The organism is Streptomyces sp. NPDC053755 (assembly GCF_040677675.1).
GTDB lineage: Bacteria > Actinomycetota > Actinomycetes > Streptomycetales > Streptomycetaceae > Streptomyces.
Genome location: NZ_JBFASK010000017.1, coordinates 55360 through 112751, shown reverse-complemented (window position 1 = coordinate 112751; position 57392 = coordinate 55360). Strand labels below are relative to the sequence as shown.

The 57392-nt window shown below is 72.5% G+C and carries 48 protein-coding genes (2 of these 48 only partly in view); 19 read left to right on the top strand and 29 right to left on the bottom strand.

Going from position 1 to position 57392, the window contains the following annotated elements; genetic code table 11:
* Positions 1–2434: the 5' portion of a D-alanyl-D-alanine carboxypeptidase gene (locus tag AB0K65_RS18315; protein ID WP_365717698.1), read on the bottom strand. 56 nt of this gene lie to the left of the window's left edge; only the first 2434 of its 2490 coding nucleotides appear in the window; the start codon lies at positions 2432–2434; its stop codon lies off the left edge, out of view.
* 183 nt (positions 2435–2617) lie between these two features.
* On the opposite strand from AB0K65_RS18315, the gene AB0K65_RS18310 reads away from it, so the two are divergent.
* From AB0K65_RS18310 to AB0K65_RS18300, 3 genes are all read left to right on the top strand, one after another.
* A complete protein-coding gene (locus tag AB0K65_RS18310; RefSeq protein ID WP_365717632.1) occupies positions 2618–3340 on the top strand; it encodes a GPP34 family phosphoprotein in 723 nt (240 codons plus the stop codon).
* A 209-nt stretch (positions 3341–3549) separates the two neighbouring features.
* Complete coding sequence (locus AB0K65_RS18305; protein ID WP_365717630.1) at positions 3550–4419, top strand: helix-turn-helix transcriptional regulator; 870 nt, start codon at positions 3550–3552, stop codon at positions 4417–4419.
* Positions 4420–4615: 196 nt separating this feature from the next.
* Positions 4616–4816, top strand: coding sequence for a DUF397 domain-containing protein (locus AB0K65_RS18300; protein WP_365717628.1), 201 nt, complete (start codon positions 4616–4618; stop codon positions 4814–4816).
* 214 nt (positions 4817–5030) lie between these two features.
* On the opposite strand, the gene AB0K65_RS18295 is transcribed toward AB0K65_RS18300, so the two are convergent.
* A complete protein-coding gene (locus tag AB0K65_RS18295) occupies positions 5031–5888 on the bottom strand; it encodes a hypothetical protein (protein ID WP_365717626.1) in 858 nt (285 codons plus the stop codon).
* A gap of 82 nt (positions 5889–5970) precedes the next feature.
* Here AB0K65_RS18295 and AB0K65_RS18290 point away from each other — a divergent pair, with 82 nt between their 5' ends.
* Positions 5971–6753 carry an SDR family oxidoreductase gene (locus tag AB0K65_RS18290; protein ID WP_365717625.1) on the top strand — a complete coding sequence of 261 codons (783 nt, stop codon included), beginning with the start codon at positions 5971–5973 and terminating at the stop codon, positions 6751–6753.
* Positions 6754–6961: 208 nt separating this feature from the next.
* Positions 6962–8512, top strand: a complete 1551-nt coding sequence (locus tag AB0K65_RS18285; protein WP_365717623.1) for a sodium:solute symporter family protein — start codon at positions 6962–6964, stop codon at positions 8510–8512.
* Here AB0K65_RS18285 and AB0K65_RS18280 read toward each other — a convergent pair.
* A complete protein-coding gene (locus AB0K65_RS18280) occupies positions 8497–9615 on the bottom strand; it encodes an ADP-ribosylglycohydrolase family protein (protein WP_365717621.1) in 1119 nt (372 codons plus the stop codon). The genes AB0K65_RS18285 and AB0K65_RS18280 overlap by 16 nt on opposite strands.
* 251 nt (positions 9616–9866) lie before the next feature.
* A complete protein-coding gene (locus AB0K65_RS18275; RefSeq protein WP_365717619.1) occupies positions 9867–12464 on the bottom strand; it encodes a bifunctional FO biosynthesis protein CofGH in 2598 nt (865 codons plus the stop codon).
* A 134-nt stretch (positions 12465–12598) separates the two neighbouring features.
* Between AB0K65_RS18275 and AB0K65_RS18270 the strand changes: the two genes are divergently transcribed.
* Entirely contained in the window at positions 12599–13273 is a 675-nt protein-coding gene (locus AB0K65_RS18270) for a hypothetical protein (protein WP_365717617.1), read from the top strand.
* 9 nt (positions 13274–13282) lie between these two features.
* On the opposite strand, the gene AB0K65_RS18265 is transcribed toward AB0K65_RS18270, so the two are convergent.
* The 9 genes from AB0K65_RS18265 to AB0K65_RS18225 all read right to left on the bottom strand — a co-directional run bounded on the left by AB0K65_RS18265 (position 13283) and on the right by AB0K65_RS18225 (position 24488).
* Positions 13283–14116: a TIGR03619 family F420-dependent LLM class oxidoreductase gene (locus AB0K65_RS18265; protein WP_365717615.1), complete on the bottom strand. Its 834-nt coding sequence runs from the start codon at positions 14114–14116 to the stop codon at positions 13283–13285.
* Between the two features lie 136 nt (positions 14117–14252).
* Entirely contained in the window at positions 14253–14786 is a 534-nt protein-coding gene (locus AB0K65_RS18260) for a GNAT family N-acetyltransferase (protein WP_365717613.1), read from the bottom strand.
* A 165-nt stretch (positions 14787–14951) separates the two neighbouring features.
* Positions 14952–16523: an APC family permease gene (locus AB0K65_RS18255; RefSeq protein WP_365717611.1), complete on the bottom strand. Its 1572-nt coding sequence runs from the start codon at positions 16521–16523 to the stop codon at positions 14952–14954.
* A 268-nt stretch (positions 16524–16791) separates the two neighbouring features.
* The gene (locus AB0K65_RS18250) at positions 16792–18246 is read right to left on the bottom strand and encodes an aldehyde dehydrogenase family protein (RefSeq protein ID WP_365717609.1); all 1455 of its coding nucleotides are present in this window, start codon (positions 18244–18246) and stop codon (positions 16792–16794) included.
* Positions 18243–19982: a D-aminoacylase gene (locus AB0K65_RS18245; protein ID WP_365717607.1), complete on the bottom strand. Its 1740-nt coding sequence runs from the start codon at positions 19980–19982 to the stop codon at positions 18243–18245. The genes AB0K65_RS18250 and AB0K65_RS18245 overlap by 4 nt, the downstream gene beginning before the upstream one ends.
* A gap of 185 nt (positions 19983–20167) precedes the next feature.
* Positions 20168–21292, bottom strand: coding sequence for an LLM class flavin-dependent oxidoreductase (locus AB0K65_RS18240; RefSeq protein ID WP_365717605.1), 1125 nt, complete (start codon positions 21290–21292; stop codon positions 20168–20170).
* Between the two features lie 96 nt (positions 21293–21388).
* A complete protein-coding gene (locus AB0K65_RS18235) occupies positions 21389–22150 on the bottom strand; it encodes a glucose 1-dehydrogenase (RefSeq protein WP_365717603.1) in 762 nt (253 codons plus the stop codon).
* 11 nt (positions 22151–22161) lie between these two features.
* Positions 22162–23082 carry a TIGR03619 family F420-dependent LLM class oxidoreductase gene (locus AB0K65_RS18230; protein ID WP_365717601.1) on the bottom strand — a complete coding sequence of 307 codons (921 nt, stop codon included), beginning with the start codon at positions 23080–23082 and terminating at the stop codon, positions 22162–22164.
* A gap of 188 nt (positions 23083–23270) precedes the next feature.
* The gene (locus AB0K65_RS18225) at positions 23271–24488 is read right to left on the bottom strand and encodes an amidohydrolase family protein (protein ID WP_365717599.1); all 1218 of its coding nucleotides are present in this window, start codon (positions 24486–24488) and stop codon (positions 23271–23273) included.
* A gap of 153 nt (positions 24489–24641) precedes the next feature.
* On the opposite strand from AB0K65_RS18225, the gene AB0K65_RS18220 reads away from it, so the two are divergent.
* Both AB0K65_RS18220 and AB0K65_RS18215 read left to right on the top strand, forming a co-directional pair.
* Complete coding sequence (locus AB0K65_RS18220; protein ID WP_365717597.1) at positions 24642–27608, top strand: BTAD domain-containing putative transcriptional regulator; 2967 nt, start codon at positions 24642–24644, stop codon at positions 27606–27608.
* Between the two features lie 199 nt (positions 27609–27807).
* A complete protein-coding gene (locus AB0K65_RS18215) occupies positions 27808–27972 on the top strand; it encodes a hypothetical protein (RefSeq protein WP_365717595.1) in 165 nt (54 codons plus the stop codon).
* A gap of 404 nt (positions 27973–28376) precedes the next feature.
* Here AB0K65_RS18215 and AB0K65_RS18210 read toward each other — a convergent pair whose 3' ends face one another.
* Positions 28377–29933 (bottom strand): FadD3 family acyl-CoA ligase, encoded by a 1557-nt coding sequence (locus tag AB0K65_RS18210; protein WP_365717592.1) that lies wholly within the window; start codon positions 29931–29933, stop codon positions 28377–28379.
* Positions 29934–30024: 91 nt separating this feature from the next.
* Here AB0K65_RS18210 and AB0K65_RS18205 point away from each other — a divergent pair, with 91 nt between their 5' ends.
* The 3 genes from AB0K65_RS18205 to AB0K65_RS18195 are packed head-to-tail and all read left to right on the top strand — an operon-like array spanning position 30025 to position 32378.
* Positions 30025–31167: a lipid-transfer protein gene (locus AB0K65_RS18205; RefSeq protein ID WP_365717590.1), complete on the top strand. Its 1143-nt coding sequence runs from the start codon at positions 30025–30027 to the stop codon at positions 31165–31167.
* 6 nt (positions 31168–31173) lie between these two features.
* Complete coding sequence (locus AB0K65_RS18200) at positions 31174–31605, top strand: OB-fold domain-containing protein (protein WP_365717588.1); 432 nt, start codon at positions 31174–31176, stop codon at positions 31603–31605.
* A complete protein-coding gene (locus AB0K65_RS18195; RefSeq protein WP_365717586.1) occupies positions 31602–32378 on the top strand; it encodes an enoyl-CoA hydratase/isomerase family protein in 777 nt (258 codons plus the stop codon). The genes AB0K65_RS18200 and AB0K65_RS18195 overlap by 4 nt, the downstream gene beginning before the upstream one ends.
* A gap of 149 nt (positions 32379–32527) precedes the next feature.
* Here the strand turns inward: AB0K65_RS18195 and AB0K65_RS18190 are convergent, their stop codons facing one another.
* Positions 32528–33088, bottom strand: coding sequence for a hypothetical protein (locus tag AB0K65_RS18190; protein ID WP_365717584.1), 561 nt, complete (start codon positions 33086–33088; stop codon positions 32528–32530).
* A gap of 117 nt (positions 33089–33205) precedes the next feature.
* Here AB0K65_RS18190 and AB0K65_RS18185 point away from each other — a divergent pair, with 117 nt between their 5' ends.
* Entirely contained in the window at positions 33206–33976 is a 771-nt protein-coding gene (locus tag AB0K65_RS18185; protein WP_365717582.1) for a hypothetical protein, read from the top strand.
* Between the two features lie 30 nt (positions 33977–34006).
* Here AB0K65_RS18185 and AB0K65_RS18180 read toward each other — a convergent pair whose 3' ends face one another.
* Together AB0K65_RS18180 and AB0K65_RS18175 are read right to left on the bottom strand one after the other, a co-directional pair.
* Positions 34007–36430 (bottom strand): PQQ-binding-like beta-propeller repeat protein, encoded by a 2424-nt coding sequence (locus AB0K65_RS18180; protein ID WP_365717580.1) that lies wholly within the window; start codon positions 36428–36430, stop codon positions 34007–34009.
* A gap of 103 nt (positions 36431–36533) precedes the next feature.
* The gene (locus AB0K65_RS18175) at positions 36534–37523 is read right to left on the bottom strand and encodes a VOC family protein (RefSeq protein WP_365717578.1); all 990 of its coding nucleotides are present in this window, start codon (positions 37521–37523) and stop codon (positions 36534–36536) included.
* Between the two features lie 353 nt (positions 37524–37876).
* On the opposite strand from AB0K65_RS18175, the gene AB0K65_RS18170 reads away from it, so the two are divergent.
* Positions 37877–38524 carry a TetR family transcriptional regulator gene (locus tag AB0K65_RS18170; protein WP_365717576.1) on the top strand — a complete coding sequence of 216 codons (648 nt, stop codon included), beginning with the start codon at positions 37877–37879 and terminating at the stop codon, positions 38522–38524.
* A gap of 126 nt (positions 38525–38650) precedes the next feature.
* Here the strand turns inward: AB0K65_RS18170 and AB0K65_RS18165 are convergent, their stop codons facing one another.
* Together AB0K65_RS18165 and AB0K65_RS18160 are read right to left on the bottom strand one after the other, a co-directional pair.
* Positions 38651–39133 carry a nitroreductase family deazaflavin-dependent oxidoreductase gene (locus tag AB0K65_RS18165; protein WP_365717574.1) on the bottom strand — a complete coding sequence of 161 codons (483 nt, stop codon included), beginning with the start codon at positions 39131–39133 and terminating at the stop codon, positions 38651–38653.
* Positions 39112–40410, bottom strand: a complete 1299-nt coding sequence (locus AB0K65_RS18160) for an acyl-CoA dehydrogenase family protein (protein ID WP_365717572.1) — start codon at positions 40408–40410, stop codon at positions 39112–39114. The genes AB0K65_RS18165 and AB0K65_RS18160 overlap by 22 nt, the downstream gene beginning before the upstream one ends.
* Positions 40411–40544: 134 nt before the next feature.
* Here AB0K65_RS18160 and AB0K65_RS18155 point away from each other — a divergent pair, with 134 nt between their 5' ends.
* From AB0K65_RS18155 to AB0K65_RS18140, 4 genes are all read left to right on the top strand, one after another.
* The gene (locus tag AB0K65_RS18155) at positions 40545–41729 is read left to right on the top strand and encodes an acetyl-CoA acetyltransferase (protein ID WP_365717570.1); all 1185 of its coding nucleotides are present in this window, start codon (positions 40545–40547) and stop codon (positions 41727–41729) included.
* Between the two features lie 269 nt (positions 41730–41998).
* The gene (locus tag AB0K65_RS18150) at positions 41999–45340 is read left to right on the top strand and encodes a hypothetical protein (protein ID WP_365717568.1); all 3342 of its coding nucleotides are present in this window, start codon (positions 41999–42001) and stop codon (positions 45338–45340) included.
* A gap of 38 nt (positions 45341–45378) precedes the next feature.
* Positions 45379–46038, top strand: a complete 660-nt coding sequence (locus AB0K65_RS18145) for a pyridoxal 5'-phosphate synthase (protein WP_365717566.1) — start codon at positions 45379–45381, stop codon at positions 46036–46038.
* A 41-nt stretch (positions 46039–46079) separates the two neighbouring features.
* Complete coding sequence (locus tag AB0K65_RS18140; protein WP_365717563.1) at positions 46080–46328, top strand: SCO4226 family nickel-binding protein; 249 nt, start codon at positions 46080–46082, stop codon at positions 46326–46328.
* A gap of 142 nt (positions 46329–46470) precedes the next feature.
* Here the strand turns inward: AB0K65_RS18140 and AB0K65_RS18135 are convergent, their stop codons facing one another.
* Positions 46471–48408 carry an AMP-dependent synthetase/ligase gene (locus tag AB0K65_RS18135; RefSeq protein ID WP_365717561.1) on the bottom strand — a complete coding sequence of 646 codons (1938 nt, stop codon included), beginning with the start codon at positions 48406–48408 and terminating at the stop codon, positions 46471–46473.
* A 255-nt stretch (positions 48409–48663) separates the two neighbouring features.
* Between AB0K65_RS18135 and AB0K65_RS18130 the strand changes: the two genes are divergently transcribed.
* Positions 48664–49680, top strand: a complete 1017-nt coding sequence (locus tag AB0K65_RS18130; protein WP_365717558.1) for a MaoC/PaaZ C-terminal domain-containing protein — start codon at positions 48664–48666, stop codon at positions 49678–49680.
* Here AB0K65_RS18130 and AB0K65_RS18125 read toward each other — a convergent pair.
* From AB0K65_RS18125 to AB0K65_RS18095, 7 genes are all read right to left on the bottom strand, one after another.
* The gene (locus AB0K65_RS18125) at positions 49649–50299 is read right to left on the bottom strand and encodes a TetR/AcrR family transcriptional regulator (protein WP_365717556.1); all 651 of its coding nucleotides are present in this window, start codon (positions 50297–50299) and stop codon (positions 49649–49651) included. The genes AB0K65_RS18130 and AB0K65_RS18125 overlap by 32 nt on opposite strands.
* A 182-nt stretch (positions 50300–50481) precedes the next feature.
* Positions 50482–51807, bottom strand: a complete 1326-nt coding sequence (locus tag AB0K65_RS18120; protein ID WP_365717554.1) for a dicarboxylate/amino acid:cation symporter — start codon at positions 51805–51807, stop codon at positions 50482–50484.
* A 360-nt stretch (positions 51808–52167) separates the two neighbouring features.
* On the bottom strand, positions 52168–52461 hold the full coding sequence (locus AB0K65_RS18115; RefSeq protein ID WP_365717552.1) for a DUF4229 domain-containing protein: 294 nt from the start codon (positions 52459–52461) through the stop codon (positions 52168–52170).
* Positions 52462–52518: 57 nt separating this feature from the next.
* Positions 52519–53043, bottom strand: coding sequence for a GNAT family N-acetyltransferase (locus AB0K65_RS18110; RefSeq protein WP_365717550.1), 525 nt, complete (start codon positions 53041–53043; stop codon positions 52519–52521).
* Between the two features lie 110 nt (positions 53044–53153).
* Positions 53154–54317, bottom strand: coding sequence for an aminofutalosine synthase MqnE (gene mqnE, locus AB0K65_RS18105; protein ID WP_365717548.1), 1164 nt, complete (start codon positions 54315–54317; stop codon positions 53154–53156).
* Between the two features lie 93 nt (positions 54318–54410).
* Complete coding sequence (locus AB0K65_RS18100) at positions 54411–54866, bottom strand: Lrp/AsnC family transcriptional regulator (protein WP_365717696.1); 456 nt, start codon at positions 54864–54866, stop codon at positions 54411–54413.
* Positions 54867–55027: 161 nt separating this feature from the next.
* Complete coding sequence (locus tag AB0K65_RS18095) at positions 55028–55714, bottom strand: UbiX family flavin prenyltransferase (protein ID WP_365717547.1); 687 nt, start codon at positions 55712–55714, stop codon at positions 55028–55030.
* A 92-nt stretch (positions 55715–55806) separates the two neighbouring features.
* Here AB0K65_RS18095 and AB0K65_RS18090 point away from each other — a divergent pair, with 92 nt between their 5' ends.
* On the top strand, positions 55807–56412 hold the full coding sequence (locus AB0K65_RS18090; protein ID WP_365717546.1) for a rhomboid family intramembrane serine protease: 606 nt from the start codon (positions 55807–55809) through the stop codon (positions 56410–56412).
* Between the two features lie 18 nt (positions 56413–56430).
* On the opposite strand, the gene mqnP is transcribed toward AB0K65_RS18090, so the two are convergent.
* Both mqnP and AB0K65_RS18080 read right to left on the bottom strand, forming a co-directional pair.
* Positions 56431–57333 carry a menaquinone biosynthesis prenyltransferase MqnP gene (gene mqnP / locus AB0K65_RS18085; RefSeq protein ID WP_365717545.1) on the bottom strand — a complete coding sequence of 301 codons (903 nt, stop codon included), beginning with the start codon at positions 57331–57333 and terminating at the stop codon, positions 56431–56433.
* Positions 57330–57392: the 3' end of a menaquinone biosynthesis decarboxylase gene (locus AB0K65_RS18080; protein WP_365717544.1), read on the bottom strand. It continues 1395 nt past the right edge of the window; 63 of the gene's 1458 nt are visible here — the last part of the coding sequence; its start codon lies beyond the right edge, outside the window; its stop codon occupies positions 57330–57332. Before AB0K65_RS18080 ends, mqnP begins: the two co-directional genes overlap by 4 nt.

Below are 57392 nucleotides of genomic sequence, written 5' to 3'. Positions count from 1 at the left end.
GGGCGACCGGAGCGCTGACCTTGCCCGTCCCCGTGCCGATCGACACCTGGCCGACGATGTCGCCCGCCTTGCCGGCGTGGGGGACCGTCTTGCCGCCGTCCGTCAGCTCCAGGTCGACCTTCAGGCCCGGCCAGCCGACGGCCTTGAGCTCCTTGGTCGCGATCACCGGGGTCCGGCCGCCGAGGCCGTCGTCGACATGGCCGACGACCTGGCCCTTGCGGACGACCGGGGCGGAGGTCACGTCCTTCTGCGCCTGCTGGATCAGCCGGAGGCTGTAGTCGATCGCCAGCTGGAGCTTCTGGTAGAGCTGGTCGGCGTCCTTCGCGCCCATCACGACGCCGAGGATGCGGCGGTTCTGGCCGTCGACGACGGTGTTCGCGGACCAGAGCAGGTTGCCGCCGGCGGGCGTGGAGGAGCCGGTCTTGATGCCGCCGACGCCCGGCTCCAGCAGGATGTTGTTGTTGTTCTCGATCTGCCCCGGGATGCCGTCCACCTTGAGGTTCGGCATGTTCACGATCTCGCGGAACACGTCGTACTGCATGACCGCCTTGGCCAGCTTCAGCTGGTCGAGCGGGGTGGAGACGGTGGTCGCCTGGAGGCCCGAGGGGTCGGTGTAGACCGATCCGGTCATGCCGAGGTCCTTGGCAGCGGCGTTCATCTTCTCGACGAAGGCGGCCTCGGAACCGGCGTCCCAGCGGGCGAGGAGACGCGCCACGTTGTTGCCGGAGGGGATCATGAGGAGCTGGAGCAGCTCCTTCTCCGAGTACGTCTGCCCCTCCTCGATCTGCGCGGTCGACTCGTCCTTGGCCTTGGCCTGCTCGCCGGCCTTCTTGTCGACCGTGATCTCCGGGCCGTCGGCGTCGCCCTTGATGGGGTGGTCGCGGAGGATCACGTACGCGGTCATCGTCTTGGCGACGCTGGCGATCGGAGCGGGCTTCTGAGCGCCGTACGTGCCCAGCGATCCGACGCCCTCGACCTCGGCGGCGCCCTGGCCCTCGGTGGGCCACGGCATGTTCAGCTCACCGCCCGCGAAGGTGAAGGTCGGGGCGGTGGAGAGGGTCAGGGCCGGCGCGGGGAGCGGCCGCACGAACTGCGCGATCGCAAAGATGATCAGCGCCAGGACGACCAGTGGCGTCCAGATCCGGACGCGCCGGGCGGCGGTGCGCAAAGGGGTCGGCGGCGGGGGCGGGGTGTTCGTCAGCTCCGCGAGCAGGTCCAGCGGGGGCAGCGGCGGCATGGGCTGCTGCCTGGTCCGCTCGGCCTCGGTGAGCGACGCGGGGGCGGCGGGGGCCGGCGGCTTCGCCTCGTCCTGCCGCGGCGTGTTCGCCGCGGGGACGGCCGGGGCCCCGGGGAGGTCGCGGCGCAGCGGGATGAACTGGCTCGTGCGCTCGGCATCGGACTCGGGCGCCTTCGCCGGCTCGGGAGCCTTGGGGGCGGCAGGTTCGGCCGGGGCCTTGGGGGCCTCGCTCGCGGCGGGCGCCTTGGGGGCCTCGTCCGCCTTCGGCGCCTCGTCGGCGTCCGGCGCGGGCGGGCCGGCCTTGGCGGGCGGCATGATCGGCGGGATCTTGAGCGCGGTCGTCGGCTGGTCCACGACGGGCGGCCGTACGGCCTTGAACACGGCGGTGGGCTGGTCGAGGACGGGCCGGCCGTCGGCGGACTCGTCGTCGGCGGGCGCGTCGGCGGACCGGCCCGCGGCCGGCTTCTCGTCGGCGGGCTCCGCGGCGGCAGGCTTCTCGTGGGCGGGCTCGGCATCGGCCTCGGCGGGCTCCTGCGCGGTGCCCTCGGGAGCCTGCGCGGGCTTCCGGGCCGCGAACCAGTCCTCGGCGTCTTCGGCACCGGCGGCCTTCGCGGCGCCAGGCACCGCAGCGGCCTCAGGGGCGGCCTGGGCGTCCTCCGGGGCCTCGTCGGCTCCGCCCTCGGCCCCAGAGCCGTCCTCGGCCCGGGCCTCGGCATCGATGTCACCGTCATCGCCGGCGACCGGCTCCGCCGGCTCGCCCGCGTCAGCGTCAGCGTCCGCCGTCACGGCCGGCTCGTCCTCCACGGAGCCTTCCCCGGCCTCCTCGGCACCCGGGGGGTCCGCAGGCGCGGGCTCGTCGCCCGAGGCGACCCAGGCCGCCACAGCGGCCCGCAGGCGGTCCTCGCGGCCGTCACCGTCCTCGGCGGAGGGCTCGGCTGCCGGGGCGTCGTCCTCCGGGGCACGCGGGGCGAGGGCCTTGAAGACCGCCGTCGGCTGGTCCACCCGAACCGAACCCGCACCGGAACCGGAAGACCCGGAACCCGACCCCGCTTCCGCTCCCTCGGCCGCCGACGCCGAAGACGCCGACGGGCTCGACTCGCGGAACACGGACAGCCGCGGATCCCGCCCGCCGCCGCCCGGAGTCGCCTCCCGCGAAGACTCCTGCTGCTCCGCCTTTTCGGGGGACTCGCCCGCCACCGTGCCTCCTCCATGCGTCATGCGTACGTCCGAACCATGTACCAGTGTCCTGTGTGAACCCCTTGGCTCCCGTGCTAGACGAGAACGACATACATGCCGGTTCCCGTACGAAGCACCCAGGCGCTCTCGACAGATGAATGTGAGAGGGGTCACCCTGTGACTCATCCACGCGGGGAGGCATGGATGGGCAGGAGCCGCAGAACAATTCCGGAGGAGCTTCTGCTGCTCGCTCTGGACCCGGCCACGGGTACCACAGCGCAGCCGCAGTCGCTCGACCTCGGCCTCGCCGGAGCACAGCTAGTGGAGCTGGCTCTGGCAGGACGGATAGCCCCTGACGGGGATCGTATCGCCGTGGTGATGCCACGGCCGACCGGAGATCCGACTCTGGACTCCGCACTGGAGCTGCTGCGAAGGCGTGGCAGCCCGGTCCGGGCGGTCCACTGGATCGGCGGGCCCCGACTGGGGCTGCGTCAGATCTATCTCGCTCATCTGGAGCGATGCGGCATGGTGCATGCCGTGGAGGGCCAGATGTGCGGAGTGCTGCCGACGACTCGCTACCAGGCGACGGAGACAGCGATCAGCCGGGACATCAGGTCCCGGCTGGACAGTGCGATCCGCACCGGTGTACCGCCGGACCCGCGGACCGCGGCGCTCGCCGCGCTGGCCCACGCGGTCGGACTCGGCAAGCACCTGTACCCGGGGAACGAAGGACGCTCGTCGCGGTCCCGGCTGCGCGATCTGATCCGACACGACCCCATGGGCGGCCTCGTGGCACACGCCGTGATGGACGTCCAGAACGGCGTGGCCGCCCAGCCGCGCCGCAACGCCCCGGCGGGAGGCGGGCGCCCTGCGGGCGTCGCCGAGCAGCCCCGTCACGGCAGCATGGCCCGCGCGGCCGTGCACTGAGCACCACCCAGATCCCTTCCGGGAGCCGCACAGACGTGTGCGGGGCGGCCGAGCCGGCCGCCCCGCACACGCGCGTCTCCGGCCGGGCGCCCGGGCCCTGCGCCACCGGGGTTGTCGTCATTTCCCAGCGCACACCAGGCCTTTGGTGGCAGTCTGCCAAGCAGTAGATACGTACAGCTACGCAGCCGACAGCCGGAGGTGCAGTTTCCGTGGCGTCCACCGTCAACCCCACCGTCAGGCGACGCCGATTGGGCCAGGAGCTGCGCCGGCTCCGGGAGCAGAAGAACATGACGGCCGAGCAGGTCGCCGAGCGTCTCCTGGTCTCCCAGTCGAAGATCAGCCGTCTCGAGAACGGCCGGCGCTCCATCAGCCAGCGTGACGTCCGCGATCTGTGCGGCGTCTACGAGGTCGAGGACGAGCGGGTCGTCGAGTCGCTGATGCAGATGGCCAAGGACTCGCGCCAGCAGGGCTGGTGGCACGCCTTCGGCGACATCCCGTACAGCGTCTACATCGGTCTGGAGACGGACGCGGAGAGCCTGCGCGTGTACGAGCCCCAGATCATCCCCGGCCTTCTGCAGACGCGCGGGTACGCGGAGGCCGTCATCAGAGGGGCCCTGCCGGAGTCGACTCCGGCCGACATCGACAAGCGCGTCACCGTCCGCACCCGCCGCCAGGACCGGATCAAGGACGAGGAGCGTCCGCTGCGCCTGTGGGCGGTCATCGACGAGGGCGCGCTGCGCCGCGAGGTCGGCAACAGGCAGCTGATGATCGAGCAGCTGGAGCACCTCGTCGAGCAGTCGCACCTGCCGCACGTCACCGTCCAGGTCCTGCCGTTCGAGATGGGTGCGCATCCGGGCATCAGCGGGCACTACGCGATTCTGGAGTTCCCGGACACGTCCGACTCCAGCGTCGTCTATATCGAGGGAGTGACCAGCGACCTCTATCTGGAGAAGGCGCAGGATGTCGCGAAGTACAGCGTGATGTACGAGCACTTGCGGGCACAGGCGCTGAATGTGGAGCAGACCCGGGACTTCATCTCCGACATCGCCAAAAAGTACGCGGGCGGAGATCAGGGGTGAAAAACGGCCGAAAGGCCTGCTGTCGGGGATGAGGCCGGTACGGTACACCTCGGCCTTGTTCCGGCGGAAGAGCACATGGAATATGCCATCCGGTCGAGTGAACGCCCGCCCCACGCGGCGGGACCGGCGAGTAGCGTCGATCACGCCAGCAAGAAGGTTGGCGCGACACCCTACGGGCAGAACCGGAGCTGAGATCATGGCGATTATTCAGGGCGCTACGGACACCTGGACGAAGTCCTCCTATTCCGGCGGGAACGGGGCATGCGTGGAGGTCAAGTCCCCTGCGACGGCAGCGATCGCGGTGCGTGACTCGAAGGCTCCCGAGGGCCCTTCCCTCGCCTTCGGACCCGGCTCCTGGAACGCCTTCGTCAGCGAAGTGAGCACCGGAACCCTCTGAACGGCGCGCGTCAGGCGCCCGGCGTCACGCGACCGCACCCGTCGCGGGCACCACGCAGCAGCCCTCTCGACCGGTCCGCCGTCCTGGCCGAGGGGGCTCGGCCATTCCCGGCACCGCGCGCTCCGCGACCGCGCTTCTCCGTCTGTTTTCGGCCCCGCCCGGCACCTTCCCCCCGCCCGGCACCCTCCCCCGCCCGGCTTCTCGCCGGATCACCTCACCTCAGTTCGTCGACGTACCGGTCCGTCCCCGGGACCGTCGGGATGAACGGTGCCACCAGTTCCACCCGGCCCGATTCGCCCGCCGTCCCTGCCAGGTCCGCGAAGTGGTCGTGCCAGACGTCGCGTGGGTCGCGTTCCAGGAACCAGAGCAGGGTCAGGCGCGTGCCGGTTCCCTCGACCTGCTTGACGTACGTCATCCGGTCCCCGGGCAGTGGTGTGGGGCGGAAGACGGTCACCATCGCCGCCGGCGAGCCCGCGAGGCGGCGGGGGAGTTCGCGGGAGCGGAGGTGTTCGAGCAGCTCCGCCCGTCGGCCGGGGTCCTCCGTGTCGATCACCTGGAGGATCAGGCCCGCATAGGGGTGGTCCAGGGCGTGGACGTCCCGCGGGCCGGCCGCCCCGTCCCGGTAGACGGTCGCCTCGTGGTCCTGGAAGGCCGTGAAGACGTGCGTGCGGTCGCGGTAGACGCGCCCGTCGCGGTTCAGGCGCTTGTTGATGGCGACGGTCCACTTCATGTGCTCGTCGTAGCGGCCCTCGGTGACCCAGTACGTGGAGAGGTAGCAGCCCGCCGTCACCGGCTGGGCGACCGCGGACTTCTCGGGGGCGCGCAGCTCCTGGAGGGCGCGGGTCGCCACCCAGCGGCGCCCCGCGTACATCCAGGGCATCGCCATCGCGCCGGCGTAGTAGTGGTCGTCCTCGTACCAGCGGTTGTACGCGTACTCGTGGCCCGGATGCGGCTCGACCATCGTGATCAGGGCGTGTCCCGGGCGTACGCCGTACGGCCCCACGGCTGCCAGCTCGCCGTACGTCTCGCTCCGCGTCCCCTCGGCCCCGCTCGTGTGCGCGTCGTCGCCCATGTCCGCGTCCCTTCCCAAGTCGTCCGGAGGCCCCTACTCTGACGGGCCGTCAGATAATTGGCCAGAGTCGGGAGGCGCCCGGATGCCGCTCCAGGGGAAGACCGTGATCGTGTCGGGCGTCGGCGCGGGGCTGGGCCACCGGATCGCCCAGACGGTGGTGCGGGACGGGGGCAACGCGGTCCTCGGCGCGCGGACCGAGGCGAACCTCGCCAGGAGCGCGGCCGCCGTCGACCCCGAGGGGCGCCGTACCGCCTTCCTGCCCACCGACATCACCGACGAGGCGCAGTGCGGGGCGCTGGCCGCGCTCGCGGTCGAGCGGTTCGGGGCGGTCGACGCGGTGGTGCACGTGGCGGCCTGGGACGACTACTTCGGCGGCGTGGAGGACGCGGACTTCGCCACCTGGCAGGGCGTCCTGGACGTCAACCTGCTCGGCACCCTGCGGATGACCCGGGCCTGCCTGCCCGCGCTCAAGGAGCGGGGCGGCTCCGTCGTCCTGATCGGTACGCAGTCGTCGGTGGCCGCCCCCTCGCAGGTCCGGCAGGCGGCGTACGCGGCCTCGAAGGGCGCGCTGACCTCGGCGATGTACTCGATGGCGCGGGAGTTCGGTCCCCACCGGATCCGGGTCAACACCGTCCTGCCGGGCTGGATGTGGGGGCCGCCGGTCCAGGCCTACGTCCGGATCACCGCGCACGCGGAGGGCGTGCCGGAGGCGGAGGTGCTCGGGCGGCTCACGGAGCGGATGGCGCTGCCCGAGCCGGCCACCGACGGGGACGTGGCGGAGGCGGCGGCCTTCCTGGCGTCGGACCGGGCGCGGGCCATCACCGGGCAGTCGCTTCTGGTCAACGCGGGCGAGCTGATGCGGTAGGGGGTCGCGCCCCCGTCGTCCGGGCCGTACGGAGAACCCCGCCGTACGGCCCTTTTTGACCCCATCTGGATTCATGAATATGAACTGAGGTCAACAACTCGAACGATTTTACCCTCTCTTGACCCTCCAGTGCGTTGTCGTGGCCGTTCAACTCGCCACACCATGAACGGCGTTCACAAGGCGGACCGGAACCCCTGGAGGGGGCTCAATGAACAGTCTCGACTGGGCCGTGCTCATCGGCTACTTCGGCGTGATGGTCGCGATCGGCGTCTGGTCCCACAAGCGCGTGGACGACGTCTCCGACTTCTTCACCGCCGGAGGCAAGATGCCCTGGTGGCTCTCCGGCATCTCGCACCACATGTCGGGCTACAGCGCCGTGATGTTCACCGGCTACGCCGGCATCGCGTACACCTACGGCGTCACCTCGTACGTCACCTGGTCCTTCCCCATCGCGATCGGCATCGCCATCGGCGCGCACCTCTTCGCGCCCCGGCTCAACCGCCTCCGGTCGCGCCTCCACGTGGCGTCCCCGCTGGAGTACCTGAAGAACCGCTACAACCTGCCCACCCAGCAGGCCCTCGCCTGGTCCGGGGTGCTGCTGAAGATCGTCGACGTCGGCGCCAAATGGGCCGCCATCGCCACCCTGCTCTCCGTCTTCACCGGTATCTCCCTCAACGAGGGCATCCTCATCACCGGCGTGGTCACGGGCATCTACTGCACCGTCGGCGGCCTGTGGGCCGACGCGCTCACCGAGCTGGGGCAGTTCATCATCCAGTTCTTCGCCGGCATCGCGATGCTCGTCGCCGTCCTGGCGAAGCTGGGCGGCTTCAGCGCCCTGTGGACGGTCTGGGACCGGCCCGAACTCCAGGGGCACACGGCGCCGACCGCGGGCCCGTACACGATGACGTTCCTGCTCGCCTACCTCTTCATCAAGACCTTCGAGTACAGCGGCGGCATGTGGAACCAGGCCCAGCGCTACATGGCCACGCCCAACGCCCGCGAGGCCACCCGCTCCGGCCGGCTCTCGGCCGTCCTGTGGTTCGTCTGGCCGCTGGTCCTCTTCTTCCCCATGTGGGTCGCGCCGCTGCTCGTCGACCCCAAGAAGCCCGACGCCTCCGACTCGTACGCCCTGATGACCGAACAGCTGCTGCCGCACGGCCTGCTCGGCCTGGTCATCGTCGGCTTCTTCTCGCACACCATGGCCATGTGCTCCTCGGACGCCAACGCCATCGCGGCCGTCTTCACCCGGGACATCGCCCCCGTGCTGAGCAAGGCCGCCCGGACCTGGACCCACCGGGCCGGGCTGCTCGCCGCGCGCTGGTCGACGATCGCCTTCCTCGCGCTGTCGATGGCGGTCGCGACCCAGGTCAACTCCCCCGCCTTCAAGGACATCATCACCATCGTCATCAAGTGGGTGGCCGGGCTCATGGGACCGATCGCCATCCCGTTCATGCTCGGACTGCTGCGGTCCTTCCGGAAGTCCGGGCCGACGGCGGCGCTGGTCTCGTGGGCGGCCGGCCTCTTCACCTTCTGGCTGACCAACTACGGCCTCGACGGCCTCGAACTCCAGATCCAGATCGTCTCGCCGCTCGCCGTCTCCCTCGTCCTCTACATCCTCATCGGCTTCATCAAGCCCGAGGACACCCCGGAGAGGGACGCGGTCCTCGACCGGCTCCACTCGGACGACGGCAGCCCGGCCGGAGCGGCCGCCGTCCCCGCGCAGAGCGGCGGCGACCGCACGGGTCAGCCCCTCGGATAACGCGCCAGCCAGCCGGGCGAGGACTCGGAGGGGCTGTGCAGGGCGGCGCCCTGCGTCATCTCCATCGCGAAGTCGTCCGCTATCTCCAGGACCGTCGAACGGCCCTCCAGCTCGGCCAGCCAGGCCGGCGGGAGGGCCGTCTCGCCGTGCAGGGCGCCGAGCAGGGCGCCCGTCACCGCGCCGGTCGCCGCCGAGGGCCCGTCGTGGTTGACCGCGAGGCGCAGACCGTGGCGGATGTCCTCCCCGACGAGGGCGCAGTAGACCGCGACGGCGAGGAGGTTCTCGGCCCGGTCCTCGTCCGCGCCGAGGGCGGTGACCCTGGCGGCGTTCGGCATGCCCTGCCGTACGGCCCCGAGGGCCTGCTGGAGGGCGGCGGTGACGGGCTCGTGGCCGGGGCGGGGGGCGAGCTGGCCGAGCGCCCGCTGCACCGAGCCGTCGACGCTCTCGCCGCGGGCGAGGCCGTGCACGACGACGGCGAGGGCACCGGCCGCGAGGTAGGCGGCGGGATCGCCGTGCGTCTGGGCCGCGCACTCCACCGCCAACTGGCACACCAGCTGCGGCTCCCAGCCGACGAGCAGCCCGAAGGGCGCCGACCTGACCAGCGCGCCGGAATCGGTCGCGCCCGGATTCTTGGGCTTGTCGAGGGTGCCGAGGACGTCGTCGCCGAGACCCGTCAGACAGCTGCGGGCCGGATCCCTGCGGGCGTAGAGCCACTCCTCGCGGGCGAGCCAGCCGTTGTCCTCGCGCCGTTCGTCGGGGCCCCAGTCGCGCTGCGTGGCCGCCCAGCGCAGATGGGCCCGGTGGACGTCGGTGGGCGGGTGCCAGGCCCCGGTGTCCCGGCGGACCTGCGCGCGTATCAGCCCGTCGACGGTGAAGAGGGTCATCTGCGTGGCGGCGGTGACGGCCCCGCGCCTGCCGTGGGCCGGGACCGGCTCGGTGAGCCCCTGCGGGCCGTGCTCGGCCCTGATCTCCTCCAGGGACAGCGCCGCGACTCCGGCGCCGAAGGCGTCGCCGACGGCCCCGCCGAGGAGGCAGCCGCGCACCCGGGCCCGGAAGTCCTGCTGTTCGGCACGGCCCCACACGGCCGCGGCGGTCGTCGTCACGACGTGCCCTCCCCCGGAAAGCCCTCGGCGCACAGGTCGCGCATCTCGCAGCACTGTAATGGACCGGGTTCTCACGTTCGCGGGTCGGAACGTTTTGCGATCGGATGCCTTTCTGTCCCTTTTCGACCGCAGTTCACCGGACCCCGACGGAACCTTCACCGTCGGGGTCCGTTCGGCTCCGTCGGCCACCCGGCCGCGTCGGCCGCCGGGCCGCGTCACCGCCGGGACGTGTCGGCCGCCGGGGAACCGCGTCAGTCGCCCAGTACCGGCAGCAGCTCCGGCAGGTGGCCGTCGGACGCGAGCGCCGCCCGCACCCGCTCCTCCGGCACCTCGCCGTAGAGCGTCGTCCTCGGCCGGGCGGGGCGGCCGGCCGCCTCCGCGATGGCGGTCAGGTCCCTGACCGAGCGGTACGAGCCGTAGCCGGAGCCGGCCATCCGGGAGATGGTCTCCTCCATCAGCGTGCCGCCCAGGTCGTTCGCGCCGGAGCGGAGCATCTCGGCGGCGCCCTCCGCGCCCAGCTTCACCCAGCTGGTCTGGATGTTCGGGATGTACGGGTGCAACAGCAGCCTGGCCATGGCCGTGACGGCGCGGTTGTCGCGGACCGTCGGGCCGGGCCGGGCGATGCCCGCGAGGTAGACGGGGGCGTTGGTGTGGATGAAGGGCAGCGTCACGAACTCCGTGAAGCCCTCCCGCCCGGCCTCCAGGGCCGCCCGCTGGATGCGGGCCAGCGTGCGGAAGTGGCCCAGCCAGTGACGCGGCTGGTCCACGTGGCCGTACATCATCGTGGACGAGGACCGGATGCCCAGCTCGTGGGCGGTGGTGATGACCTCGATCCAGGTCGCCGTGGGCAGCTTGCCCTTGGTGAGGACCCACCGCACCTCGTCGTCGAGGATCTCGGCGGCCGTGCCGGGAATCGAGTCGAGCCCGGCCTCCTTCGCGGCCGTCAGCCACTCGCGGATCGAGAGTCCGGTCCGGGTGGCGCCGTTGACGACCTCCATCGGGGAGAAGGCGTGGACGTGCATGCCGGGGACGCGCTCCTTCACCGCCCGCGCGATGTCGAAGTAGGCCGTGCCCGGAAGGTCCGGGTGGATGCCGCCCTGCATGCACACCTCGACCGCGCCGACCTCCCACGCCTGCTGGGCCCGGTCGGCGACCTGGTCGAGGGAGAGGGTGTAGGCGTCGGCGTCGGTGCGCCGCTGCGCGAAGGCGCAGAAGCGGCAGCCGGTGTAGCAGACGTTGGTGAAGTTGATGTTCCGTGTGACGACGTACGTGACGTCGTCGCCGTTCACCGACGCGCGCACGTCGTCGGCGATCCGGGTCAGCGCGTCGAGCGCGGGGCCGTCCGCGTGCAGCAGGGCCAGCGCCTGGTCGTCGGTGAGCCGTGTCGGGTCGTCGGCGGCCACGGCGAGGGCGTCCCGCACGTCGGTGTCGATGCGCTGGGGGACCATGCCCGGGACGGCCGCCTCGCGCAGCGCCTCCCAGTCGCCGTACACCTCGTCGAAGTCCGCGCGGCGGTCGTGCGTCCGGCCGGTGGTGTCGACGGTGCGGTGCAGGTCGGTGCGGCCGCTCGCCGTGAACGCCTCGTCCGGCTCCTGCCAGGGCAGGCCGCGCACCGGCGCGTCCGGGTCGGCAAGGCCCGTCTCCGGGTCCGCGAGGGCGCGGACGTGCGGCAGCAGCCGCGGGTCGAGCCAGGGCTCGCCGCGGCCGACGAACTCGGGGTAGACGCAGAGGCGTTCGCGCAGCTCGAAGCCGGCCGCGCGGGACTTCTCGGCCAGGGTGTCGATCTGCGGCCAGGGCCGCTCGGGGTTCACGTGGTCGATGGTGAGCGGCGAGACCCCGCCCCAGTCGTCGATGCCGGCGCCGATGAGCCGGCCGTACTCCTCGTCGACGAGGTTCGGCGGGGCCTGGAGGCAGGCGCTCGGGCCCATGATGTGCCGGGCGACGGCGATGGTGGCGACGAGGTCGTCGAGTTCCGCGTCCGGCATCCCGCGCATCGCCGTGTCCGGCTTCGCGCGGAAGTTCTGGATGATCAGCTCCTGGACCGAGTGGTAGGCGCGGGAGACCTTGCGCAGCGCGAAGAGGGACTCGGCCCGCTCCTCGTACGTCTCGCCGATCCCGATGAGCAGTCCGCTGGTGAAGGGCACGGAGGAGCGACCGGCGTCCTCCAGGACCCGCAGCCGCACGGCGGGGTCCTTGTCCGGGGAGCCGTAGTGCGGCCCGCCGGGCTCGGACCACAGGCGGGTCGCGGTCGTCTCCAGCATCATGCCCATGCTGGGGGCGACCGGCTTGAGGCGCTGGAAGTCCGTCCAGGACAGCACGCCGGGGTTGAGGTGGGGCAGGAGCCCGGTCTCCTCCAGGATGCGGATCGCCATGGCCCGTACGTACGCCAGGGTGTCGTCGTAGCCGTGCGCGTCGAGCCACTCCCGCGCTTCGGGCCAGCGGTCCTCGGGTTTGTCGCCGAGCGTGATCAGGGCTTCCTTGCAGCCCAATTCGGCGCCGCGGCGGGCGATGTCCAGGACCTCGTCGGGGGACATGAACATCCCGTGCCCGGCGCGGCGCAGCTTGCCGGGCACGGTGACGAAGGTGCAGTAGTGGCAGGTGTCCCTGCAGAGCCGGGTGAGCGGGATGAAGACGCTCTTGGAGTAGGTGATGACCCCGGGCCGGCCGGCGGCGGCGAGGCCCGCGTCGCGCACCCGGGCCGCCGATCCGGCGAGGTCCTCCAGGTCCGCGCCCCGCGCCTGGAGCAGCACGGCGGCCTCGGTGACGTCGAGCGCCACCCCGTCCCTGGCCCGCTTGAGGGCACGGCGCATGGCGTTCTCGGTGGGCCGTCCGGGCTGGTGATCCGTCATGCACCGAGCATACGAGCGGCCGTCGGAAGCGGGAACGCGGACGTCGGGGCGGGGACGCGTGAGTACCCGCACCCGGTCCGGCTGAGGAGCGGTGCTCATCCGGGCCCCCGGGAACGCGTTCTAGTGTCGCGGTCGTGACGAACGAACTGATGGACGACGTGGCCGATCCGCCGGCGCCGCTGCGCGGTGCCCTGCGGTTCACCTTCTTCGTGATCCTCGCCGCGGTCGCGGTTCCGGTGCTGCTCGTGGCAGGGCTCCTCGTCACCTACGCCGTGGAACGGGCGACGGGCGAGGGTTTCCCGGAGGTGGCTCCGGCCGTGATGGCCGAGCGGGCCGCCTCGCGGACCCAGGAGCTGTACGACGTCGCCGGACTCGGCGGCGCGCTGCCCGCCGTGCGGCCGGACGGTGGCCACCGCGCCGCCGAGAACTCGATCTCCGCCGAGGTCTGCTACCCGGACGGCCTGGAGAGCATGGCGGACGAGCCCGAGGAGGGCTCCTACCGGCTCGGACACAACTGGCGGGTCGCCGGCGTCTCCGAGCAGGAGGGCGGGGCCGCGCTCCGCCGGCTCCGCGACCACCTGGACAGGACCGGCTGGACCGTCACCGCGTTCCGCGACAGCGGGGACGACCGGGTGGTGCGGGCCGAGCGGCGGGACGAGGCGGACGACAACCCGGACCGGGTCGTCGTCACCTGGTGGTCCCACGGGGAGACCCTCGACGGATTCACGGCGATGCCCTGCGCCTACGACCCCTCCGGTGCCGGTGGCGAGGAAGCCGTCGAGGGTCTGGAGCCCCCGGCGCTTCGTTGAGGTGAACGGTCAGAGGTACCGCGCGTAGTCGTCCAGGACGCGCAGCACCTCGGTCTCGTCCCCCGGCGGGAGCTGGAGCACGGCCTCTTCGCAGCCCAGCTCCGCGTAGTGCGCCAGCTTGCCCTGGTTCGGCACGACCGCGTACGGGACGATCCGCAGGTCCGCCGGGTCGCGGCCGGCCTTCTCCCAGGTCTCGCGCAGGACCGGCACCGACTGCGACAGGCCGCGTCCCCCGATCGGCATCCAGCCGTCGGCGGCGTCGGCGATCTGCGCGAAGAGCCCGGGGCCGGCCGCCCCGCCCAGGAGGGTGCGGGGGGCGCCGCCCGCGGGCTTGGGCCACGCGTGGGAGGCGCGGACGGAGACCCCGAGGGCGCCCTCGTACGCGGTGGGTTCGGGGGCCCACAGGGCGCGCATCAGCGCCATCCGCTCCCGGCCGAGCTCGCGCCGGGTGGCCCACTCCACCCCGTGGTCGGCGGCCTCCTCCTTGTTCCAGCCGAAGCCGACGCCGAGGGTGAAGCGGCCCCCGGAGAGGTGGTCGAGGGTGGCGATCTGCTTGGCCAGCGCGATCGGGTCGTGCTGGGTGACCAGCGTGATGCCGGTGCCGATTCCGAGGCTCCCGGTGACGGCCGCGGCCTGGCCGAGGGCGACGAAGGGGTCGAGCGTCCGGCCGTACTCGCGGGGCAGTTCGGTGCCGGCCGCGGGGTAGGGGGTGGTCCGTTCGACCGGGATGTGGGTGTGCTCGGGGAGGTAGAGCCCGGCGAAGCCGCGCTGTTCCAGTTCGCGCGCGAGCCGCACGGGGGTGATGGTCTCGTCGGTCAGGAAGATCGTGGTCGAGATCCGCATGGGGGCACGGTAGGGCGTGGGGCGTGGTTTTCCGAGAGGTGCGACGCGCGCACGGCGCGCGTCGTCCCGGCGCCCGGATCCGCGGCGGGCGGACCCGCCCGGGGGGCGCGGATCCGCTTCCGGCGGGCCCGCCCGGTCAGCCCTGGTACTCGCTGAGGTCGATGGCGTGGACCCGCAGGGGGACGTCGAAGACGGGGTGGACCGTGTCGCGCTCCGGGGTCATGCCGAGCTTGCGCATGACGTTCTCGGAGGCGGTGTTGCTGATGTGCGTGATGCTGACGACCCGGTCCAGGCCGCGGTCCTGGAGGGCGAACTCCAGGGCTGCGTGGGCGGCCTCGGAGGCGTAGCCCTGTCCCCAGAAGGGGCGCCCGAGCCGCCAGCCGATCTCCACGGCGGGCAGCACCTCGGGCAGGAACTCCGGCACGGAGAGGCCGGCGAAGCCGATCAGCTCGCCGGAGCCGAGCAGCTCGACGGCGAAGAGCCCGAAGCCCTCCTCGTCCCACTCCTCCTCCCAGCGCTCGATGTCCTCGGCGGTCTCCTCCAGGTCGCGCACGGAGCCGTCGCCGATCCAGCGCATGACCTCGGGATCCGCGTTGATCTCGGCCATGGGGACGAGGTCGTCGTCGGTCCAGCGGCGGAGGAGGAGTCGGGGGGTACGGATCTCGGTCATGGGCCCATCCTGTCGAACACGGCGGCGGGACGGTAATCGGACGGTGCCGCCTCTCGGCCTCGAGCATGGTCCAGCCGTGAGGCCCGCCGTACGAAGAAGGTGGCGGGACCCCGTCCGGTCCCGCCACCTTCGGTACTGCGACTCAGGTGCTCGTCGTGCTGGTGCTCAGTCGGCGACGACGAGCGAGGGCGTCTCCTTGGTCAGCACCTCGCCCCGGAAGAACGCGGGGCTCCTGCGCTGCATCACCAGCATGATCACCACACCGAGCAGCAGCAGTCCGACGCCGATGACGAACACCGAGCCGACGCCGAGGACCGAGGAGCCACTGCCGTAGGCCGGGTCCCACATGTCGTACAGCGTCTTGCCGAAGACGGCGGTCAGGAGGACGCCGCCGAGGACCGGGCACACGCCCTTGTAGAGGAGGTTCCGGCCGGAGCGGAACAGCTCCTTGCGGAAGTACCAGGCACAGGCGAACGCCGTGAGCGAGTAGTAGAAGCAGATCATCAGGCCGAGCGCGTAGATCGTGTCGACCAGGACGTTCTCGCTGACCAGGGTCATGACCGTGTAGAAGACGCCGGTCGCGACGCCCGCGACGACCGTGGCCTTGCCGGGGACCTTGAAGCGGGGGTGGACCTTGGCGAAGGAGGCGGGGAGGGCCTCGTAGGCCGACATGGCGAGCACGGTGCGCGCCACGGGGATGAACGTCGTCTGGAGGCTGGCCGCCGCCGAGGCGAGGACCGCGACGAAGAGCAGGATGCCGAGGGCCGGGCCCATGACCGGACCGGCGAGGGCGGCGAAGACGTTGTCGGAGGTCTCCGGGTTGGCGAGGCCGAGGCCGGTGTCGCCGGAGCCGACGGCCATCTGGGCGGCGATGCCGGTGGCCAGGTAGGAGGCGACCAGGACGACCATCGCGACGAGCGCGGCGCGGCCGGGGGTCTTGGTGGAGCCGGAGGTCTCCTCGTTGGTGGCGAGACAGGCGTCCCAGCCCCAGTACATGAAGATCGAGAGGGAGAGACCGGCGGTGAAGGCCGCGAAGGACTGGACGGCGAACGGGTTCATCCAGGACCAGGAGAAGCTCAGGCCGGTGTCGAAGGCGCCGCTGCCGGCCTTCTGGAAGGCCATGGCGACGAACACGACGAGCACGACGAGCTGGAGGCCGACGAGGGCGTACTGCACGCCCTTGGTGGCGGTCATGCCGCGATAGCTGATCGCCGTGGCCAGCGCGATGAGCGCGAGGCAGGTGACGATGTGGACGGCCTTGTTGTCGTCCAGGGCCGCGATCGACGGGTTGCTCGTGATCTCGCCGGCCAGCAGCCAGAAGTAGGAGGTCGCGACGCCGGCGAGGTTGGAGAGGACGATGATCGTCGCGATGACGAGGCCCCAGCCGCACATCCAGCCGATCCGGGGGCCGAAGGCCTTCACGGTCCAGGTGAAGGAGGTGCCGCAGTCCGGCATGACCTTGTTGAGCTCGCGGTAGGCGAACGCCACGAGCAGCATGGGGAGGAAGCCGGCGAGGAAGATCGCGGGCATCTGGAGTCCGACCTCGCCGGCCGTGGAGCCCAGCGTCGAGGTCAGGCAGTAGACCGGGGCGACGGTGGAGACGCCGATGACGGCACTGCCCATCAGCCCGACGGAGTTCCCGCCGAGCCCCTTGCGGCGTACGCCCTGGGTGTCGCCGGGGGCGTCGACGCCCCTTACCGTGTCTCCGGCCTGGGGCCGTGCATCCACCTGAGTCATGAACAGGACGTTAAGTGCTGCGGTTTCCACATCCGGAAGATCGCAATCCACTCACAGCTTCGATCTTCGCCTTGCATTGCGAGGCAGAATCCGGCCGATCGCCGAAGATTGAAAGATCGACGATCCGGCATACCGACCGATTGGTTGGACCGCCGGAGGATGTCCGATATGCGGGAACCGCAGCTGAGCCCGGAATGTCCGTTTCCAAAATTTCCCGTGCCGTTTTTCCCGCCGTCTCCCTCAGGGGCCCGAAGGCCCCGTCGGGTGATCAACCGGGCCAGACCACCGCCTGCGTCTCGCTGTAGGCGTGCAGGGCGTACGAGCCGACGTCGCGGCCCACACCGCTCTTCTTGAACCCGCCGAACGGCGCCTCCATGTTCCGCCCGACGGTGTTCACGCCGACACCGCCGGCCCGCAGCCGGGCCGCGATCCGGAACGCCCGGGCCACGTCGCCCGACCAGACGTAGTCGATGAGGCCGTAGTCGCTGTCGTTCGCGAGGGTGACCCCCTCGTCCTCGTCGTCGAAGGGGACCACCACGACCACCGGGCCGAAGATCTCCTCCCGGACGACCCGCATGTCGTTGGTGCAGTCCGCCAGGAGCGTGGGGGCGACGTAGAAGCCCTTCGCGAGGTCCGGACGCTCCCCGCCCGCCACGACCCGGGCGCCCTCCTTCCTCCCCAGGTCGACGTAGGCCTCGATCCGGTCGCGGTGCGCCGCCGAGATCACCGGGCCGACCACCGTGCCCCGCGCCGCCGGGTCGCCGACCGTCATGAAGGAGAGGTAGCCGGTGAGCTTCTCGACCAGCCGGTCGTGGATCCCGCGCTGGGCGAGGACCCGGGTCGGGGCCGTACAGATCTGTCCGCTGTAGAAGGAGAAGGTGGTACCGATGCCCGCCACGGCCGAGTCGAGGTCGGCGTCGTCGAAGACCAGCGCCGCGCCCTTGCCGCCCAGCTCCATCAGCTGCCGCTTCAGCGCAGCGCCGCACACCTCGCCGATCCGCTGCCCGACGGCGGTCGAGCCGGTGAAGGAGACCATGTCGACGTCCGGGGAGTCGACGGCCGCCTCCCCGACGGCGGCGCCCGCGCCCGTGACGACGTTGACGACGCCCGCCGGGACGCCCGCCTCGGCCAGGGCCCGGGTCATCGCGTAGACCGAGAGCGGGTCCTGCGGGGCCGGCTTCACCACGACCGTGTTCCCCATGGCGAGCGCCGGGGCGATCTTGCCCGCCGGATTGGCCCACGGGTTGTTGTACGACGTGATGCAGGTGACCACCCCGACCGGGCGGCGGACGGCGACCGCGCCGAAGACCCCGGCCCTGCCCATCGGACCCGCCTCGTTGACCTGCGGGGGGAGCGCCCGCTCGACCGGCTCCAGGGCCCCCCGCGCGTACCGCCGGAAGCGCGAGGAGCCGACGGCGACCTGCATCCCGCGCGCGGTGGCGGTGGTGGCCCCGGTCTCGGCGCGGGCGAGGGCCACGTTCGCCTCGGCGTCACGGGCCATGAGGTCCGCGGCGCGGTCCAGGATCGCGGCCCGCTCCTCCGGCTTCGTGCGGGACCAGGTGGCGAAGGCCGCGCGGGCCGCGGTGGCCGCCTCGTACACCTGGGCGCGGGAGGCCTCGGGCGCGAGGCCGACGACCTCCTCGGTGGCCGGGTCGACCACCTCGTAGTGCCCGCCCTCCGGCTCGGTCCACGCCCCGTCGATGTACAGCCGCTCGGTCCTCACCGGGTGCTCACCGTCCTCGTGTCGCGCCCCGAGCGCAGCACCCGGCCGGGGACGGCGCCGGTCACCTCGTCGTCGCGGACGGTCTCCACGCCGTTGACGCGGACGGAGACGATGCCGATCGCCCGCGAGTCGAGCCGGGGGCTGTCCCCGGGAAGGTCGTGCACCAGGGTCGCCGGGCCGGCGTCGATCCGCTCGGGGTCGAAGAGGACCAGGTCCGCGTGGTAGCCCTCCGCTATGCGCCCGCGCTCCCGCAGTCCGAAGAGCCGGGCCGGGTCGTCGGAGAGCATCCGCACCGCCCGTTCGAGGGGGACGAGCCCGCGCCCGCGCAGGCAGTCGCCCAGGAAGCGGGTGGTGTACGGCGCTCCGCACATGCGGTCCAGGTGGGCACCGGCGTCGGAGCCGCCCAGCATCACGTCCTCGTGCTCCCAGGTCTCGCGGCGCAGCGCCCAGGAGGCCGGGTCGTTGTCGGTGGGCATGGGCCACAGGACGGTGCGCAGGCCGTCGTTGGCGCAGATCTCGACCAGGCACTGGAAGGGGTCCTGGCCGCGTTCGGCGGCGATGTCCCGCACCACTCGGCCGGTCAGGCCCTCGTTCTCGCGGCTGTAGGTGTCCCCGATGACGTACCGGCCGAAGTGCGCCAGGCGCCGGAAGACACCGGCCTCCTTGGAGTCGGCACGGCGCAGCATCCCGGCGCGTACGTCCGGATCGCGGAGCCTGGCGATCCGCTCGGGCACGGGGAGGGAGAGGACCTCTCCCCATCCCGGGATGAGGTTGAGGGCGCAGAAGGTGCCCAGCGACATGTTCATGGGGGTGAGGATCGGCATGGTGAGGGCGACGATCCGGCCGCCGGACTTGCGGGCGCGTTCGGAGGCGACGAGCTGGCGCGGGACGCGTTCGGGGACGGCGGCGTCGATGGTGAGGACGTTCCAGTTGAGCGGACGTCCGGCGGCGGCGGTCATCTCGACGAAGAGGTCGATCTCGGCGTCGGAGAACTGGTCGAGGCAGCCGGCGAGAATCGCCTCGAGCTGGGTGCCCTCGTGTTCGCCGACGGCCCGGGAGAGGGCGACGAGCTCCTCGGGGGTCGCGTGCCGGGAGGCGACGGGGGCGCCGTCGCCGTCGGAGTGGGTGGCGGACTGGGTGGTGGACAGGCCCCAGGCGCCGGCCTCCATGGCGTCGTGGAGGAGGTCCACCATGCGGGCCAGCTGCTCCTCGGAGGGCTGCCCGCCGACCGCGTCCGGGCCCATCACGTACCGGCGCAGGGCACAGTGGCCGACCATGAAGCCGGCGTTGACGGCGATCCGCCCTTCGAGGGCGTCGAGGTACTCGCCGAAGGACGACCAGCTCCAGTCGACGCCCTCCTCCAGGGCCTTCAGGGCCATGCCCTCGACCTTGGACATCATGCGGCGGGTGTAGTCGGCGTCCTCGGGCCGGCCGGGGTGGAGCGGTGCGAGGGTGAAGCCGCAGTTGCCGCCGGCGACGGTGGTGACGCCGTGGTTCATGGAGGGGGTGGCGAAGGGGTCCCAGAAGAGCTGGGCGTCGTAGTGGGTGTGGGGGTCGACGAAGCCGGGCGCGAGGACGAGGCCGGTGGCGTCCTCGGTGGTACGGGCGGCCTCCGTGACGGTGCCGGGTCGGGCGACGAGGACGATCCGCCCGTCGCGTATGCCGACGTCGGCGACGACGCCCGGCGCGCCGGTCCCGTCCACGACGGTGGCGCCCTTGATCAGGTGGTCGAGCATGGTGTCCCTTCCTCACGTGGACTGCCCCGGCCGGGGGCCCTGCAGCCGGCCGCGGCTGCGGTGCCTCCGGCCGGGGCCGGTAACGGGGCGGCGGTCCGGGAAGACACCGCCCCGCGCTTCACTGACGCCCGCGCCCGGGCCCGTACGGGCGGCCGTCCCCGCGGGAGGCCGGGGCGCGACGGAGGTCAGGCTCCGGCGGCCCCGCGGAAGCGGGTGGTGCGGTGGACCGGGTCCGTGTCGATCTTCGGGATCACGTGCTCGCCGATCAGCCTGATCGAGTTCATCGTGTCCTCGTACGAGATCCCGATCGGCAGCCCGAAGGACAGCTGGTCGGCCCCCGCCTGCTCCCAGCGCTTGCACTGGCGGGTGACCTCCTCCGGGTCGCCGCAGATCATCAGTTCCTCGGCGATGAGGAGTTCGATGATCTCGGCGCTGTACTCCGGCAGGAGTTCGGGCCACTCCGGGATGCCCTCGGGGCGCGGGAAGGTGTCGTGGTAGCGGAAGAGCAGCGACTGGAGGTAGTTGAGTCCGCCGCCGACGGCTATCTCGACGGCCTTGTCGTGCGTCTCCGCGCAGATCGCCGTGGAGGTCACCATGACGTTGTCGTTGACGAAGTCCCCGACCGCCTCGGCCTCCTTGATCGCGGTCTTGTAGGACTCGACGACCCATTCCATGTCGGAGACCTTCTGCACGCTGAACCCGAGGACGCCGAGCCCTTTCCTCCCCGCCATGGCGTACGAGGAGGGCGACCCGGCGGCGTACCACATCGCCGGGTGGGACTTCCCGTACGGCTTGGGCAGGATCTTGCGGGGCGGGAGCGACCAGTGCTTGCCCTGGAAGCCGGCGTACTCGTCCTGGAGCCACATCTTGGGGAACTCGGCGATCGTCTCCTCCCAGATCTCCTTGGTGTGGTTCATGTCGGTGATGCCCGGCATGAACCCGAGGATCTCGTGGGAGCCGGCCCCGCGCCCGGTGCCGAACTCGAAGCGCCCACCCGAGAGGTGGTCGAGCATGGCGACCTTCTCGGCGACCTTGACCGGGTGGTTGACGGGGGCGAGCGGGTTGAAGATGCCGGAGCCGAGGTGGATCCGCTCGGTGGCGTGGGCGAGGTACCCGAGGTAGACGTCGTTGGCCGAGAGGTGCGAGTACTCCTCCAGGAAGTGGTGCTCGGAGGCCCAGGCGTACTTGAACCCGGACGCGTCCGCCTGGATGACGTACTCGGTCTCCTCCATCAGAGCCTTGTGCTCGGCCTCGGGATCGGTCTCGGCGCGCTTGCCGACGTATCCCTGTACGAAGATCCCGAATTCCAAGGGGTTCACCGTCCTCGTTATTTCTGACGCACCGTCAGATATTCGATGGCCCGACTGTGGCACCGCCGCGCGGGGGCGTCAATACCTGATAAGGCGTCAGAAAAGGCTGACCCCGGCCAGCCACCCGCCGTCGATCACGAACGGCTGTCCCGTGATGTACGCCGAGTCCTCCCCGGTCAGGAAGAGCGCCAGCGCCGCGACCTCCTCCGGCCGTCCGATCCGGCCCAGCGGCACGAGCGTGCGGTACAGCTCGGCCGTCGCCTCCGGGTCCACGCCCTCGGGATTGCTCATGGGGGTGTCGATGGCACCCGGGCAGACGGCGTTGACCCGGATCCCCGAGGCCGCCAGCTCCAGGGCCGCGACCCGGGTCAGGCCGAGGACCGCGTGCTTGGTCGCGGCGTAGGCCCCGACGCCCGCCATCCCCGTCAGACCGGTGTAGGAGGCGGTGTTCACGATCGTCCCGCCGCCCGCCGCCGCGATCTCGGGGGCGACGGTCCTTATTCCCAGGAAGCAGCCGACCTGGTTGACGGAGACGATCCGCTGGAACTCCTCGAGCGGGGTGGAGACCAGCTCGTTGAAGCGGAGGATGCCGGCGTTGTTCACCAGGGCGTCGATCCGACCGAAACGGTCCCGGGCGGCGGCGACCGCGTCCGCCCAGTCCTCCTCGCTCGTCACGTCCAGGTGGACGTAGGCCGCCCGCTCCTCCCCCAGCTCCTTGGCGAGCGCCTCGCCGGGGCCGTCCAGGACGTCCCCGAGGACGACCCGCGCCCCCTCGGCGGCGAAGAGCCGCGCCTCCTGCTCGCCCTGCCCGCGCGCGGCGCCCGTGATGACGGCGACGCGTCCGTCCAGCTTGCCCATGTGCGGTCTCCTCAGGTCAGGTGGGGGGCGACGTCGGCGGCGAAGGCCGCCATCTGGTCGGTGAGTTCGCTCCGGCCACGGGAGCGGAAGCGGACCTGGATCTGGTGCACGCCCATGGCGCCGTACGCGTTCAGCGACTCGGCGAGGGCCTCCGGCCGGCCCGTCAGCGTGCGCCGGCCGACGTCCCAGCCCGCCGCGCCGACGTAGAGGGGCTCGACGATCGCCCCGACGGTGAGCGGGGTCTCGATCCCGGCCTCCTCGCGCAGGCGCCCCAGCCGGGCGATCAGGGCCGGGAGCCGGTCCCGGGGGTCCCCTTGGGGCAGCCAGCCGTCCCCCCGCAGGGCGGCCCGGCGCACGGCGGCGGGCGAGGAGCCGCCGACCCACACCGGGACCCGCTCCTGGGCGGGCCGGGGCAGCTGCCCCAGGTCCTTGAAGGCGAACCGCTCGCCGGTGTGCTCCGGGTACTCCTCCGGCCCGAGGGCCGCCCGCAGCGCGTCGATCGTCTCGTCGAGCAGCGGACCGCGCCCCGCGAAGTCCGCCCCGACCGCCTCGAACTCCTCCTGGACGTGGCCGGCCCCCACCCCGAGCACCAGGCGTCCGCCGGAGAGGTGGTCGAGGGTCGCGTACGCCTTGGCGGTCACCAGCGGGTGGCGCAGGCCGACGACGGCGACGTGGGAGAGCAGCCGGACGCGCTCGGTGGCCGCGGCGAGGAAGGCGAGCGTGGCGACCGGGTCGTACCAGACCGTGCTCATCGGACCGGCGAGCCGGCGCGGGATGGCGACGTGGTCGCAGCTCGCGATGTAGTCGAAGCCGGTCCGGTCGGCGACGCGGGCGATCTCCACCAGGTCGGCGGGGCCGGCGGCGGCCTCCCACGGCTCGGCGTAGAGGGTGCTCTGCGACTGGACCGGGAGCTGCATTCCGTAGACGACCATGGAAACCCCTTAACTGACGCACCGTCAGGCGATGGAGGGCCCCATAGTCACGACCGCCGCGCCATGAGGCAAGGGCCGCGCCCGAAGACGTCCGGGCGCGGGAGTCGCCGGCCTCGTGCGGCTGCCCTGCGCCCCGGGGGCCGACAGTCCCGTCCGGCCGCGGGACGGCGGCCCCGGCGCTTCCGCCGCTACGGCGCCCAGAGCCCGTCCGGAGTCAGGCCGAGCAGCTCGATCGCGTTGCCGCGCACGATCCGCTCGACGACGTCCGGCGCGAGGTGGCCCATCTGGGCCTCGCCGACCTCCCGGGACTTGGGCCAGGTGGAGTCCGAGTGGGGATAGTCCGTCTCGTAGAGGACGTTCCCCACCCCGATCGCGTCGAGGTTCCGCAGCCCGAAGGCGTCGTCGAAGAAGCAGCCGTAGACGTGCTCGGCGAACAGCTCCGACGGCGGGCGCAGCACCTTGTCGGCGACGCCGCCCCAGCCCCGGTTCTCCTCCCACACCACGTCGGCGCGTTCGAGGATGTAGGGGATCCAGCCGATCTGCCCCTCCGCGTACATCACCCGGAGGTTCGGGAAGCGCTCGAACTTGCCGCTCATCAGCCAGTCGACCATCGAGAAGCAGCAGTTGGCGAAGGTGATCGTGGAGCCGACGGCGGGCGGGGCGTCGGCGGAGGTGGACGGCATCCGGCTGGACGAGCCGATGTGCATCGCGACGACCGTCCCGGTCTCGTCGCACGCGCGCAGGAACGGGTCCCAGTCGTCGGTGTGGACCGACGGCAGCCCGAGGTGCGGCGGGATCTCGGAGAAGGCGACGGCGCGCACGCCCCGGGCGGCGTTGCGGCGGACCTCGGCGGCGGCCAGTTCCGCGTCCCAGAGCGGGATCAGCGTGAGGGGTATGAGCCGGCCCCCAGCCTCCGGACCGCACCACTCCTCGACCATCCAGTCGTTGTAGGCGCGCACCCCGAGGAGGCTCAGCTCCCGGTCGCTCGCCTCGGTGAACGTCTGCCCGCAGAAGCGCGGGAAGGTGGGAAAGCAGAGGGCGGACTGGACGTGGTTCACGTCCATGTCGGCGAGGCGGTCGGGCACGGAGTAGGACCCCGGCCGCATCTGCTCGTAGGTGATCACTTCGAGCCTGATCTCGTCGCGGTCGTAGCCGACGGCGGTGTCGAGGCGGGTGAGCGGCCGGTGCAGGTCCTCGTACACCCACCAGTCGCCGATCGGTCCTTCGTCGCCCTTGGCGCCCATGACGGGTGCGAACCTCCCGCCGAGGAAGGTCATTTCCTTCAGCGGGGCGCGGACGATCCGGGGGCCGGAGTCGCGGTACCGGGACGGGAGCCGGTCCCGCCAGACGTGCGGGGGCTCCACGGTGTGGTCGTCCACCGAGATGATCCTGGGGAAGGTCTCCATGGCAGCACGGTAGCGCTGATCTGACGGTCCGTCAGCTAGTCTGGGCGCGCATCCTTTGGCGGGACTTGTGCAGACAGTCACCCGATGCTGACGCGTTCGCTCCGGACAAGGCAGACTGTCCAGGGCGAAACCAGCGGCACGGCAGGGGGAGCTATGGACCGTGAGAACGGCCCGCGAGTTCCGGAGCAGCGGGCTCCGTCGACAGGTGGTTCCGACGACGTCGGCGACGACCTGCGCTTCGGTGTGCTCGGCCCGGTCCGCGCCTGGCGGGCCGGAGAAGCACTTCCCTCCGGATCACCGCAGCAGCGCGCGCTGCTCGCGGCGCTGCTGCTGCGCGACGGGCGCACGGCCACCGCGGGCGAGCTGATCGACGCCATCTGGGGGGACGAGCCGCCCTCCCAGGCGCTGGCGGCGGTACGCACGTACGCCTCGCGGCTGCGCAAGGTCCTGCCCTCCGGCGTCCTGGTCAGCGAGTCCGGCGGGTACGCCGTCCGCACCCACCACGCGGCCCTCGACCTGAACATCGCCGGGGACCTGGCCGCCGAGGCCGAGAAGCTCCGGGCGGCAGGCGACCGCTGCGGGGCCCGGGCCCTGATCGACAAGTCCCTCGCCCTGTGGGACGGCGAGGCGCTGGCCTCCGTCCCCGGACCGTACGCCGAGACCCAGCGCACCCGGCTCGAGGAGTGGCGCCTCCAGCTCCTGGAGACCCGGCTCGACATGGACCTGGAGGTCGGCGCCCACGCGGAGGCCGTCTCCGAACTGACCGCGCTCACCGCCGCGCACCCGCTGCGGGAGCGGCTGCGCGAGCTGCTCATGCTCGCGCTCTACCGCAGCGGACGGCAGGCGGAGGCGCTGGCCGTCTACGCGGACACCCGCCGGCTCCTCGCCGACGAACTGGGGGTCGACCCGAACCCCGAGCTGTCCCGGCTCCAGCAGCGGATCCTCCGCGCGGACGCCGAGCTGGCCCGCCCGGTCGAGGAGGCGGCCCCTGCGCCCGCCGTCGCCCGGCCCGCGCAGCTCCCCGCCACCGTGCCGGACTTCACCGGCCGCGCCTCCTTCGTACGGGAGCTGGGCGACCGGCTCGCCACGGCGGAGGGCTCGGTGATGGCCGTCTCGGCGCTCGCGGGCATCGGCGGCGTCGGCAAGACGACCCTGGCCGTCCACGTGGCACACGAGGCCCGCCCGCATTTCCCCGACGGCCAGCTCTACGTCGACCTCCAGGGCGCGGGCGCGCGGGCGGCGGCCCCGGAAACCGTCCTGGCCGCGTTCCTGCGGGCCCTGGGCACGCCCGACTCCGCGATCCCGGACTCCCTGGACGAGCGGGCGGCGCTGTACCGCTCGGCGCTCGACGGCCGCCGGATCCTGGTGCTCCTGGACAACGCCAGGGACGCGGCCCAGATCCGCCCCCTGCTGCCGGGCACGGCGGGCTGCGCCGCCCTGGTGACCAGCCGGATCCGGATGGTCGACCTGGCGGGCGCGCACCTGGTGGACCTGGACGTGATGTCCCCCGAGGAGGCCCTCCAGCTCTTCACCCGCATCGTCGGCGCGGAGCGGGTCTCGGCCGAGCGCGAGGCGGCCCTCGACGTCGTCGCCGCCTGCGGCTTCCTGCCCCTCGCCATCCGTATCGCCGCCTCCCGTCTGGCCGCCCGCCGCACCTGGACGGTCGCCGTCCTCGCGGCCAAGCTGGCCGACGAGCGCCGCCGCCTCGACGAGCTGCAGGCGGGCGACCTCGCGGTCAAGGCCACCTTCGAACTCGGCTACGGCCAGCTGGAGCCCGCCCAGGCCCGCGCCTTCCGTCTGCTCGGCCTCGCGGACGGCCCGGACATCTCCCTCACGGCGGCGGCCGCCGTCCTGGACCTTCCGGTCCGGGACACCGAGGACCTCCTGGAGGCCCTGGTCGACACCTCCCTGCTCGAGTCCGCGGCCCCGGGCCGCTACCGCTACCACGACCTGGTGCGGCTGTACGCGCGGGCCTGCGCGGAGCGGGACCAGGTGTCGCCGGAGGAGCGGGAGCGGGCGCTGTCGCGGCTGCTCGACTTCTATCTGGCGACGGCGGCGAGGGTGTACGCGATCGAGCGGCCGGGAGACCGGACGGTCGCACACCTGGAGGCCACCCAGCACTCGGGTCTGACCTTCTCCGACCCCGCCCAGGCGCTCGACTGGCTGCACGCCGAGGCGGACTGCGTGCTGGCCTGCGCCCAGCAGTCCCTCGCCCGCCCGTATCTGCGCCGCGCGGTGGACCTCCTGATGGCCACGAAGGACCTGGCCGAATCGGGCGTGAACTCGCTGCGGTTCGAGATGGCGGCGGTGGCCGCGCGGGACGCCGCCCGCGCGTTCGGCGACGTCCGGTCCGAGGGCCGGGCCCGCACCACCCTCAGCCAGGTGTACAGCACGGCCGGCCGGTTCGAGGAGGCCGACGAGCAGGCCCGTGCCGCCATGGACGCGGACCGTTCCTGCGCGGACCCCTGGACGTGCTGCAACGCGCTCAACGAGCGGGGCATCCTCGCCCTGTACGAGAACCGTCACGCGGACGCCGAGGAGCACCTGTCGCGGGCGCGGGACGCGTTCCGCGCCGACGGGAACGCGCCGGGGGAGGCGAGCGCCCTGTGCAACCTGTCGCGCGTCCACCTGGCGACGGGCCGGGTCCCCAGCGCCGTCGACCTCGCGAAGCAGGGCCTCGCCATCTACGAACGGGCCGACACCGGGATCGCCTTGCGCGTCGCCAACGGGAAGTACGCCCTCGGCCTGGCCCTGACCGCGTCGGGCCGGACGGCGGAGGCGCGGGGAGTCCTCTCCGAGGCCCTGGGCGTCTTCCAGGACAGCCGCCAGCACCTCTGGCACGGGATGACGCTGTTCCGGCTCGCCGAGGTCCACCTCGCCGACCGGCGGTACGCCGCCGCGGCCGCCCATGCCGAACAGGCGCTGTCGGTCATGCACGGCATCGGCGGGGAGTGGCGCCGCGCGAACGTCCTCACCGTCCTCGGACGAGGGCTCGCGGGGCTCGGCCAGACGGACCGGGCCCGGGCCTGCTGGCACGACGCGCTCACCGTCTTCGACTCCCTCGGCTCACCCGAGGCGGCGGAGGTGCGCGGGCTGCTCCACCCGGCGGCGGTCGCCTGACCCGGACCGGGCGTTCATCATTCGTTTATCGCCCCACGGCATGCTCGTGTCTGTCGATCCGCCGCGTCGGGGGGCAGACGGAACGACACGCGGCCTCACCGTTAAGGTGATCGGCCCTGGACGTCCGCTCGGCTGTCCACGGGGGAACCGCCGAGCGGGCGTTGCAGCCTCAGCACGCCCCACCACTTCAGGAGCTTCCATGGCCGACAACCTCAAGCCCACCGACTCCCACGCGACGGGCGAGGACATCACCACCCTGGACTCGCACGCCACGGGCGAGCCCATCAAGCCGCTCGACTCGCACGCCACCGGCGAGCCGATCAAGCCGCTCGACTCCCACGCCACGAGCGAGCCGATCAAGTAGACGAACCGAGCCGGCCCACGGGGGACAGGGAGCCGGCTCTTGCCGGGGGGACGGCCGCGGCGGCGCCATCGGGGGAGCCGCCGGGGCCGTTGAGGTCCGGATGCCGGAACGCGAGCGCTCGGGGGACGCCCGACGGGTCCTTGGGGGGGGACCCGCCGGGTCGGGCGCGGCACGCGGCGACCGGACACGTGGCGGAGGGGCCGGGCATCATGCCCGGCCCCTCCGTCCTGTGCGCGGGATCGCCGCTCCCGGGATCCCGTGGTCGCCGGGGCAGGCCGCCCCGCCGGTCCCCTCAGGGGGCGGCGGGATCGCCGCTCCCTGGATCCCGTGGTCGCCCGGGCGCCCGGCTCAGGGGCGGGGGATCGCCGTCGCCGAAGCCGTCGCCGTGCGTCCGGACCGCCGTGTCAGCCCTGGTGGGCGACGCGTGCCCGCAGTGCTCCCTTGACCACCTTGCCGGAGGCGTTGCGCGGGAGTTCCGGCACGAACTCGACCTCCCGGGGCACCTTGTAGTTCGCCATCTCCCGGCGCGCCCAGGCGATCAGGTCGTCCCCCGTCACGCGCGCCCCCGCCCGCCGGACCGCGAAGGCCTTGCCCACCTCGCCGAGGCGGTGGTCCGGGACGCCGATGACCGCCACGTCGGCGATGTCGGGGTGCAGGCCGAGGAGTTGCTCGATCTCGGCCGGATAGGCGTTGAAGCCGCCGACGATGAACATGTCCTTCACGCGGTCGGTGACGCGCAGGTTGCCCGCCTCGTCGAGGACGCCCACGTCGCCCGTGTGGAGCCAGCCCTCGGCGTCGACGGCACGGGCCGTCTCCTCCTCGTCCTCGAAGTACCCCCGCATGACGTGGTGGCCGCGGACCAGGATCTCCCCCGACTCCGACAGACGGACCTCCGTGTCCGGGATCGGCCGGCCCGAGGTGGTCGCGATGACGTCGGCCGGATCGCCGCGACGGCACATGGTGACGATGCCGCTCGCCTCGGAGAGGCCGTACGCCGTGAGGACCGTACCGACGCCGAGTTCGCCGCGCAGGCGCTCGACCAGCCGGAGCGGTACGACCGCGGCGCCGGTCACGACGAGACGCAGCGTCGAGAGGTCGTAGGACGAGCGGGACGGGTGGTCCAGGAGGGACTGGTGCAGGGTCGGCGGGCCGGGGAGCACCGAGACACGTTCGGAGGCGATGTTCGCCAGGACCGTGTCCACGTTGAAGACGGGCTGCGGGATCATGACCGCCCCGCGCGTCAGGCAGGCGATGATCCCCGCCTTGTAGCCGAAGGTGTGGAAGAAGGGGTTCACGATCAGATAGCGGTCGCCGGTCCGCAGGCCGGCGAGGTCCGCCCAGACGCCGTAGCAGCGCAGGGTCTGGGCATGGGTGATCACCGCGCCCTTCGGGGCGCCCGTCGTACCGGAGGTGTAGACGATGTCCGAGGCGGCGCAGGGGCCGACGGCGTCGGCGCGCCGCCGTACGTCCGATGAGGGTATGCCGTCGCCGAGCGCCAGGAAGGACTTCCAGGTGAGGTAGTCGTCCGGTGCGGCGTCGCCGAGGACCACCACCTGTTCCAGGTCGGGGAGTTCGGCCTCCGCCCGTCGCAGCGAGGCGACGTAGGAGGTGCCCAGGAAGGTGCCGGTGACGAAGAGCAGCTTCGCCCGGGAGCGGGCGAGGACGTAGGCCGCTTCGGTGCCCTTGAAGCGGGTGTTCAGGGGGACGAGGACGGCCCCCGCCGTGACCGCCCCGAGGGCCGAGACGATCCAGTCCAGGGTGTTCGGTGCCCAGACGGCGACCCGGTCGCCCGGCAGGACTCCGGCAGCCATGCAGGCGGCGGCCGCGCGGTCGACCCGGTCCCCCAGTTCTTCGTACGAGACGCGGGTCCGGCCCTCGACGACCGCTTCCGCGGGTCCGTACCGTTCGGCGGCCGAGCGCACCAGCCTCGGGATCGTTCCCCACTCCAGGTCCCCGCGCATGCGTCATCCTCCCGGCCGCCACTAGCTGACTATCCGTCAGATTAGCTGTAGCCTGACGCGCTGTCAGCAGCTCGCGATCGGGGAGGTTGCAGTGCTCAAGGACGCCACCGCCATCGTCGGAATAGGGCAGACGCCGTTCGCCAGACAGCTCCCCGAACCCGAGAAGACCCTCGCCTGCCGGGCGATCCTCGCCGCACTCGACGACGCCGGCATCGCCCCTTCCGAGGTCGACGCCTTCGCCTCGTACACGATGGAGGAGACGGACGAGGTCGAGGTCGCCAAGGCCATCGGAGCCGGTGACGTCACCTTCTTCGGCAGGATCGGCTTCGGCGGCGGAGGCTCGTGCGCCACCGTCGGCCACCTCGCCGCCGCCATCGCCACCGGACAGGCCACGGTCGGCGTCGCCTGGCGCTCACGCAAACGCGGTTCGGGGCCGAGACCCTGGAAGAACACCTCGGCGCAGCTCCCGACGCCCGGACAGTGGACCCGGCCCTTCGGCCTGCTGCGTCCCTCCGACGAGATCGGCATGCTCGCCCGCCGCTACATGCACGAGTACGGCGCCACCCGGGACCACCTCTTCAACGTCGCTCTCGCCTGCCGCAACCGCGCCAACCAGAACCCGTCGGCGATGATGTACGAACGGCCCCTGACCCGCGAGATGTACATGACCTCCCGCTGGATCAGCGAGCCGCTCTGCCTCTTCGACAACTGCCTGGAGACCGACGGGGCGCTGGCCTGCGTCCTCGTCTCCGCCGAGCGGGCGCGGGACTGCCGGCGCTCGCCGGTCTACGTCCACTCCGTCGCCCAGGGCCTGCCCGCCCAGCACCACGGCATGGTCAACTACTGGAACGACGACCCGCTCACCGGCCCGGCCTGGACCGCCGCCCGACAGCTGTGGAAGCAGGCCGACTTCGGGCCCCAGGACGTCGACGTCGCCCAGATCTACGACGCCTTCACCCCGCTCATCCCCCTGTCCCTGGAGGGCTACGGCTTCTGCGGAAGGGGGGAGGGAGCCGCGTTCACCGAGGGCGGCGCCCTGGAGATCGGCGGCCGGCTCCCCCTCAACACCGGTGGCGGCGGGCTCTCCGAGGCGTACGTCCACGGCTTCAACCTCATCACCGAAGGCGTGAAGCAGCTGCGCGGCACCTCCACCGCGCAGGTTCCGGGCGCCGCCACCTGCCTGGTCACGGCCGGTGAGGGCGTCCCCACCTCCGCCGTCCTCCTGAGGAGTTGATCCGACATGCTCACACCCGTCGTCGACGAGGACGGCGCGCCCTTCTGGGAATACGCCGCCCGGGGCGAGCTGCGCGTCCAGGCCTGTGCCGCCCCGGACTGCGGCGAGCTCCGCTTCCCGCCCCGGCCGTGCTGCCCGCACTGCCGGTCCTTCGAGAGCGAGTGGCGCCGGATGTCCGGCCGGGGCCGGATCTGGTCGTACGTCCTGCCCCATCCTCCGCTGCTGCCCGACTACGCCGCCCAGGCCCCGTACAACGCCGTCGTGGTCGAACTCGCCGACGCTCCCCGCATCCGCCTCGTGGGCAACGTGGTCGCCGCCCCGGACGCGCCGCTCGACTCGGTCGACCCGGCGCGGCTGCGGATCGGGGCCGCGGTGAGGGTCGCGTTCACCGAGATCGACGGGGTGACCGTGCCGCGCTGGCTGCTGGAGCGCGGATGAGCGTCCGGGTGGAGACGGACGAGACGTCCGGTGTCGCGGTCGTCACCCTCGACCGGCCCGCCAAGCACAACGCGATCACGGTGGAGATGGCGCGCGACCTCGGCGTGGTGTGGCGGGGGTTCCGGTACGCGGACGAGGTCCGGGCGATCGTCGTCACCGGCGCGGGCGACCGGGCCTTCTGTACCGGTATCGACCGCGCGGCGGCCGCCGAGGTCCCCCAGCCCACCTCCCCGTACACGATCGACGATCCGCTCGTCGCCGTCGGACCGAAGGCGAACGACCTGTGGAAGCCGGTCGTCGCCGCCGTGGAGGGCATGGCCTGCGGCGGGGCGTTCTACCTCCTGGGCGAGGCGGAGTTCGTCGTCGCCGGCGAGGGTGCGGCCTTCTTCGACCCGCACACCACCTACGGCATGGTCAGCGCCTTCGAGACCGTGCACATGGCGCAGAAGATGCCGTTCGGGGAGGTCGCACGCATGGCGCTGATGGGAACCGCCGAGCGGATCTCGGCCCGGCGGGCGTACGAGACCGGGCTGGTCACCGAGGTCACGGAGACCGGCGGGGCGCTGGCCGCCGCCCGCCGGGCGGCCGCGGTCATCGCGTCCTACCCGACGGAGGCCGTTCAGGGGACGGTCCGGGCCCTCTGGTCGGCCAAGGAGGCCGCCCGCTCCCAGGCCCTCGCCCACGCGCCGCACCTGGTGACGCTCGGCAACCTGCCGCCGACCCGCCAGGCGGAGCTGTTCACCCGGCGGGCGGACGGCTACCGGCTCCGCTAGACCGCCTCGCGCCGGACCGTGCCGCGCCGGACCCGAGCGCGCCGAGCCGTGTTCCCCCGGACCGTGTTCCTCCGGACCGTGCCGCGCCGAGCCGTGTGCGCGAGGTGCTCACGGCCGGACGGGACGCCTCGCGCACACGACCCGGGCCGCTACTGCTCGCGGACCGGGCCGACGACGCAGTTCCGCACCTCGCCGACGGCCTTCGGGGTGTCCATCGCGACCTCGAAGGTCTTCGTCTCGCCGGGCTCGACCGTGATCGTCGCGTCGGCGTCGTCGACCTCGTACCCGCCGGCGTCCTCGAACCCGAGCTGCACCTGGAAGGTCTCGGTGAAGGTCGCACGCGAGGTGATCCGCAGCGTGGCGGTCGTGTCGGCCTTCCGGGCCGGCTTGCCCTTGCGCTTCTTCTGCGCGGCCTCGACGCAGTCGACGACCACGACCTCCACCGTGGAGGTGGGGGAGGTCGTGACGGAGGGCGACGGCTCGGAGGTGTACGTCTCGCCGGAGCCGGAGCCGCTCCCGTCGTAGTCGTCGTTCTTCTTCTTGGAGCTGGAGCAGCCGCCGCCGCTGTCGCCGCTCCCGCCCCCCGAACCGCTCGACCCGCCGCGGCCCTTGGCGCTGCTCTTGCCGCTGTGCGCGCTCGTCTGGAAGCCCGTCAGCGCGAGCACCACCACCGTGAGCACCGCCGCGAGCCTGAGTCGTCGCCGCACCATCGTCTCTCCTGTCCCCCGTCATGCCTGTCGTGTCCGCGCCACCCTAACGCCGCGTGGCGGGGCTCCCGCACCCGGCGTAGCGTCGAGACCGAGAGCCGGACCGAAGGAGGCCGATCGATGGTCCGCAACGTCATCGGCTCGATCCTGGCGCTCGCCGGAGCGACGGCCGCCGTCTGGAGCCCCTTCCGTGCCTGGTACGACGGCCGTCACGGCAGCGCCTACCGCGTCCAGGACCTGTTCTCCGGCATCACGGACACGCGTGCCGAGCTCCTCGGCTCGATCCTGCTGCCCTTCGCCTTCGCCGCCCTGGTGACCCTGATCGGCCTGTTCCTGCGCTCGCGCCTGCTGGTGGCGGTCGCCGGGCTGATCACCCTCGGTTTCGCGATCCTGTGGATGGTCCGGGTCGCCCAGATCGAGGACGGGCTGTCGGTCGAGACCGACGGCACGGGTCTGGGGAGCGGAGCCGTCCTCGCTCTGGGCGGCGGGGTGCTGCTCCTCCTGGCCTCGGCGGTGATGTCCGGCCGCCGGCGCTCCCGCGCGCTCCGCATCGAGGACCACGGACCTCGCTCGCGCGACGACGCGTACGAGGAGCCGCCCCGCTATCCCCATGAAGCGGACGAAGCGCGCTGGGACCGGAGCCACACCGGGCAGCGTGAACCGGAGCCGTGGGAAGGGCAGGATCCCCAGCAGACGCCGTGGGGACGGCAGCCCGGCCAGGGCGGCCCGTATCCGGACCAGGGCGGATATCCGGAACACGGCGGACACCCCGACCAGGGCGGCCCGCATCGCGACCAGGGCGGGTATCCCGGCCAGGGCGGCCCGTACCCCGACCAGGGCGGGCACGGCCCGTACCCGGAGGAGCCGCCGCCCCCGCGGCAGCGGCCCTGACCACGACCCGCGGCCCCGCGGACCGGCGGCTCAGACGCGAGGCGCCGCGCCCCGGCCCGTCGCCGTACCCTTCACCGCGTCCAGCGCGTAGACGCAGCGGTCCTTGCTGCACGCGTACACGACGCCGCCCCGCGCCACCGGCGACCCGGTGATCTCGCCGCCGGTCGCGAGCTTCCAGCGCAGCTGGCCGCCGGAGGCGTCCAGCGTGTAGAGGACGTGGTCCGCCGAGCCGAAGTGCACCCGGCCGTCCGCGACCACGGGGCTGCCGATCAGTTCGCCGCCCGCCGCGAACCGCCACTTCGGCGTGCCCGTCACCGCGTCGAGCGTGTAGAGCGCGCTGCCGCTGCCCACGTGCACGTTGCCGTCGACGACGAGGACGGGCTCCACCGACTGGCGGGCCTCGGTGGCGATCCGCCACCGGTCCTGGCCGGTGGTCGCGTCGAGTGCGTAGACCGTGCCGAGGTAGTCGGCGAGGTACACCCCGCCGCCGGTGACCGCGGGTCCCGGGGCGAAGGCCGGCGGGGAGAGGAAGACGGCGGGCGCCTCGAAGTGCCAGCGGACGTGCCCGCTCGCGACGTCGACGGACAGCACGCGCGTACCGGCCGCGACGTACACGCAGCCGTCCTCCGCCTGGGTCACCCGGACCGGGACGTTGCCGCAGGAGGCGGCGTCGCCCACCGGGTACGACCAGCGCTCCGCGCCCGTGCGCGCGTCCAGCGCCTGGAGCCGGGCGTCCCGCCACACGTACACGGTGTCGCCGTGCACCACGGGCCCCGCCTCCGGGGTCTCGAAGTCGCTCTGCGCGCCGGTGATCTCCCACAGCTTGGCGCCGTTCGAGGCCTCCCAGCCCTGGACCCCGCCGCCCCGCGTGCCGGTGACGACCGTGCCCCGGTCGACCTTCAGCGAGTACACCCAGGCGTCCGTCTGGAGCCGCCAGCGCTCGCCGCCGTCGGCCGCGTCCAGCGCGTACAGCGTCGGACCGTCGGAGGCGTGGATACGGCCCTGGGACACGGCCATCGACCAGGCGACGTCCCGGGTCTTGAACTGACGGCGGCCGCTGCCGACGTCGAGGGCGTGCACCTCGAAGGAGGTGACGTAGAGCAGGTCGCCGGCGACGACCGGGGTGCCCCAGACGTCGTTCGACATCCGGAAGCGCCAGGGACGCCAGTGCCCCGGCTCGGGTGCGGCGGGCTGCGCCTCGGGAGCCGCGGCGGGCGACGGCAGCGGGCGGGAGCCGAGCGGCGGGCCGGGCTCGGTGCCGTTGGCACCGCCGGGCGGCCGGATCCAGCCGGTCGCGGGGCCCGCGTCGGGCCCCCGCCCGACGCCGACGGCCGCGCGGGTGTCGGCGACCCGGGGCCCGGGGCCGATCGCGACGGTGCCGCCGGCGAGGCGCACGGGGCCGCCGGACTCGGCGGGACCCGCGTGGCGTCCCCCGCCGGCGCCGTGTCCGCCCGCGCCCTGGCCGCCGCGGGGGTCGGCGCCCCACTCCGGGACCTGGCGCGGCGGACGGGGCGGAGCGGGCGGGGCGGGCGGTACCGGCAGGGGTGCGGGAGCGCTGGGCCGGCCCCCGCGGCGGTGCTCGATCATGGCCGTGGCGCTCTGCGGCAGCCAGGCCGAGGCCGTACCGCTGTCGTCACTGCCCGAGCCGAACAGGTGGGGCGCGAGCTGCGCCTGCAGGTCGGCCGGGGTGGGGCGGCGCGAGACGTCCATCTGCATGCAGGACTCGATGAGCGGCCGCAGCTCGTCCGGCAGCCCCTCCAGGTCGGGTCCCTCCCTGAGCAGCATGAAGACGGTCTCGACCGGGTTGGCGCCGTGGAACGGCGCGTGCCCGGTGGCGGCGAAGACCAGCATGGAGCCGAGCGAGAAGACGTCGCTGGCCCCGGTGACGCTGCGCGAGTCGCGGGCCTGCTCGGGTGACATGTACGCGGGCGTGCCGACGGCGACGTTGGTCATGGTCAGCCGGGTGTTGGAGACGCCGGAGGCGATGCCGAAGTCGATCACCCGGGGTCCGTCCTCGACGACGAGGACGTTCGACGGCTTCAGGTCGCGGTGGACCAGGCCCGCGCCGTGGATGGACTGCAGGGCCTCGGCGACCCCGGCCGCCAGCCAGCGCACCGCCTGGGCCGGCAGCGGCCCGCACTCGTTCACTATCTCCTCGAGGGAGGGCGCGGGGACGTACGCGGTGGCCAGCCAGGGCACGGCGGCCCGCGGATCGGCGTCGACCACGGCGGCGGTGTAGAAGCCGGAGACGGCCCGCGCGGCCTCGACCTCGCGGGTGAAACGGACACGGAACAGCTGGTCCTCGGCGAGCTCGGTCCGCACGGTCTTGATCGCCACGCGCCGCCCGGACGCCGAGCGCGCGAGATAGACGAGACCCATACCGCCCGCGCCGAGCCGGCCCAGCACCTCGAAGGGCCCGATCCGTCTCGGGTCGTGCTGCGTCAGCTGCTCCACTTGCCTGCCACCTCCCCGTACGGGCCATGAGAATACGGCCCCGTGGCCCTGATTCTTCCTGTCCGAGGCGGTGGTTGCGAACCCGGGGGCGGATCGGGGTGTCTCAGGTCATATACCCAGGGTCCGGGACACGCTCGGCGTCGGTTTCGCCGTCCGGCCCGCGGGCGGGCCGCTCCGCGGGCTCCCGGCCCGGCCGGTCGCCCCGCCCGTCACCCGCTCGGCCGCCGGGTGCGGTGCCGGACGGGTCGCCGGTCTCGCCGGAGCGTCCGGTCCCGCGGTCCTCGGTCCGCCGTCCGGCCCGGTCCGCGGCCGGCGCCTTCTTCGGCTCGGCCAGGACGGCGAAGCGGGCGCCCTGGTCGTCGCGGAGCACGGCGATCCGCCCGTGCGGGGTGTCGAAGGGCGGGCTCGTGACGCGCCCGCCGAGACGGACGGCGGTCTCGCAGGTCTCGTCGCAGTCGTGGACGGCGAAGTAGACAAGGACGTGGCCCGGCATCTCGGCGGGGACGGCGCGGGTGAGCAGGGCCCGGCCGCCGAAGGAGGAGTCGTCGCCGGGGCGGGAGCCCGGCAGTGACCAGACGCGGTAGTCGAAGTCGCTCTCCCTGCCCTCCTCAGCCGCCTCCACCTGGCGCCCGAGGTAGCCGAAGACGGTGGCGTAGAAGGTGTCGACCGCGTCCCGCTCCCTCGTGTAGACCTCCATCCAGCAGAAGGATCCGGGGAGCATCGTCTTCTCGAAGCCGTCGTCGTCACCCGCCTGCCGCAGGCCGAAGACCGCGCCGCCGGGGTCGGCGGCGAGCGCGAGGACGCCGAAGGGCCCGACCGGGTACGGCTCCATCACCATCTGGCCGCCGGCGGCCTTGATCCGGGCCGCGAGCACCCCGGCGTCCTCGGTGGCGAGGTAGACGGTCCAGGTGGTGGGCATCCGGCCGTCCCGCTTCGGTACGAGTCCGGCGACGCGCTTCCCGTCGCTGAGGGCCTCGTCCCGGTCGGGGTCGAAGGTCCAGCCGAAGAGTTCGCCGTAGAACCGCTTCCCCGCTTCGAGGTCGGGGAGCTGCGCGTCCACCCAGCAGGGGGTGCCCTCTGTGAATGCGGCCATAGGTCCACGCTAGGGCGGGGGACACCGCCCCGCACGCCCCGAAATAGAACATATGTGCATGAATGACGGCGGCGGCCCTTGATTTCCTTGAGTTGTCCACCGAAGTTGTCCACAGGCTGTTAATAAGCCTATTCGGGTAGCGCGTGGGCCGTCCGCGCACCGCCGGAGCACCGGAGCAGCCTTCGAGGAAGCAGCGGAAGCGGACGGCAGGACGGCCGGAGGGGGCGGGGCGCGGAAGGGGAGGACGGCCGCGGGAGCGCGGGACAAAGAGGCGGAGGACGGCCCGGAGGGGGCCGCACCCCATTTGCAGTCGGCCGAATCGCGCGCCGATCACCCCTCGGTAAGCTGACGGCATGACAGGACAAGTACGTACCGTCGACGGTCGCGTGGCCGGACGACGCGGTCAGGCGACGCGGCAGAAGCTGCTCGACTGCCTCAGCGAGATGCTCAGCTCCTCGCCGTACCGGGACGTCAAGGTCATCGACGTGGCCCGGAAGGCGGGCACTTCACCCGCGACGTTCTACCAGTACTTCCCCGACGTCGAGGGCGCCGTCCTCGAGATCGCGGAGGAAATGGCCAAGGAGGGAGCCGCGTTGACCGAGCTGGTCTCCGGCCGTTCCTGGGTCGGCAAGGCCGGCTGGCAGACCTCCGAGGAACTCGTGGAGGGATTCCTGGACTTCTGGCGGAAGCACGACGCGATCCTCCGCGTCGTCGACCTGGGAGCCGCCGAGGGCGACAAGCGGTTCTACAAGATCCGCATGAAGATCCTGAACTCGGTCACCAACTCCCTCACGGACGCGGTGAAGGAGCTCCAGTCGAAGGGCAAGGTCGACAAGGACGTCAGCCCGGCGGCGATGGCCGGCTCCCTGGTGGCGATGCTGGCCTCGGTGGCCGGTCACCAGAAGGGCTTCCAGACCTGGGGCGTGAAGCAGAACGAACTCAGGCCCAACCTGGCTTTGTTGGTGCACCTGGGGATCACGGGCAGGAAGCCGACGAGGTAGACGCGCCCCCACCAACGTCCTGACATCCGTCCTGTCACGCCGACGGCGGCCCCGCCCGGGAGACCACCGTCGGCGTTCCCCTTTTCCGGGGCCTCCGCGAGGGGTCGACCGTCACCCCGCCTCCGGTCACTCCCCGTGGTGCCCCCGCGTCAGACGGAAGAGCCTGATCTCCCGCTCCACCCTCGCCTGATACGCCGCGTACGGTGGCCAGAAGCCGAGCGCCGCCCGCCAGGCCGCCGCCCGTTCCTCCCCCGCGAGCAGCTCGGCCCGCACCGGGATCGCCTCCCCCCGCCAGCTGATGGAGGCGTCCGGATGCCGCAGCAGGTTCCCGGTCCAGGCGGGGTGCCCCTCCCGCCCGAAGTTGGACCCGATGAGCAGCCAGGTCCCGCCGGGCTCCGGCATGCAGGCCAGCGGCGTCGAGCGGGGAAGCCCCGACTTCGCTCCCCGTACGGTGAGGATCACACCGGGCAGCATCCGCGCGCTGAGCAGCACCTTTCCCCGGGTGAGCCGGTGCACGGCCCGGTCGAGCGCCGGGATGACGTGCGGTGCGACCCTCGCGAACGCCCGGGTGGCGGACACCCGCTGGATCAGACGCGTGCCGACGGCCATGACGTCCCCACCCGCCTTCCGCCGCCGTCCCCGTCCCGGCCTCCGCCGGCCCCGTCCCCGCGGATGCCCCCGGCGCCTTCGCGGGGCCCGCCACCGGGAGGCCCGGAGTCGCCGAAGAGCCCCGTGCGCTCCGCCGCCCGCGCCCGGAGCCGTCGCGCCGGGCCGAAGAGCAGCTCGTCCGCCGTCGCCCGCTTGAAGTACAGGTGCGCCTCGTGCTCCCAGGTGAAACCGATGCCGCCGTGCAGCTGGATCGTCTCGCCCGCCACCGCCCGCAGGGCCTCCAGGGCGGCCGCGAGGGCGAGCCCGCCCAGGCCGCCGTCCGCGTCCGGCTCGCGTGCCGCGCAGTACGCCAGCGAGTGCGCCGCCTCCACCTGGACGTACAGGTCGGCGAGCCGGTGCTTGACCGCCTGGAAGGAACCGATCGGGCGGCCGAACTGTTCACGGGTCCCGACGTGGTCGACCGTGCGGTCCAGGGCGGCCCGTGCCGCGCCGATCGCCTCGGCCGCCACCATCACCGCCGCCGCGCGACCCGCGCCGGCGAGCGCCCCCGGCACGTCGACCGGCTCCTCGCCCAGCAACTCCGCCTCGACGTCACGCAGGTGCACGGACGCCTGCGAGCGGGTGAGGTCGAGCGTCGGCTGCCGGTGGCGCACGACTCCGGCGGCGTCCCCGCGCACCAGGAACAGCAGCGTACGGCTGCGCGCGAAGCCGCCGGCGTGGGCGGCGACGAGGAGCAGCCCGGCGCTGTGCCCGTCGAGGACCTGCGCCGCCTCCCCGTAGAGCCGCCAGCCGCCGTCGGCCGTCCGCGCCTGGACGCCGCCCGCCCGGCCGCCGCCGGCCCAGGAGCCGTCCGCGTCGTCACCGGTCAGGCCGAGCGCGAGGGCAAGGGAGACACCCGGGACGACGAGGGCGCAGGTGAGGCTGCCGTCCGCGAGGGAGGGCAGGAGGGCGGCGCGCTGCCCCTCGGTCCCGAGGGCCGTGATCAGGGGGGCGGCGAGGCCGGTGGTGGCCAGGAGTGGCGAGGGGGCGAGGGCCCGGCCGGTCTCCTCGCAGGCGAGGGCGAGCTCGGCGAGCCCGCAGCCCACGCCTCCGTACGCCTCGGGGAGGGTGAGGCCGGGCAGCCCGAGTGTGGTGGACATCCGGTGCCACAGGTCGGTGTCGTACCCCTCGGGGGTCGCGACGGCCGCGCGGGTCTCGCGCGGTCCGGCCCTCTTGGCGAGCAGATCCCGCACAGTGCGGCGGATCTCTCGCTGCTCTTCGGTGACGGCGGCGTGCATGGGGCTCCCCTCCGTATCTGACGGCCCGTCATATTAGGCCCGGGTGACGCGGATGCACAGAGCCGGGACGGACGGATCCCGCCGGACGGCACGAGGGGGCTCGCCCCCACCTGATCTGATGTACCGTCAGATTCATGCCCACCACTTCACGGAACCGCACCGGGCGCCGCGTCGCCGTCGTCGGCATATCCCTCTCCGACTGCGGCCGCGTCGACGGGGCCACCCCCTACTCCCTGCACGCCCAGGCCGCCCGCCGCGCCCTCGCCGACAGCGGGCTCGACCGCGCGCTGATCGACGGCCTCGGCTCGGCGGGCCTGGGCACCCTCGCGCCGGTCGAGGTCGCCGAGTACCTGGGCCTGCGCCCCCGCTGGGTGGATTCGACCTCCGTCGGCGGCGCCACCTGGGAGGTGATGGCCGCCCACGCCGCCGACGCCATCGCCGCCGGTCACGCCAACGCCGTCCTCCTCGTCTACGGTTCGACCGCCCGCGCCGACATCAAGGCCGGGCGCCGCACCTCCAACCTCTCCTTCGGCGCGCGCGGCCCCCTGCAGTTCGAGGTCCCCTACGGCCACACCCTCGTCGCCAAGTACGCGATGGCCGCCCGCCGCCACATGCACGCGTACGGCACCACCCTGGAACAGCTCGCCGAGGTCGCCGTCCAGGCGCGCGCGAACGCCGCGCACAACCCGGAGGCGATGTTCCGCGACCCGGTCACGGTGGACGACGTGCTCGGCGGCCCGATGATCGCGGACCCCTTCACCAAGCTGCACTGCTGCATCCGCAGCGACGGCGGCTCCGCGGTGCTGCTCGCCGCCGAGGAGTACGTACCGGACACGGCCAAAGCCCCCGTGTGGATCCTCGGCACCGGCGAGCACGTCTCGCACACCACCATGTCGGAGTGGGAGGACTTCACCGTCTCCCCGGCGGCGGTCAGCGGGCGGCTCGCCTTCGAGCGGGCGGGCGTGCGGCCGGCGGACGTCGACCTCGCGGAGATCTACGACGCCTTCACGTACATGACGCTGGTCACGCTGGAGGACCTGGGCTTCTGCGCGAAGGGCGAGGGCGGGGCGTTCGTCGAGAAGGGCCGGCTGACGGTGGGCGGCGGGCTCCCGGTGAACACGGACGGAGGCGGCCTGTCCGCCTGTCATCCCGGGATGCGGGGCCTGTTCCTGCTGGTGGAGGCGGTGCGGCAGCTACGCGGGGAGGCGCCGGGGGCCCAGGTGCGACGGGCGGACGGCAGCCTTCCGGAGCTGGCGGTGGCCTCGGGCACCGGCGGATGGTTCTGCTCGTCCGGGACGGTGGTCCTCGGCCGGGGCTGAGGAGCCGCGAGGACCCGGGCCCGGCGAAGCCGGAGAGACCCGGAGCCCCGCGCCGCCGTTTGAACGAGTTCGAATGGGACTTCCGAGGCGTCTGAGGCCGCTGTTACGATCCAGGTCCCGGCGGGGGCCGGAGGAGCGGCCGCGCGAACGGCCGCCGGGAAGCCGCAGAGGCCACCTCGTCACGTGCCCCGCCCACGCCGGTCCAGGCATTCATGGGGAGGGACCCACCCTTGCAGTCCTTGCATCGCCCTGCGCGCACGCGCGCGACCGTGGCCGCGGCCACCGCGTTCGGCATCGCGGCCGGCCTGTGCGTGGCGGGCGGCGCCGTCACGCCCGCCGTCGCCGACGAACCCGCCGCGAACGAGATCGTCGTCCCCGACCCGGGGAGCTACACCCCGCGCGCGGACCTGCTGAAGCACGCGGGCTCCACCGGCTACGCCCACACGCTGCAAGGCACCGGCACCGTCTGGACCGACTACGCGACCGGCACCCACACCCCGATAACCGCCGACCAGGCCGCGGGCCACTCCGGCCTCTCCGCCGCGCTCAGCGGCGAGCCCTTCGACCAGCCCCGCACGGTCACCGTCACGGACCTGGCCACCAAGGCCCAGAAGACCGTCACGCTGCCCGGCGGCCAGGTCTGGGCGAAGGCGTACAACGCCGACACGGCCGTCTCGTACGCCCAGGACGCCGACGGCGGGCTCGTCTCGCTGAGCCTGTGGCAGGCGGCGGCCGAGGGGGCTCCGGTGGAGCGCCCCGTGGCGGGGACACCCGCCGCCACCGGCCCGCTTGTCGTCCTCGAACAGGACACCAAGGGCGCGGTGATCCGCGTGAAGACGGCCGACGGCACCCACCTCTACCTGCTCGACTACGCCTCCGCCACCCTGAAGCGGCTCCCGGACTCCCTCTCCCCGACCGGTTCCGTCGTCCTGGGCGAGCGCCACGTCGCGGCGCACGCGGCCTTCGGCGAGCAGGTGCTCTCCGTCCCGCGGGACAACCCGGCCGCGAGCCCGGTGACGACTCCGCTGCCCGTGGCGACCGCCACCGAAGGCCCCGGCACCCTGTTCACCGTCGTCGGGGACTCCCTGCTCTTCCAGCGCACGCTGACCTCCCCGCACAACGAGTTCGAGCGGGGCAACGGCGTCCGCGCGGTCCCCCTCGGCGGCGGCACGGCCACCGACCTGCTCTGGCGCGCCGAGGAGGACGGTTTCGTCATCGCGCCCGACGGCAGCGTCCTCGTCGCCGGCGGTGACAGGGCCCGCGACTGGGCCGTCCGCCGCGTCACGGCCGGCACCGGCGGGGCGGCGCCGCAGGTCACCACCGTCGCGAAGGTGCCGCAGATCCCGGCGACGTACCGCGGCATCGCCCTGGGCGGCGGGCGTCTGAGCTACCTCGCCGACACCGAGTCCTACGGGATGACCGGCCTCCACGACGTGGACACCAACTCCGTCTTCTCCACCACCGCGAGGCTGCGGACCAAGGCGATCTCCCCGCGTGCCGGCCTCGTCTCCCTCGGCGACGGCTACACGGCCTACGCGGAGGGCAACGCCGTCCACTCCCCCCTCACCGCCACGTCGACCCGCATGGCAAGCCTGCCGGGCCCTGGCGAGGTCCTCGACGGCGCGGGCCGGTATGTCCTCGTCCGCAGCGGCGGGACCACCTGGGTCGCCGACCTGGAGAACCACAACGTCTCCACCCCGGACGTGCCCGTCACGCTCACCGACCCGGCCGTCGCGCTCTGGGACGCCACGGTCTGGAAGCCCGCCCCGACCACCGGGCAGGTCAACGGCTACGACCTGGCGACGAAGACCACCTCCGCCGCCGTCGACCTCGGCTCGGGCTGCAAGCCCACCGAGCTGCAGGCGGTCGGCCGCTGGCTCTACTGGGCCTGCGGCGCCACGAAGGCGGGTGTCTACGACCGGACGCTGAAGAAGAGCGTCCCGGTCCCGACCGGAGAGGCCCTGCTCGGCGACGGCTTCGTCGTCCGCCACGAGGGCGACACGCTCCGGCTCACCGACGCCACGACCGGGCAGACCACGGACTTCGCCGACCTGCCCGCCTCGGCGTCCGGCTCCGGCCGCCGCGCCACCTGGACCGTGGACAGGTTCGGCGGCGACGTCGCGTACGTCGACGCCCAGAGCCGCATCCACGTCAGGAAGGTCGAGCTGCCCCGGCAGCCGATGACCACCCTGCGCTCCTCCGTCCCCTCGGTCCTTTCCTTCAACGGCCTCGCCGGCGTGGAGCCGGAGGCGTCCTGGTCGCCCGTGTGGCGGTTCTCCCGGGCGATCGGCGACTGGCGGATCGAGATCAAGGACGCCCAGGGCCGGCTCGTGCACAGCACCGGCGGCGCCGTGGGCGACGGCGCCGGCGTCGAGACGAGCTGGAACGGCAAGGACACCACGGGCCGCGGTCTGCTCGACGGCGACTACACCTGGTCGCTGCGGGTGCTCCCGGTCGGCGGTGTCGCCCCCGGCGACGAGAGGACGCTGACCGGCACGGTCCGGCTGGAGGGCAGCTCGCTGACGTCCGAGCCGGGCACGTACCAGCCGATCACCCCGACGCGCATCATGGACACCCGCAGCGGCCTCGGAGTGCCCCAGGGCAAGGTGGGCGCGGGCGGATGGGCGCGGCTGAAGGTCACGGGCGTCGCGGGCGTCCCCAGCCTGACCGTCACCTCCGTCGTCCTGAACGTCACCGCGACCAACGCCACGGCGGCGAGCTTCGTCTCCGTCTACCCCGACGGCACACCGGTCACCAGCGCCTCCAACCTCAACTTCAAGGCGGGCAAGACCGTCTCGAACCTGGTGAAGGTGCCCGTGGTCAACGGGCACGTCGACTTCTTCAACAAGAGCGGCGACGTCGACCTCATCGCCGACATCGCCGGCTACTACACCAGCCGCTGGGGCGCCTCGACGTACCAGCCGGTCACCCCGCGCCGTCTGATGGACACCCGGGCCGGGCTCGGCGTCCCCAAGGCCAAGGTCGGCGCGGACCGGACGGTGACGCTCGCCGTCAGCGAGCCCGGCGCCACCGCCGCCGTGCTCAACGTGACCGCCACCAACGCGACGGCGGCGAGCTTCGTCTCCGTCTACCCGTACGGGACCACCCGCACCGCCGCTTCGAACCTCAACTTCACCGCCGGCCAGACCGTCCCCAACCTGGTCATCGTCCCGGTGAAGGACGGCAAGGTCACCTTCTACAACCGGGCGGGCACGGTCGACCTGATCGCCGACGTCGCCGGGTACTACAAGCTCGGGGACACCGCCGCCCGCTTCACCGGCATGCAGCCCAAGCGGCTGATGGACACCCGGGCGGGGCTCGGAGTGCCGAAGGCCAAGGTCGGCGCGGGCGGCACGGTCAGCCTGACCGTCGGGGCGAAGTACACCGCCGTGGTCATGAACGTGACGGCGACCAACCCGACGGCGTCCGGCTTCGTCTCCGTCTACCCGTACGGGACGACCCGCACCTCCGCCTCGAACCTCAACTTCACCGCCGGCCAGACCATCCCCAACCTGGTCATCGTCCCGGTGAAGGACGGCAAGGTCACCTTCTACAACCACGCCGGCACGGTCGACCTGATCGCCGACGTCGCCGGGTACTACACCCGCTGATCCACCCGCCGGATCCCGCAGGGCCTCATGATGGCGCCATGGACACTTCGCGCTTTCAGGAGGCCCTGCGGTCGTCGCGGGTCTGGGACACCGAGCTGCCCGCCTTCGACCCGGACGGCGCCCCCGCCGGGCCCCTGGAACTCTTCCACGACTGGTTCGTCCAGGCCGTCGACGCCGGGGCCGTCGAGCCGCAGACGATGTCCCTGGCCACCGTCGACGAGGAGGGCCGGCCCGACGCCCGGATCGTCATGCTGCACGGCGCCGACGAGCGCGGCTGGCACTTCGCGTCGCACGCCACCAGTGCCAAGGGCCGCCAGCTCGCCGCCCGCCCCGAGGCCGCGCTGGTCTTCTACTGGCCGAAGCTGGGCCGCCAGGTGCGCCTGCGCGGCAGGGTGACGACGGGGACGCCCGAGGAGGCGTATGCCGACCTCCACGCCCGTACCACCGGAGCCCTCGCCTCCGCACTGGTCGGGCGGCAGAGCGAGGTCCTGCCCTCCCTGGAGACGCTGGCCGAGGCGAATGCGGCCGCCTGGCAGCGGGCGCACGCCGAGCCGGAGGCCGAGGCGAAGACCTGGACGCTGTACGTCCTGGAACCGGCCGGGATCGAGTTCTTCCAGGGCGACGAACAGCGCCGTCACATCCGGCTGCGCTACCGCCGGGAGCCCGCGGGCTGGTCGCGGGAACTGCTCTGGCCGTGACCCCGGAGGGGGCGCACCATGGAGGTGGAGGTGTGAGAACCATGGGAATGTACATGGATGTTCACCGCGGCATGACGGGAATCACGGCTGATCAGCTCAAGGAGGCCCACGAGGCCGACCTCGCCATCGAGAAGGACGAGGGCGTCCACTTCCAGAAGGCGTGGGCGGACCCGGAGTCCGGCACGGTGTACTGCCTGTCCTCGGGCCCGTCGGCCGAGGCGGTCCAGCGCATCCACGAACGCACGGGCCACGCGGCGGACGAGATCCACCCCGTGACGCTGATGGTGTGAGGGAGCACCGGCGCGCGGTGGGGAGGGAACACCGGCGCCCGGTGTGAGGAAGTCCCGGCGCCTGGCGTGCTCGGCGCCTCGCGTGTCCGGCGCCCGGTGTGAGGAGTGCCGACGCCCGCCCCGTCGGTGCGGCGCCGCGCGCTCACCCGGGGGCGTCGTCCCCGTCGTCTCCCCCGCCCCCCTCGTACATCGCGTCGATCTCGCGCGCGAAGTCGCGCAGCACCGCGCCCCGCCGCAGCTTCAGCGACGGTGTCAGGTGTCCGGCCGCCTCGGAGAACTCGGCCGTCAGGACCCGGAAGGCGCGGATCGACTCCGCCCGGGACACCAGCCGGTTCGCCTCGTCCACCGCCCGCTGGAGGACGGCGAGGAGTTCCTCGTCCCGGGTGAGTTCCCACAGCGCGAGATGGTCCTTCCTCCGCATCCGCCGCCAGTGGGTCGCCCCGTCGTGGTCCAGGGTGATCAGGGCCGTGATGTACGGCCGTCCCTCGCCGACCACCACGCACTGGCTGACCAGCGGGTGGGCGCGGAGCCAGTCCTCCAGAGGGCCCGGCGCGACGTTCTTGCCGGCCGAGGTGATGAGGACGTCCTTCCTGCGGCCGGTGATCCGCAGATAGCCGTCCGCGTCCAGCGAGCCCAGGTCCCCCGTGGGGAACCAGCCGTCGTCGGTCCAGGGCAGGGCCACCCCTCGCTGGGAGTCCCAGTAGCCGGCGAACACGTGGCCGCCCCTGAGCCAGACCTCGCCGTCGTCGGCGATCCGCACCGCCGTGCCGGGCAGCGGCCAGCCGACCGTGCCGGTGCGCGGCCTGAGCGGAGGGGTGACCGTCGAGGCGGCCGTCGTCTCGGTGAGGCCGTACCCCTGAAAGACCGCCACCCCCGCCCCGGTGAAGAACTCCGAGAGCCGCGCGCCGAGCGGTGATCCGCCGCAGATGACGTACCGCACCCGGCCGCCGAGCGCTGCCCTGATCCGGCGGTAGACCAGCGGGTCGTAGAGCGCGCGGGCCGCCCGCAGTCCGAGGGAGCGCTCCTTCCCGTCCCGCTCCCCGTCGTGCCCGTACTTCCGGGCGACCCGCGCCGCGCGGTCGAACGACGAGGCCCGCCCGGCGCGTTCGGCGGTGGCGCGGGCGGAGTCGTACACCTTCTCCAGGACGTACGGGACGGCCGGCAGGAACGTGGGCCGGAAGCCGGCCAGGTCGCGCAGCAGGTCGTCGCCCTCGACGGACGGCGCGTGCCCGAGCCGCACCCGCGCCCGCACGCACCCGACCGCGACCATCCGTCCGAAGACATGGCTCAGGGGCAGGAAGAGCAGGGTGGAGGCGGGCTCGTCGCCGGCGGCCGAACGGAAGACGGGGTGCAGGAGTTCGACGGCGTTGTCGACCTCGGCGAAGAAGTTGGCGTGGGTGAGCGCGCAGCCCTTGGGGCGGCCGGTGGTGCCCGAGGTGTAGACGAGGGTGGCGATCGTCTCGGGGGTGAGCAGTCCGCGGCGGGCGGTCACGGCCTCGTCGGGGACGTGGGCCCCGGCGCGGCGCAGCCGGTCGACGGCGCCGCCGCCGACGACCCAGAGGTGGGCCAGGCCGGGCAGCCCGCGGCGCTCGCCGGAGATCATCCGGGCCTGGGCCATGTCCTCGACGACACAGGCGGCGGCGCCGGAGTCCTGGAGGATCCAGCGGGCCTGGAAGGCGGAGGACGTGGGGTAGACCGGGACGGTGATCAGACCGGCGGCCCAGGCGGCGAAGTCGAGCAGGGTCCATTCGTAGGTGGTGCGCGCCATCAGGGCGAGCCGGTCGCCGGGGCGGAGACCGGCGGCGACCAGCCCCTTGGCCACGGAGTGGACCTGGGCGGCGAAGGCGGAAGCGGTGACATCGGCCCACGCGGTGGCGCCCGGGCGGTCCCCGTCCTCCTGCCTGCGGCTGAAGACGACGGCGCCCGGGTCCTGGCGGGCGTTGTCGTAGGGAATGTCGGCGAGCGAGCCGCGCGGGACCCGGGGGGCGAGGGGAGGCAGGGAGACCTCCCGCACCCGGCCGTCGACGACCGTCTTGCGGGGCTCGACGGGCGGGGTCGGTGAAGAAGTGGCGACGGGCACGGAGCGGCTCCTCGGTCTCGGTCGTCGAGATGAACTGAGGTCGTGCGTCGGTACGTCTTCGCCGGGCTCGAAGGAAGGTGCCGGTCAACGGCGGTACGGTCCGCCACCCGGGCACGGGGGTCTCCCGCGCCGTACGGCGCGCCGGCGGCGTCGGTCCCCGGACGGGCGCGGGTGGCGCCGCCTCTCGACCCGCTGCTGACTCTCCAGTAACTTTACTGCACGGTAAATCACGGCTCCAGAAGGGGAGTACGGGACATGACGGGACGCTCACGGCAGCCGTCCGGCCTCCTGTCGCTGGCCGGGGCGGTGATCCGCTCCCCCTTCGCGAAGGTCCGATCCGACGCCCGGACATCCGGGACCCGGATCGTCCGCGCCCCCCTGCCGATCGACCCGGACCACCTGGCGCGCTACGCCCGGATCTGCGGGTTCCGGTACGACGGGGGCGCGCCACCGCCGCTGACGTACCCGCACGTCCTCGGCTTCCCCTCGGCGATGCGGCTGATGACGGCCCGGGACTTCCCGCTGCCGCTGCTCGGGCTCGTCCACACATGGATCACGGTCACCCGGCACGCCGACTGGTCCGCGGCCGACCGCCCCGAGATCACCGTCCACGCCGAAGGGCTGTCCCCGCACCGCCGGGGCACCGAGGTCACGATGGTGACGGAGGCCCGTCTGGCGGGACAGCTGGTGTGGGAGTCCCGCAGCGGCTACCTCGCCCGCCACGACAGGCCGTCGGACACCGGGGCAGGGCCCGCGCCGGAGGGCCACGACCCGTCCCCCGACACCGGGGCAGGGCCCGCGCCGGAGGGCCACGACAGGACCGAAGCCACAGCGACGGCCCGTACGCGGGACGCCCACGACCGCCCCGGGGACACCCCCGCGCCCCGTACGCCCACCGCCGCCACGCCGGCGGAGGCGGCCGGACCCGGCCCGACCGCCGAGTGGCACCTGGCGTCCGACCTCGGCCGCCGTTACGCCGGGGTGTCCGGGGACCGGAACCCGATCCACCTCCACCCGCTCACCGCGCGCGCCTTCGGCTTCCCCCGGACCGTCGCCCACGGCATGTGGACCTTCGCCCGCTGCCTGGCGGAGCTCGATCCGGACGGCGGACGCCCCTCGGCGCGGGCGGATTTCAAGGCCCCGGTCCTGCTGCCCGGCACGGTCACCTACGCGACCGACGGCCAGGGCCACTTCCGGCTGCACCGGGGAGGGCGGACGCACCTGACCGGCTTCGCCGGACTCAACGCGGCGACCAGCGCTCGTTCTTCATGAGGTTGCCGAGACCGGCCCACGAGAAGTTCATCAGCGTCGCCGCCGCCTCGCGGGCCGTCATCCCGGGCGTCCCGTTGGCCCACCCCGCCAGCGACTCCGCCGCCCCGGCCAGGGCCTGCGCGAGCCCGGCCACGTCCCGCTCGGCCAGCTCCGGATCGCGGTGGGTCTCGCGGTGGGTCTCCTTCGCCGCGGCACCGATCACCGTCCCCACGTACGCCACGATCTCGGCCCGCATCCGCGCCGCCTCCCCGGCGAACGGCTCCCCCTGGATGTGCGCCTGACGGCTCAGCACCGCCCAGCCGTCCGGATGCTCCGCCGTGTGCGTGAAGAAGGCGAGCAGCCCCGCCCACAGCTGCTCCTCGGCCGAGAGGCCGGGATCGATGGCGGCCGCCACGGCATCGAGCAACGCCTTGGCCTCGCGCCGGATACAGGCGGTGAAAAGGTCTTCCTTGGAGTTCAGGTAGAGGTAGACGAGCGGCTTGGAGACACCGGCGAGCTCGGCGATGTCGTCCATGGACGCGGCCTGGTACCCGCGCTGCCCGAAGGTCTGCACGGCGGCGTCCATCATCTGCCGCTCCCGCACGGCCCGCGGCAGACGCTTCGCCTTCGAGGCACCCACGTCGGACATCCTTCCACCCCCGCTTGCTGATTGCGGGGTAGAGCCTACGTGCCGCACCGGCCGGTCGGCCCCCGCACCGGCGGCCCGACGGCGGGCGCCGCGGGTGACGCGGATCCTGGAACGCCGTGATGCCCGCACCCCCATGAGGGGCACGGGCATCACGAGGGCGGTTCGCGTGAGCGTTACGCGGCGATGGCCACCGGCTCGCGGGTGCTCTCGCGCTCGTCGACCGGCGACGGGGACGCGGAGTCGTACTTGTCGAGGTCCAGGATCTTCTCGCGGGCGGCGACGACGACCGGGACCAGGGCCTGGCCTGCGACGTTCGTTGCCGTCCTCATCATGTCCAGGATCGGGTCGATCGCCATCAGCAGGCCGACGCCCTCCAGCGGGAGGCCCAGCGTGGAGAGGGTGAGCGTCAGCATGACCGTCGCGCCGGTGAGGCCCGCGGTGGCCGCGGAGCCGACGACCGAGACGAAGGCGATCAGCAGGTAGTCCTGGATGCCCAGCTGGACGTCGAAGATCTGCGCGATGAAGATCGCGGCGAGCGCCGGGTAGATCGCGGCGCAGCCGTCCATCTTGGTGGTGGCGCCGAACGGGACGGCGAAGGAGGCGTACTCCTTCGGAACGCCGAGGCGCTCGGTGACCTTCTGGGTGACCGGCATGGTGCCGACCGAGGAGCGGGAGACGAAGGCCAGCTGGATGGCCGGCCAGGCACCCTTGAAGAACTGGAGCGGGTTGACCTTGGCGACCGTCGCGAGCAGCAGCGGGTAGACGCCGAAGAGGACGAGCGCGCAGCCGATGTAGACGTCGGCGGTGAAGGTCGCGTACTTGCCGATCAGCTCCCAGCCGTAGTCGGCGATGGCGAAGCCGATGAGGCCGACGGTGCCGATCGGGGCGAGGCGGATGACCCACCAGAGGGCCTTCTGCAGCAGCTCCAGGACGGACTCGGAGAGGGTCAGGATCGGCTGGGCCTTGTCGCCGAGCTTCAGCGCGGCGACACCGGCGACGGCGGCCATGAAGACGATCTGAAGGACGTTCAGCTCGGTGAACGGCGTGATCACGTCGGTCGGGATGATCCCGGTCAGGAAGTCGATCCAGGTGCCCTCGCGCTTCGGCAGCTTGCCGTCCTGCGGGGTGAGGCCGGTGCCGGCGCCGGGGTTGGTGAGCAGGCCGATCGCGAGGCCGATGGCGACCGCGATCAGTGAGGTGATCATGAACCAGACGAGGGTCTGGGCGGCCAGCCGGGCCGCGTTGTTGACCTTGCGCAGGTTGGTGATCGACACCAGGATCGCGAAGAAGACGAGCGGGGCGACGGCCAGCTTCAGCAGCTGGACGAAGATGTCGCCGACCTGGCCGAGGGTCTCCTTGAGCCAGCCGATGTCCTGGCTGCGGGCGAGCCAGCCGAGCAGGACGCCGAGGACGAGACCGGCGACGATCTGGGCCCAGAAGGGGATCTTGGGTATGCGGGACGGGGACTTCGTCACGGGCGCGGACGCGGACGCGGACACAGACACACTCCACAGGTGCGTATCGGGGTAATACGGGGACGGGGGTGCGGTACACACGCGCTCAGGCGGTACCGCTGCATGATGCCGGGGTCAGAGCTCGCGGCAACAGACCGCGGACATACAGCGGCACAGATCGACATGCAGGCGCGCCACGAGCGGAGTGCTCACGGCATCGAGGAGTCGCACTGCTGTCTTCATGCCGAACACGTTAACACTTGAACTTTGAGAACCTCAAAGCCCTTCTTTGAGGGGCCGCCACCCCCGCGATGCCTGGGAAACACAGAACACCCCGGTCAGGAGCCTTGGAAGCTCCCGTCCGGGGTGTGCGGGTCTGTAGCTGTGAAATACCTTACGCGGCTTTTACGAGGCGTCTTCCCGGGACCGGTTCGCCTCCAGGCGGCCCTTCGCGTGGTCGACCTTGTCCGCGATCCTCGCCGACATCTCGTCCCGCTGGCGGCGCAGCAGCACGAAGCTGAGCGGCGCGGAGATCAGCATGGCGAGGGCGAGGACCCAGAGCAGGTTGGAGTCGCCGAGGCCGCGGGGCAGGACGCGGAGGTAGACCAGGCCCCACAGCGCGAGGAAGCAGCCGGCGAAGATGCCGATGCGCAGGAGGGTGTACCGGAGGGTGGCGGCACCCGTTCCGTTCTCGGCCACGTCGGCCCCTTTCTCAGCTTCACTGGGTGCTTCCAGTGAAGCATGGGACGAAACGGATCAAGTCAGCGGGAGGAGCATGACGATGTCGTCACGGTCGTCCCCCTCGGCCACGCGGATCGCGCCGGGCACCCGTCCGACCTCCTTGTACCCGCAGGAGGCGTAGAAGCGGTCGACGCCCGTGCCGCCCCGGCAGGTGAGCCGGATCGCGTCGATCCCGCCGAGGCCGCGGACCTCGCGCTCGGCGGCGGCCATGAGGTCGCGGCCGTAGCCCTTGCCCTGATGGGAGGGGTGGACCATGACCGTGTAGAGCCACACCCAGTGCCGCATGAGCCGGTGGGTGTTGTGCGCGACGAAGGCGGTGGCCGCCACGGTCCCATCCTCCTCGCGGCCGAGGACCAGGCGCATCCGCCCCTCGGCCATGGCGGCCAGGTGCTTGACCAGTTCGGGCCGCACCTCCTCGACCGTCACCGGGGGCACGAAGCCGACGGCGCCGCCCGCGTTGGAGACGTCCGCCCACAGGCGCAGGATGCCGTCCCGCAGCGCCGGGGTGACCGGGGGGTCCAGCTCAAAGGTAAGGGGCATAAGCGAAGGCTAGCCATTACCCCACCGGGCCTCAAGAGGTGTCCGCACGCCGGACGGCCGTGGCGCGCGCCTCGCGCGCCACGGCCGTCCGACGGGGAAGCGGCGGGAGGTCAGACCCGCATCGGCTGCGGCGACTCCCGGAGCCCGGCGTCGGGGCCGGGGTACTCGCGGATGATCTCGTATCGCGTGTTCCGCTCCACCGGACGGAAGCCGGCGTCCCGGATCAGTTCGAGCAGATCGTCGCGGGTGAGCTTGTTCGGCGTGCCGTAGTTGTCGGCGTCGTGCGTGATCTTGTACTCGACGACCGAGCCGTCCATGTCGTCCGCGCCGTGCTGGAGGGCGAGCTGGGCGGTCTGGACGCCGTGCATGACCCAGAAGACCTTGACGTGGGGCACGTTGTCGAAGAGGAGCCGGGAGACCGCGAAGGTCTTCAGGGCCTCGGCGCCGGTGGCCATCGTCGTGCGCGCCTGGAGCTTGTTGCGGACCTTGCCGTCCCGCATGTCCACGAAGTCGTGCTGGTAGCGGAGCGGGATGAAGACCTGGAAGCCGCCGGTCTCGTCCTGGAGCTCACGCAGCCGCAGTACGTGGTCGACGCGGTGCCGGGGCTCCTCGATGTGCCCGTACAGCATCGTCGAGGGGGTCTTGAGCCCCTTCTCGTGCGCGAGCCGGTGGATCCGGGACCAGTCCTCCCAGTGCGTGCGGTGGTCCACGATGTGCTGCCGGACCTCCCAGTCGAAGATCTCCGCGCCACCGCCGGTCAGGGACTCCAGGCCGGCCTCGATCAGCTCGTCGAGGATGTCGGAGGCGGACATGCCCGAGATCGTCTCGAAGTGGTGGATCTCGGTGGCCGTGAACGCCTTCAGCGAGACGTTCGGCAGTGCCTTCTTCAGCTCGGAGAGCGAGCGCGGGTAGTAGCGCCAGGGAAGGTTGGGGTGGAGCCCGTTGACGATGTGCAGCTCGGTGAGGTTCTCGCCCTCCATCGCCTTGGCGAGGCGGACGGCCTCCTCGATGCGCATCGTGTACGCGTCCTTCTCGCCCGGCTTGCGCTGGAACGAGCAGTACGCGCAGGACGCGGTGCACACGTTCGTCATGTTGAGGTGCCGGTTGACGTTGAAGTGGACGACGTCACCGTTCTTACGGGTCCGGACCTCGTGGGCCAGGCCGCCGAGCCAGGCCAGGTCGTCGGAGTCGTAGAGGGCGATACCGTCCTCACGGCTCAGCCGCTCACCGGCGCGGACCTTCTCCTCCAGCTCGCGCTTGAGCCCAGCGTCCATGTACGGCCGCCTCCCATGTATCCGACGTAAAACAGGCTCCACCACCGTACTCCCCCGCTCTTCGGGCGAGGGGACCCCCATGGACGCTCCGCGTCAGTCCTCCTCGGGCAGGTCCCCGACCCGGTTCTCCCACTTGGTGGAGAGCACGATCGTGGTGCGGGTGCGGGAGACGCCCTTGGTGCCGGAGAGGCGGCGGATCGTCTTCTCCAGGCCGTCGACGTCGTTGGCGCGCACCTTGAGCATGAAGGAGTCGTCGCCCGCGATGAACCAGCAGTCCTCGATCTCGGCGAGGTCCTTCAGCCGGCGCGCCACGTCCTCGTGGTCGGCCGCGTCGGAGAGGGAGATGCCGATGAGGGCGGTGACGCCGAGACCGAGCGAGGCGGCGTCGACGGTGGCGCGGTAGCCGGTGATGACGCCGGCCGCCTCCAGGCGGTTGATGCGGTCGGTGACGGAGGGGCCGGAGAGCCCGACGAGCCGGCCGAGTTCGGCGTACGAAGCCCTGCCGTTCTCGCGCAGAGCCTGGATGAGCTGCCTGTCCACGGCGTCCATGAGTATGAAGCCTTCCATTGTCCAGCGATACCGCGAATTTAGGTATGAAATCTAAGGTACACAGGATGGGTCACCCTGTGATCTTTCATGATGAGGAAGAGTGACGGAGAGGTCGGAGGAAGCGCGGAGGAGCGCGGCGGGGTCCGCGGCGCCCCGGCGCCCTAGTCGGGCCGGGAGGCCCCTCCGAGCTCGCCGTCCCAGCGGCGGTACAGGTGGTGCGGTACGCCGACCGCGTCGAGGGCGCGCCCGGCGACGAAGTCCACCAGGTCCTGGATGTGCGTCGCCCCCGCGTAGAACGCCGGGGACGCGGGCAGCACCACGGCGCCCGCCTCGTCCAGCGCGACCAGGGCCTTGAGCGTCTGCCCGCTCAGCGGGGTCTCCCGCACGGCGACCACCAGCGGCCGGCGTTCCTTGAGCGTCACGCTCGCCACCCGCTGCAACAGGTCCTTGGACAGGCCGAGCGCCACGCCCGCCACGGAGGCGGTCGACGCCGGCACGATCAGCATGCCCTTCGCCGGGTACGACCCCGAGGAGGGGCCGGCGGCCAGGTCCCCGGCCGCCCAGTACCGCACGTCGCCCAGGTCGCGCACGTCCTCGGCGAAGGTGTCCGGCTTGCCGTCGGCTCCCCTGGCCAGCCAGGTCGCCAGGTCCTCGCGCCAGTGAGCGTCCCGGAAGGCGATCCCTGTCTCGTCGAGCAGCGTCAGCCGCGACGCCCGCGACACGACCAGGTCGACGCTCTCTCCCGCTGCGAGCAGTCCTCGCAGCACGGCGGCGGCGTACGGGGTCCCCGACGCCCCGGACACCCCCACCACCCAGGGACGACGCTGCTGTTCCTCTACCGGCTCCACACCCACGAGCCTATCCGGCCCGCTCCTGACGGAACTGAGTAAGGTGTCCCGGACGTTTCCCGGGGGAAGCGCACGACCGCAGGGGGGCTGCGATGACCGACCCGCACACCCGTGGCTGGACCGGCGCCGACCGGGGCAAGGCCGCCGCCAAGATGATGCTCGTCTGGGTGGGCGCCCTGTGGCTGCTCGAAGCCGTCGACCACGCCGCCGGCCACGCCCTCGACGCGTACGGCATCGTCGCGCGCGACCCGGACGGGCTGGGCGGGATCATCACCGCCCCGTTCCTGCACTTCGGCTTCGACCACGTCGCCTCCAACAGCGTGCCGCTGCTGGTCTTCGGCTTCTTCGCCGCCCTCGGCGGCATCCGCCGCTTCCTCGCCGTCTGCGCCCTGATCATCGTCGCCGACGGCCTGGGCGTCTGGCTGCTCTCCCCGACGGACTCCATCACGGCGGGCGCCTCGGGCCTCGTCTTCGGCCTCTTCGGCTATCTGGTGGTCCGCGGCTTCGTGGAGCGCAGGATCCTGGGCATCGCCGTGGGCGTCACCATCGCCGCGATCTGGGGCGGCACCATGCTCCTCGGCGCCCTGCCCAGCGACGGCGCCGTCAGCTGGCAGGCCCACCTCGTCGGCCTGGTGACCGGCGTGGGCGCGGCCTTCCTCTTCCGGCCGGCCCACCGGAGCCCGGCGCTCACTCCCTGAGCCCCCAAGCCCCGGGCGCTACACCGTCAGGCCGCGCACCATCAGGTCGAGCAGCGCGCACACGAACAGCGAGATCCCGATGAAACCGTTCGTGGTGAAGAACGCCCGGTTCAGGCGGGACAGGTCGTGCGGCTTCACGATCGTGTGCTCGTAGCAGAACGCCGCCACCACGATCGCCAGGCCCACCCAGAAGAAGAGGCCCGCGCCGGTAGCCAGGGCGTACCAGACCAGCAGCCCCGTCGTCACGGCGGCGGAGGCCCGCGCGCCCCACAGCGCCGCCGGGATGCCGAAGCGGGCGGGGACCGACTTCACGCCGTGGGCGCGGTCGGCCTGGACGTCCTGGCAGGCGAAGATCAGGTCGAACCCGCCGATCCAGACGCCGACGGCGAGCCCGAGGATCACCGCGTCCCAGGACCACTCGCCGGTCACCGCGATCCAGGCCCCGATCGGCCCGATGGCCTGCGCGAGGCCCAGGATCGCGTGCGGGAAGTTCGTGAACCGCTTCCCGTACGGATAGATCACCATCGGCACCACCGCGAGGGGCGCGAGGGCCAGGCACAGCGGGTTCAGCAGCGCCGCCGCACCGAGGAAGACGACGACCGCGACCCCGGCCCCGGTCCACGCCGACCGCACGGACACGGCGCCCGTGACCAGCTCGCGGCCCGCCGTGCGGGGGTTCCGGGCGTCGATCTCCCGGTCGATGATCCGGTTGCAGGCCATCGCGAAGGTCCGCAGCCCCACCATGCAGACGGTGACGAGGAGCAGCGTGAGCCAGTGGACGCTCCGGTCCAGCCGGAACATCGCCGTGAGCGAGGCGATGTAGGCGAACGGCAGCGCGAAGACGGAGTGCTCGATCATCACCAGGCGGAGGAACGCCTTGGTGCGTCCGGGCGCGGGGACGGCGGCGGCGGTGCCGGTCACAGGCCGTACTCCTTCCACCGGCGGTCCACGAGGGCGGCCGTCGCCGGGTCCGACTCCAC

Coding starts and splice junctions, on each gene's coding strand:
- AB0K65_RS18310 (WP_365717632.1), top strand. CDS start 2,618: ATGGGCAGGAGCCGCAGAACAATTCCGGAGGAGCTTCTGCTGCTCGCT.
- AB0K65_RS18300 (WP_365717628.1), top strand. CDS start 4,616: ATGGCGATTATTCAGGGCGCTACGGACACCTGGACGAAGTCCTCCTAT.
- AB0K65_RS18295 (WP_365717626.1), bottom strand. CDS start 5,888: ATGGGCGACGACGCGCACACGAGCGGGGCCGAGGGGACGCGGAGCGAG.
- AB0K65_RS18290 (WP_365717625.1), top strand. CDS start 5,971: ATGCCGCTCCAGGGGAAGACCGTGATCGTGTCGGGCGTCGGCGCGGGG.
- AB0K65_RS18285 (WP_365717623.1), top strand. CDS start 6,962: ATGAACAGTCTCGACTGGGCCGTGCTCATCGGCTACTTCGGCGTGATG.
- AB0K65_RS18275 (WP_365717619.1), bottom strand. CDS start 12,464: ATGACGGATCACCAGCCCGGACGGCCCACCGAGAACGCCATGCGCCGT.
- AB0K65_RS18265 (WP_365717615.1), bottom strand. CDS start 14,116: ATGCGGATCTCGACCACGATCTTCCTGACCGACGAGACCATCACCCCC.
- AB0K65_RS18260 (WP_365717613.1), bottom strand. CDS start 14,786: ATGACCGAGATCCGTACCCCCCGACTCCTCCTCCGCCGCTGGACCGAC.
- AB0K65_RS18255 (WP_365717611.1), bottom strand. CDS start 16,523: ATGACTCAGGTGGATGCACGGCCCCAGGCCGGAGACACGGTAAGGGGC.
- AB0K65_RS18245 (WP_365717607.1), bottom strand. CDS start 19,982: ATGCTCGACCACCTGATCAAGGGCGCCACCGTCGTGGACGGGACCGGC.
- AB0K65_RS18235 (WP_365717603.1), bottom strand. CDS start 22,150: ATGGGCAAGCTGGACGGACGCGTCGCCGTCATCACGGGCGCCGCGCGC.
- AB0K65_RS18230 (WP_365717601.1), bottom strand. CDS start 23,082: ATGGTCGTCTACGGAATGCAGCTCCCGGTCCAGTCGCAGAGCACCCTC.
- AB0K65_RS18225 (WP_365717599.1), bottom strand. CDS start 24,488: ATGGAGACCTTCCCCAGGATCATCTCGGTGGACGACCACACCGTGGAG.
- AB0K65_RS18220 (WP_365717597.1), top strand. CDS start 24,642: ATGGACCGTGAGAACGGCCCGCGAGTTCCGGAGCAGCGGGCTCCGTCG.
- AB0K65_RS18215 (WP_365717595.1), top strand. CDS start 27,808: ATGGCCGACAACCTCAAGCCCACCGACTCCCACGCGACGGGCGAGGAC.
- AB0K65_RS18210 (WP_365717592.1), bottom strand. CDS start 29,933: ATGCGCGGGGACCTGGAGTGGGGAACGATCCCGAGGCTGGTGCGCTCG.
- AB0K65_RS18200 (WP_365717588.1), top strand. CDS start 31,174: ATGCTCACACCCGTCGTCGACGAGGACGGCGCGCCCTTCTGGGAATAC.
- AB0K65_RS18195 (WP_365717586.1), top strand. CDS start 31,602: ATGAGCGTCCGGGTGGAGACGGACGAGACGTCCGGTGTCGCGGTCGTC.
- AB0K65_RS18190 (WP_365717584.1), bottom strand. CDS start 33,088: ATGGTGCGGCGACGACTCAGGCTCGCGGCGGTGCTCACGGTGGTGGTG.
- AB0K65_RS18185 (WP_365717582.1), top strand. CDS start 33,206: ATGGTCCGCAACGTCATCGGCTCGATCCTGGCGCTCGCCGGAGCGACG.
- AB0K65_RS18175 (WP_365717578.1), bottom strand. CDS start 37,523: ATGGCCGCATTCACAGAGGGCACCCCCTGCTGGGTGGACGCGCAGCTC.
- AB0K65_RS18170 (WP_365717576.1), top strand. CDS start 37,877: ATGACAGGACAAGTACGTACCGTCGACGGTCGCGTGGCCGGACGACGC.
- AB0K65_RS18165 (WP_365717574.1), bottom strand. CDS start 39,133: ATGGCCGTCGGCACGCGTCTGATCCAGCGGGTGTCCGCCACCCGGGCG.
- AB0K65_RS18160 (WP_365717572.1), bottom strand. CDS start 40,410: ATGCACGCCGCCGTCACCGAAGAGCAGCGAGAGATCCGCCGCACTGTG.
- AB0K65_RS18155 (WP_365717570.1), top strand. CDS start 40,545: ATGCCCACCACTTCACGGAACCGCACCGGGCGCCGCGTCGCCGTCGTC.
- AB0K65_RS18145 (WP_365717566.1), top strand. CDS start 45,379: ATGGACACTTCGCGCTTTCAGGAGGCCCTGCGGTCGTCGCGGGTCTGG.
- AB0K65_RS18140 (WP_365717563.1), top strand. CDS start 46,080: ATGGGAATGTACATGGATGTTCACCGCGGCATGACGGGAATCACGGCT.
- AB0K65_RS18130 (WP_365717558.1), top strand. CDS start 48,664: ATGACGGGACGCTCACGGCAGCCGTCCGGCCTCCTGTCGCTGGCCGGG.
- AB0K65_RS18110 (WP_365717550.1), bottom strand. CDS start 53,043: ATGCCCCTTACCTTTGAGCTGGACCCCCCGGTCACCCCGGCGCTGCGG.
- mqnE (WP_365717548.1), bottom strand. CDS start 54,317: ATGGACGCTGGGCTCAAGCGCGAGCTGGAGGAGAAGGTCCGCGCCGGT.
- AB0K65_RS18100 (WP_365717696.1), bottom strand. CDS start 54,866: ATGGACGCCGTGGACAGGCAGCTCATCCAGGCTCTGCGCGAGAACGGC.
- AB0K65_RS18090 (WP_365717546.1), top strand. CDS start 55,807: ATGACCGACCCGCACACCCGTGGCTGGACCGGCGCCGACCGGGGCAAG.